Consider the following 56,943-nt stretch of genomic DNA (forward strand, 5'->3'; position numbering starts at 1 on the left):
ATGATGACCGCTCAGGACATGGACGCGTTGATGGCAGCGTCGGGACCGGAATTCGACCGCCAGTGGTTGACGATGATGATCGCCCACCACACCGGCGCCATCGAGATGGCCAACACCGAAATCGCAGACGGTTCCAATCCTGACGCCCTGGAGATGGCCCGCACCATCGTCGCCACCCAGCAGCAGGAAATCGACACCATGCAGCGGCTGCTCGGCTGACCCGGCCCGCTATAGACAACGATGGCCGCATCCTCTCCGGCGGAGAAGGTGCGGCCATCAACGTTCCACAATTGTCAGGGCTGCGTTCCCGGTACGAGATCAGCTCTCACAGTGACGGTGTGCGCTGCGACGGAGGGTTGGAACTCCCCTCGTTCACCGCTCCGGTGATGGTGTCGGGCGTGAGGTCGAGTCGACGCAGTAATTGTGCGTTCGCAGCGACGATGATCGTCGACAGCGACATCAGGATCGCGCCGATCGACATCGGCAGCACGAACCCGACCGGCGCGAGCACTCCTGCCGCGAGCGGAACCGAGATGAGGTTGTATCCCGCTGCCCACCAGAGGTTTTGCTTCATCTTTCGGTACGAGGCGCGCGAGAGTTCGATCACCGACAACACCGACCTCGGGTCGTCGCTGGCGAGGATCACTCCGGCCGATGCGATCGCGACGTCGGTACCCGCCCCGATCGCGATACCGACATCGGCCTGCGCAAGAGCCGGTGCGTCGTTGACTCCGTCGCCGACCATCGCCACCGTACGGCCTTCGCTCTGGAGTTCAGCGACGTTGTGCGACTTGTCTTCCGGTTTCACCCCGGCGAAGTAGCGGTCCACACCGAGCTCGGTGGCGACGGACTTCGCGACGGCATCGGCATCACCGGTGATCATCACGACCGCGATTCCGCGCGCGTGCAGCGCGTCTACCGCAGTGCGTGACTCGGACCGGATCTCATCGGCGAGCGCGAGGGCACCGATCACGGCCCCGTCGGCGAGGACGTGCAGGATGATCGCCCCGTCCCCGCGCCACCGGTCGGCGACAGCGAGTTCGGATCCGTGTTCCTGCTCGAGCAGTGCCGGCCCGCCGACCTGGATCCGGACGCCGTCGACGTCGGCTGCGACCCCGACAGCGGGGGACGACTGAAAGCCGGCGGCCACCGGGACCGTCAGGTTCCGCGCGCGTGCGGCCTCGACGATGGCACGAGCCAGGGGATGTTCGGAATCTGCTTCTGCGGCAGCGGCCAGCGCGAGAACGTTGTCGGCGGTGCGCCCGCCGGTCACCTCGACTGCGGTGACGGTGGGTTCACCCTTGGTGAGGGTCCCGGTCTTGTCGAACAGCACGGTGTCCACCGTGCGCATTGTTTCGAGTGCGAGCCGGTCCTTGACCAGAACACCGCCGCGGGCTGCGCGTTCGGTGGCGATGGAGACCACCAGCGGAATCGCCAGTCCGAGTGCGTGCGGGCAGGCGATGACCAGCACGGTGATGGTGCGGATGACGGCGTCGTCGGGCATCCCGACCAGAGTCCACACCGCAGCGGTGATGATCGCGGCACCGAGAGCGAACCAGAACAGCCAGCCAGCGGCGGTGTCCGCGATGCGCTGAGCGCGCGAGGTCGAGTTCTGGGCGTCGGCGACCAAGCGGCCGATGCCGGCGAGGGCGGTGTCCTCCCCTACTGCAGTGACCTGGACGCGCAGACCTGAGTCGGTGGCGACAGTGCCGGCGACGACTTGATCGCCGTCGCTGCGGCGGACGGTGCGTGATTCCCCGGTGATCATCGATTCGTCGATGCTCGCCGATCCGGAGACGATGGTGCCGTCCGCCGGTACTCGGCCGCCGGGGCGCACGACAACGACATCACCGCGCTGCAGCTCGGCCGGGGACACCGGCACCACATCGTCGCCGTCGACGCGTTCGGCGGTGTCCGGGAGCAGCGCCGCCAGTGAGTCCAAGGCGGAGGTGGTCTGCGCGAGGGATCGCATTTCGATCCAGTGCCCGAGCAGCATGATCACGATCAGCAGCGCCAGTTCCCACCAGAAGTCGAGCTGATGATCGAGCAGGCCGAGGCTCGCGCCCATCGACGAGGCGAATGCGACGGTGATCGCGAGGGCGATGAGCAGCATCATTCCCGGTGCACGGGAACGGATTTCGCCGATTGCGCCGGTGAGGAACGGGGAACCGCCCCAGGCGTACATCACGGTGCCCAGTACCGGGGAGACCCAGGCGATCCACGACGCGTCCGGCAGCGAGTATCCGAGAAGCATCGCAAACATGTTCGATGCCACGATCACCGGAACGGCGAGGACCAGCATGATCCAGAACAGGCGACGGAACATGCCGACGTGATCGCCGTGACCGGCATGGCCACCGTGCCCGGTATGGCCCTCGTGTTCCTTCTCGCCGTGTGCGGAGTGGGCTGCGCTGTGTCCGGATGCATCGTGGCCCGGTTGAGTGTCCGCCGTCTCGGCTCCGCCAGCGTCGGACTGTGTGTGGTTGTTCATCGCGGTAGATCCTTCTCTCGAAACAAGGTCGAACGGCTACGCGGTGCGTGAATCCGCGGGTTGCGGTTCGGCTGTGTATCCGGCCTCGTGGACGGCGGCGATGACCCGAACGTGGTCGGGCTCGTCGGTACTGGTCACCGTCAGCGTTCCCGCAGCTGCAGATACTTCGACCGTGTCGACCCCGACGACGGCGCTGACTTCTTCGCGTACCGATGCTTCGCAGTGCCCGCACGTCATGCCGGTGACTCGGTAGTTCGTGGTTATCACGATGCCCCTTCGTTTGCATTCTTGGTAACATACCCCCAGGGGGTATATGACGGGATGGCTTGCACCATACCCCCTCCCCGTATATTTCGACAGGGCGAGCGGCTGCTGTCAGGGGCGAATACAGGTCACCGGAGCGGTGCAGTCGAAGTCGTGTCGACGTTCCCGGCGATTAACGTGTATCCATCGACCTGGCATCGACATCGGTGGCCCGAATCGCTGCACGCCCCGACTTCACACTCGAACGCGCATCGTCGCGGACTTTTGTAGGAATACACAGATTTGGTGACCTGGCGAGCGCGACAAGGAGCCCGGTCGACGCACGCCTGTCGGCGGATCGAAAGACATCCGAATCCCTGTATCGACCACTCATGCAGGGACTTTCTTTGTGCGTACCGAAGTTCGCTGCTGCCACCGTCGGCGCGTTCCCTCGTGCTCGGCTGTAGATCTCGACGGACAGATCCGCGTCCTTCTCGCCGCGCCACCGACCAGGCGGTGAATGACGTGCGGATCCCGTCGAGATGCCGAGAGATGTGTACGACTACGGAGCCGGAGACGCAGCCGTCCGACAAGCACGCAGCTGCGTCATCCCCAGACAGTCGAACCCCAGGACCGGATGCGGGCTCAGCACGACGGCGGTCGGGACGTGCGTCGACTCTGTAGGTACGTACAGCCTGTCCCCAAGGGTCGTTCTCGGTGGCATATCCTGGAACGGCATCCAAGAGTGAGGTCGACGCCGTGCGTAGAGGATCCGGACAGTTGGAGGAGTCGATCCTTCGATTGCTCGGTGAGCATCATCAGTTGGCGGTGTCAGAGGCTCGGGAGTTACTTGGATCCGATCTCGCGCATACGACAGTGATGACGGCGCTGGGGCGATTACACGGCAAGAGGCTCGTCGACCGGGAACGACGCGGACGATCGTACGTCTACACCCTCCGCGCTCCCGTCGACGAGCTACCGGCCTTACGAGCAGCGATGCGGATGCGGACCGAACTCGATACGCGAGCTGAGCGAGCCGACGTTCTCGCCAACTTCGTTGCCTCCCTCGATCCGGAAGACGAGTTCGTCCTCCGGAAGCTGCTCTCGGAAGGTTCCGCGCGGAACACGGACCACCGAACATGATGCTGTTGCTCGTCCTTGCCGCGTTGCCGTGGATCATGTCGATCGCATTGAGAACATACTGTGGCCCGGTCGACGACGATGCATCACCACGGGCAACGGTGACGATCATCCCTGTCCTGGCGGCAGTGACGGCCTTCGCTGTCGCGGCGTCCACGACGTCGCTGGCATCGGTGCTGATCGCCTCACAACCTGCCATTGCAGTTGCCGCCGGCTTCGGGATGATCGGGTGGGTCGTCTACAGGCTCGCACTGGCCGCCGGACACATCGTTCGCGTCGTCGCCAGCTCACGAGATGCTGCGAAGTTCGCAGCCGAGGCCGATGTGCGCGGCGGAACCGTCCTCGTCGAATCGACCGAGCCCGACGCCTTCGCCGTCGCCTCCGGTGGCGGCGCAGTGGTGATCACGACAGCGCTCGTCGCGGCCCTGTCGGATGCCGAACTCACTGCGGTGATCGAGCACGAACGCGCGCACCTTCGCTTCCGGCACACCTTCTTCACGCAGACGGTCGAGCTCGCAGCACAGTTCGACCCGGTGCTTCGCCCCGTCGTCGGCCACGTCCGCCACGCGGCCGAACGCCACGCAGACGAGTGGGCTGCGCGGTACGACCGACATGCAGCCATGTCGGCCGTGGCCAAGACGGTATTGCTCCGCGCCCACCTGGCGCGGCACTCGACTTCGTTGTCGAGCACCGGCGGCGACGTCGTACGCCGTGTCCGCGCTCTGACCGCGCCTGCGCCTGCGCCTGCGCGCCGTTCGGTCGTGGTCGCCGCGCTGGTGTCGATCGCGGCTTTTGCGGCGATCTCACTGGGGTTGCTCGACGTAGCGCAGGACGTGATCGTTCCGGAAGTCGGCGAGAACCCGACCTCTGTCTTTCGTTGAGGAACTCCCCCCCACCGGAAGGCGTACGTCAGATTCCCGCGACGCCGGCCAGCTGCCCGATGCCGTAGGTGATGATCATGGCGATTGCCCCGCCGGTCACTATTCGCGTCACCGCGGGCCGGCGCGGGGCTCCCCCGAGCCATGCGCTGATCGTTCCGGTCGCGGCCAGAGCTACAACGACCACCGCGAACGTCACAGCGATTCGAATCGGCGCCGGAAGCAGCACGATCGCAAGAAGCGGTAGTAGTGCACCAGTGACGAACGCGATCGCCGATGAGAGAGCGGCCTGCCACGGGCTCGTCAACGCGTCCGGATCTATTCCCAGTTCGATATCGACGTGAGCTGAGAACGGGTCCTGGGCGGTCAGTTCCTCTGCAACGATCCGGGCAGTCTTCGGTGACAAGCCTTTGTCCTCGTACATCGCCATGAGCTCTGCGAGTTCCTGCTCGGGTTCTTCGTCCAGTTCTCGGCGTTCTTTGTCGAGTAAGGATCGTTCGGTGTCGCGCTGAGTGCTCACCGAGACGTATTCCCCCAGTGCCATCGACACCGCGCCGGCAACAAGGCCTGCGGTACCGGCAGTGAGCACAGGTGCGCGTTCTGCGGTTGCGGCCGCGACTCCCACCACCAATCCGGCAACGGAGACGATACCGTCGTTGGCCCCCAGAACTCCCGCGCGGAGCCAGTTCAATCGTCCCCCGACATCGCCGTGGGGTTCGGCCTCGTGTCCGCCGGGCACTGGGTCTGTCATATTCGCCTCTTGTTCGGGTCCGTACCGATCACCGTTCTCCGATGGTCACCGGTCAGGCACTCGTCGTCACTTACCAGGATCGACTGGTGCGGGTGCAGAGGACACTGCGTCCTCCCACGCCGCGCGTGCCCCGGATTCTCCGATCCGATACACCTGCACCATCGTGGCCACTCCGACCACGACAGCGAGTACGGCGACAGCGATCGATTGCCACCGGACCGGCCGCGTCCCACGGCGCTCCCGAACGTGCTGCGCCACGAGCATCGCAGCAATAAGCACCATGCCCAGCGCGAAGTAGAGCATCGAGTCGCCGAGTTCGGTGTGCGTCTGCACCGAGGCCCCCTCCGGAACTCGCTTCTCGAGCCATTCCCCCGCGTCGGTGGTCAGCGGCGTCAGGACGAGCGTGAGGACCGCGAGCACCGCGATGAGCCAGACGAGCCTGCGGCGCACCGGAGCCCAGATACTCGCCACGATGGCGAGCAGTGCGGTGAGCGGGGCGAGCACCACGATGAAGTGCACCAGCAGAATATGAGCGGGCAGGCCATTGATCGTCGACACACGGATCTCCTACTGTCCGGGCGTGCACACCACACGGCCACCACCTGATACTACAAGCTTTGTAGTATTATTCAAGCTGCTGTCGACCACGGCGCTCCCGGGCCGGTGATCATCTGTCGAAGAGTTCGCTCGTAGAGTTCCCCCAACGATTGCACCGTGTCTCGGTCGAACAATGCTGTCGGGTAGACGATTCCGACGTCCATCCCGATCATCCGGCCGACGACGTCGCGTCGCTCGACGAGGTGAAAGTGCAGATCACATTTCGCGATGTCCAACGGTCGGGGCGTGATGTCGACATGCGTGGCGCCGAGATCGAAGTGCGAGTCGGTGAACACATCCAACGAGAGCGCAACCTGGAAGAGCGGATGCCGCCCGAGGTGCGGTCCTGGGTCGATATGTGCTGCGACCGTCTCGAACGAGACGCTCGCATGATCCAGTGCGCGTACTTCGCTCGCATGCGCAACGGCGATGACGTCCTCGAACGTCGTCGCTGCGGCGATATCGGATCGGATCGCAAGAGTATTGACGAACGTACCGACGATCGTTTCCAGCCCCGGATCTGTGCGACCGGCAATCGGCGTCCCAATGACGAGATCGCTCGTGCCGCTCGCACGGGCGAGAAGCACCAGGAGACCGGCCCGCAGAACGGTGAACCGGCCGGTTCCATTGGCGCGGGCGACCCGGTCGAGCCCGTCGGTGATGTCGACGGCCAGCTGCAGGTCGATTCTGTCGCCGGTGAAGTCCCACGACGAGGATCTGGGTCGGTCGGTCTCGACAGCAGTACCGAAAGCAAAGCCTTCGAATTCTCGGCTCCAGAAGTCGAGATCCGGCACCCCCGGGCGCTGCGCTGCCCACACGCTGAAGTCGGTGTACTGCAGCGGCATCTCCGCCCAGCCCGGTGCGCGTCCCGATAGACGAGCTCGATAGGCGACAAAAAAATCCTGCGCCAGCAGCCGGAGGGACCAACCGTCTGCTGCGATGTGGTGCACCGAGCACGCAAGAACGTGGATGCCCGGTGCCTTCTCGAACAGTGTCGCCCGAATCGGAAGCTCACCGCGAACATCGAACGGTGCGGCGAGGACCTCGTCGACCGCGCGCGGATCGAACGCAGTGATACCGAGAACGGACTGCATCCGCGCTGGATCGTCGACAACGACTTGCCGCGGACCCCACGGTGAATCCGGGTAGATGGTGCGCAAGCTCCGATGTCTGACGAGCACATCGACGAAGGCTGCTTCGGCCGCGGAGGTGTCGAACGGTCCGGTGATCTCCGCGGCGAACGGAAGGTTGTACAGCGGCAGCTGTGCTGCGCGGTCGATGTGCATTTGCTGCGGTGCCAGTGGGATCACCGCAATGCTCTCCGCTGCGCCCGGCACCGGACGCCCTGGGCGGGGCCGATCGGCTGGATGCGCCTCGATAAATGTCGAGAGTGCCCGTACCGATCCTGCATCCACCAGGTCTCGTATCCCGATGTCGACACCGAGTTCGGTGTTCAGGCGTGCGATCACTCCGGTTGCAGTGAGGGAGTCGCCGCCCAGGGCGAAGAACGATGCATGCATGTCGATGACCGTAAGGCCGAGAACATCCTTGAATGCCCGCGCAACAGCATCTTCTGTACAGCTCCCGGGTTCTGTGTCCACACCGATTGCGACGTCGCGCTTCGGCTCCGGTAGCGCAGTTCGGTCGAGTTTGCGGTTGACGGTCAGCGGTATCGACTCGAGCACCGTGATGGTCGCGGGAACTGCAGATCCCGGAAGTATGTTCGCGAGAAAACCTCGAACCTCCTGCGGATCGAGCGGCTGCGCTCCGTCGCAGACGATGTATCCGTCGATGCGTAGGTCACCACTGTGGGTACGGCGGGTGGTGGATGCAGCCGCCGTGACTCGGGGGTGCGTCCGGAGTGCGGCATCGATTTCACCGAGTTCGATGCGATTGCCACGGATCTTGACTTGGTCGTCGGTCCTTCCGACGAACGCCAGGGAGCCGTCGGATCTCGCTCGTGCCATGTCGCCGCTGCGAAACAGTCGTCGACCGGCTCCGCCGAGCGGGTCTGCCACGAATCTCGATGCGGTGGCGGCGGCCCGGTTGCCGTATCCCCGTGCGATTCCGGTGGTCGCTATGTAGACCTCACCGACCGCCCCGGTCGGAACCGGTCGCAGGGTCCGGTCGAGGAGGTGGATTTCAGTTCCCACCATGGCGGTTCCGATACCGATTGCCTCTCCGGCGACCAGGGCATCGGTCATGGTGACGCTGCATGTGGTTTCGGTGGGGCCATACGCGTTGAGTAACCGACGCCCTGGGGACCATGCGGCGACGACGTCTCGCGGTGCCGATTCGCCTCCGATGATGATCGTCTCGATGTCGGTGAGGTCGGAGTAACCCAGTGTCACCAACGCAGATGGCGTGATCAGCAGATGCGTGAGGTGGCGGCGCGCGAGCAGTTGCGTCAGCTCGGGGCCCGCGTATGCCTGCGGCGGGGCGATGACCAGGGTCGCCCCTGCTGCCGCTGATGCAAGGTGTTCGACGATGGCGGTGTCGAATCCTGGCGAGGTGAGATGGCAGACTCTCGACGAGGCATCGAGACCATAGCTCACCTCGATCTGCTGCACCAATGCTCCGATGCCCTCGTGGGTGACGACGACGCCTTTCGGCTCACCGGTCGAACCCGAGGTGTAGATCACGTACGCCGCATTCGATAGCGAAGCCTTGCGCGTCGCCGGTCGACGCCGGGTTTCGTCGCTGCCGGCGACGCCGATGTCGAGCCAGTCGATTCCGCCGCCCGTCCAGGCGGGTTCTGCACTCGACCTGAGCCCGAGGACAGCGCGGCTGTCCCGCAGGATGTAGTCGGCCCGGCTATCGGGCAGTTTCGGGTCGATCGGCACGTAGACCGCACCCACGCGAGCGACCGCCCAGAACGCGATGACTGACGCGATGGATCGTGATATACACACTGCGATCGCAGCTTCCGGTCCGGCCCCCCGCTCTGTCAACCTCCCCGCCAGGTCGTCGACACGCTCGTTCAGTTCGAGATATGTCAATACTGTGTCTCCGTCGTCGACCGCAGTCCGCTCTCCCGCGTTCCGCACCGCAGCGTCGAATGCGTCGATCAGAGTCATGCTCGAAGTCGCTGCGGCCCCGGTCGATGCGGTGGGTGGTTCGTCCGGCAGGAACAACTCGAGGTCGCAGACGGCGGTATCGGTGACGTTCGGGACAGCGTGCTGGCTCGATGCGGCGACACCGCCTGCGGTCATCGACATCGGTTGCGGTGCAGCACTGCCCGCGAGCGACAACACCCCGGTACGGGAGTGTTCGAGTGCCGATGCGCGCCAGAAGTCACGGTCTCGTCGTGCCCGCGCCGACCCTTGATACTGTCGGTCTTCCTCCACGAACGCCGCCGGTGACGTCGCATCGTGGGGCGCTGGTTCTTCGCCGGCCATCACGGCGGTGTAGATCGCTGCGCCGCGCTCGAGTACTCGGACCGAGGCGTATCCATCCAGCGAGATGTGGTGGGCGCAGGTGTACCACAGGACATGATCGTCGGACAGGCGGAAGAGCCGGAGCCGGACCAAGCAGCCGTCGAGTGGGAACGGGCTTCGGCAGTCCCGCTCCATCCACTGCAGGGCAGCCTCCCGTGGATGCTCGACGCCGCGAAGGTCGACCGTCTGAGCCGCATCACGGACGCTGCCAGCGAAGGTCTGACTGGGACGACCGGCGGCATCGACAATGCGCATCGGAGCCGACGAATACTCGGTGTGGGCCCGCAGGCCACTGCTCAGCAGCGCATCGACATCGACGCTGCCGGTCAATTCGACATAGTAGGCGATCACGAAGGGGATGTCCGGCGACAGCTGCTGGGCATGCCAGATATCGAGCTGTGGTGTCGTCAACGCCAACACGTCGTCGCCCATGTGAACCCTCTCAGAACAGTTCATCAACTACTACATGATCGGTAGTATCCAGATTAGCGTCGTCACCGAGGCCGCGCATCGACGCAGCGAAGAGCGGCCGACCGAGATACCACCAAACCCCCTATAAGAAGCCTTACTCGCGTGTTGCTGAAGGTCCCTTGAGGATGAACGGGATGGGCTAGAACGGCGCTGGGTCGGACCACTCTCAGCGCTCTTTCAGCACCCTGTGGGCACTATGAAGCCAAGTCCATCGACTGGTCGACCTCCGCAGAACACACAAGGTTCGCGATCGATCGTCCAGGAAAGTTCGTACCCGAGTTGCAGCGCACGCACAGCGTCTTCCCAGCAAACTCGCACACTCTGGATCTCGAGGCCCTCGACCACGCGGGCCGATATCGGAAAGGCCTCGCATGACTACACCGGAATCCGGCTTTCGTAGAACGCGTATCGCCACTGCGGCAGTGGCAGGAATCGGGGTCGCCGTCGTGATCGGAACCTCGACACTGGCATTCTTCGATACCCAGAACACCGGTACAGCCAACGCAGCGACTGTCTCGGATACGACCTCGACTAAGCAATCAGCCAACGGAACCAGCACCACCACGAACCCATTCGGCACCTCGCCACGTGTCTCGTCGGGATCCGGAACACCACACAGCACCACCCACGGCTCATGAGTACTGTCGCCGACAATGACTCGGTAGCCGAGTCCCGTTGGCAGATATGGAGCACCGACGCTCATCTCGTCGTGACCGACCCGATGTCGCTCGAGGCTGCGGAATCGATGGTGCGCAGCGAACTCGACGCGGTCGATCGCGCATGCAGCAGGTTCCGGCCCGATTCCGATGTCATGAACCTGGCCGGCTCACATATCCGGCCCGCCCCCGTCGGTGCCGTACTCGCCGACTTCGTGCACGCGTCGCTACAGGCAGCCGAATTCACCGACGGTGCAGTGGACCCGACGCTCGGCTCGGCGATGATCGAGCTGGGCTACGACCGGGACTTCTCACTGCTCGAACCACCATCCGAGGGTTCCTCCACACCCGTGTCGTTCGTACGCCGCGCCGACTGGACGATGGTGACCCTGCACGACGGCGTGCTCACGGTTCCGGAGGGCGTTGTACTGGACCTGGGAGCGACCGCGAAAGCGCTGGCAGCCGACCGCTGCGCGGCACTCGTCGCGTCCGAACTCGGCTGCGGAGTTCTCGTCTCTCTCGGAGGTGACATCTCGACGAGCGGTCCGCAACCGAGCACGGGATGGCATATTCGAGTGTCCGACGGCGACAACCAACCATCGACGACGATCACCATCGGATCGGGCGTCGGAGTTGCCACGTCGAGCACCCTGCGGAGGCGATGGTCGAAAGGCGGAAAGACTGCTCACCACATCCTCGACCCGCAACTCTTAGTTCCTGCCGACCCATACTGGTGCACAGTCACCGTCGTCGCACAGAGCTGCTTTCTGGCAAACACGGCCAGTACCGCCGCCATCGTGAAAGGCCCGTCGGCCGTTCGATGGCTGACAGACAACGGCCTTCCCGCCCGAATGATCGACGCCGACGGCGACACGACACTGACACCCGGATGGCCCCATAACAGTGCCCACATCGGACATCCGATCACCGAGGAGCACTGATGGATCAGGCATTGTGGGCACTCGGACGGGGAACAGGCATCGCGGCGTTGGTGCTACTCACCCTCTCCATGGCATCGGGAATGGTGACGCGATCGGGGAGACCGATCCTGACGCTCCCACGATTCGGCGTCGTGGAACTCCACAAGAACACGTCCCTGTTGGGGTCGCTGCTCATCGCGATCCACGTCGGTTCACTGTTCTTCGATCCCTACGCACAGCTGAACGTCATCGACTCGGTGGTCCCGTTTCTCGGGCAGTACCGGCCGTTCTGGCTCGGCCTCGGCACCCTCGCCGTGGATCTGATCATCGTCGTCGTCGCCACCGCTCTACTGAAGCACCGACTGGGGCACAAAACATTTCGAGTCGTCCACTGGTCGACGTACGCCCTGTGGCCGATTGCCCTCGCCCATGCCCTGGGCAACGGAACCGACGTCGGACACGCATGGTTCCTCTCCATTGCTGCAGTGTGCGCGGCACTGGTGACAGCCGCGACGACGTTCCGACTCCGCCACGACTTCCTCGAATTTCACCACACCCGAGCAGGAGCACAGCGATGACGACCTCGAGCCTCACTCACATTTTGTCCGGTGCCGCGTTCGACCTCGACCGACATGCGCACATGTTCGGGCCGGTGCCTGCGGGCGATGATTCGGTCATCGCGGCTGTCTCACGTTCCGGCCTGGCCGGGCGCGGTGGCGCAGGTTTTTCGGCCGGGGCGAAGATGGCCGCCATCACCGGTCGCCGCCCGGTAATGATCGCGAACGGATCCGAGGGCGAACCGCTGAGCAGCAAAGACGCTGTCCTACTGTCCGATTCACCGCATCTCGTTCTCGACGGCCTCTCGATTGCCGCGGCCGCAGTGCGCGCCACGGATGCATTCCTGGTCGTACCCGCCTCGCATGCCGAACGGTTGCGCAACGCCATCGCCGAACGGCGACACAGTCGTTGGGATCGCACCGATGTCCATGTCGTCGCGTCCGCCGGACGCTTCGTATCCGGGGAGAAAACGGCTCTGATCGCGGCGGTCGAGGGGAAGCCGCCGATTCCGCGATCCTCGCTGACATCGTCATCGAAATCGGGAGTGAAGGGGCGCCCGACTCTCGTGCACAATGTCGAGACTCTCGCGCACGTCGCCACCATTGCGCGATTCGGCGTCGACTGGTTCCGAGCGTCCGGAACTGCCAGCGAACCTGGAACGATGCTCGTGACGTTGTCCGGTGCGGTGCACAACCCCGGCGTTGTCGAGGTACCGATCGGAAGCCGACTCGAGTGGGTTGTCGGCGATATCGGACGAGCAGACATAGACCACACTCGCGCTGTCCTGGTCGGCGGTTATCACGGAACCTGGATCAACCGAGCGGACCTCGCAGGGCGACGCCTCTCGAAAGAATCACTCGCCGCGATAGGCGCAAGTCCGGGAGCGGGAGTGGTACACGCGCTTGCAGTCGACACCTGCGGTCTTCGTGCCACGGCCGACATCGTCGACTACCTTGCACGGGAAAGCGCCGGTCAATGCGGGCCTTGCCTGAACGGGCTCCCCCGGCTGGCATCGGTGTTCGGCGACCTCGCCTACCACCGTCCCGGTGAACAGACGCTGAACGAGATCCACCGATATGCCGGGCTCGTCGACGGGCGCGGTGCATGCCACCATCCCGACGGAACCGTACGGCTCGTCCGGTCGGCCTTGACCGCATTCGCCGACGACGTGCGCCTGCACAGCACCGGCCACTGCGAAGCGAGAGCTCTCTGGGGAAACCGATGAGAACCGACCGAACATCCGACATGCAGCTTCACATCGACTGGACGCGCTGCGACGGCCGGGGCCTGTGCACCGAATTGCTCCCCGAGATCCTCTCCCGCGACGAGTGGGGATATCCGCTTTCAGCGAGCCCTGCGCCTGTTGTGCGATCGAGATCACTGGGTGATGCACGCAAGGCCGTCGAATTGTGCCCACGGATAGCGTTGTCGTTGCACTCACCGGACCGAACGACACCGTAGAGCCGTCTCGACACGAGACTGTCAGAGGAACCGGGGCCACAGGATGACTCGGTCGATTCCGTGAACCGACGCGATCTCTGCGTTCGGTGTGCCTAGCCGAGCATCCTGCGGATGCGGTGTGCCGGATGTCGCGGCCGTTGCCGTGGTGGATGCAGGTGGTGGCGACGGCGACACACCTCAGGATCGCCGAAGCAATGCGGTCACCAGGCGAACACTTTGCCTTGTGGACAGCTCCGGCAGATACGCCTTGGTGATTGCACTGCCGATGCTCGCCAACGCTGCTGGATCGGGGAACGCCATGTACATCGGGCTGTATTCGGGTTGGAATTTGGATTTGAACGCGAGCAGTGATCGAAAGCCGTACACCGGTTCGAGAGTTCGCCCGAGCAGGTCCAGGGATCGATCCATCACCCCTGTGGCCGGTGAATCCGATGATGCAGCAGTCACCGCATGTGCCAGCGGAGCACCGGAAAGGCTGAGGAACTGTGCGCCTTCGTCTTTGACCATCATCGCAGCCGAAGCGATCAAGAACTCGATGGCCGGCCGGAAACCGTCGGCGCGTCGGCGCATGAAGTCCATCGTCCACCCCACCACGATGCCGTCGCGATAGACGGGCATCCAGGAGGTGACAGCGTGCACCGTGCGGTGCTCGTCCACGGCAATGAGGCAGCGGACATCGCGGTCGTCGAGTTCGTTGAGTCCACCGAGGGTGAACCCCATCTCGGGCATGCCTTTGTCGGTCATCCATTCTTCGGAGATGGCCGCGATCTGGTCGGTGATCGCGAAGGGTGCGTCCGGGTAGGAGAGCCATTCGGCGTGCACAGCAGCTTTCCCGGCGCGGTTGAGTGCTGTACGCACGTCCTGAAACTTCTTCCCGGTGAACGCCAGGGTCGACAAGTTCAGGACCGCCTCCTGGGCGACCTGCACACTCGACCACCCGAGCGTGTCGGTGACCGAACGAACCTCGCCCGACACCGAATACAGGCACGGTGTCCAGCCGTTCCCGACGCAGAAGTCCGCGAATCCGAGCAGCGTTGCGCGCAGATCGCCCGGGGGACACACCGGGCTGCCGGTGGTGACAGCGACACGGCCGATCACCCGATATGCGATGAAGCCCGTGCCCGAGTCGTCGAACCAGTACTGGTTCCCCGGCCACGTGGTCATCCACGACAGTGATCCCCCGCCGAAGGACCGCAGGATTTCGCGGGCGCGGACGACATCACCGGAGTCGACTGTGTAGGCGGGTTTGGTGAAGGTTCGGAACATGGCGACGGTCAGCACGAGCCAGAACACCACTCCTGTCCACTCGAAGAGCAGCGTCGCTGGCGTGTTCGTGGGTAGTAGGCGTGGGTCGAGCCACTGCAGGTCCACCGGTGGGATGAGACGGTTGGGAAATTCGGCGATGAGCGCGGTCGGTGTGGCCACCGGGTCGAACCCTGCCCGTGCAAGCCAGCCGGCACCGACGAAGACCACGAACAGGGTTGCCACTGTCACCGCCGCCGCGTACCCGAACCGGCGGTACGTTCCCGACGGCGCGGCAGCATCGAACAATCCACGCGACCACAGCAACAACGCCACAATGACGATCGGAGTCAGTACCGGTATCGCCGATCTCGCGATCTGCGATGTCTCGTCCAGGCCGTAGAACACCGAACCCGGTGTGACACTGTCGATGTAGCGCAGCACCACGTTGAGCACGGCCAACCCGATCAGCACCGCCTGAGCGATTACGGCGGTCCACCAGGCACCGCGCCGACCACGCCGGAGCCCGTCCGCTACCGCCAGGACGAACACCGTCGGCATGATCGCCAACAGTGTGGGGCCGATCCCGGAAAGCCTCAGTGCAGCAAGCCCTTCCCTGCATTCTTGGGGATCCCCTCCTGCCGCGCACAGTGCGCGGATATCGCCCACTGTGGCCTCGGATCCGCCGAAGACATCTTTCAACCCGGCGAACGGGCCGATCGCATTCGGGGAGAGTGCGGCCAGGATCGGACCGATTGCGCTGGCCGCGACCACGAGTGCAATGAGCAGACGACCCTCTCGTTGCGTTCCCACCATCGGTTGACGCCGCGTCGGCCGACCGAGCAGCAGCGGGCCGACGCTCAACCCGATCGCTGCCGCCACGAGCCGGATGACGTCTTGCAGGTGACCACCGAAGAGCACCAGGGTGATCAACAACGTCACCGTCACCACCCGCACCCGCCACCGCCACAACGTGCTCATCGACACCGTCGACGCCATGAGCACCCCGACGATCCACGTGGTCGGACTTACCGCGACACCACTGTGCAACGTCGAGGCCCATCGCAGGCCGATACGCTCGGTGATCGAGGTGAACAGCACCCCGCCGGCCGTTCCACCCAGTTGTGTCAGCACCGCGGCCGCCACCCATCGCGGCGTTCGGAGTCGCTTCTCGAGCGGTGCAGCGACGAGCAGCACCAGAAGCGTCGCAAGCAGATACCCGGTCAGGCTCGGCGACCACAGACCGGCCGAGAGCAGTGTCCACACTCGGCCCTGCCGCAGTGACTCGGTCCCGACACCGACCTGAGCCAACACCGATGGGCTCGGGCCGTGCCCGACACTCGACGTCGCGATCGCCGCCGCCCACATCACGAGGACGAACAGTGCGCTCGCCGGCGCACGAACTATGTTCTCGCGCAGGAACGCTCCTGCCGAGGCTGTGTACCGGGGTAACGCTCGTACGGCGGATCTGGCGGCGGCGGTGAAGTTCACCGCGCGCTCCTTTACCCGGGTGCTGTGTGGTATCGAGTGCTTCACGATCTCAGGTCCTCCTCGTTGCGGACCGCGCACGAGTGGTCCTCGCGCGGTTCCGATCGCATCGCGAGCCGACAGCTCGCCCGGGTCCTACAAGATCTCCGAATCTTTTCGCCGCCCTGTGGTACTCGCCGCCCGTCGAGTCCATCCGGTCCAGGGGCCAGCGCCGGGTCATGGCGTCAATCCCAACCGGGTTCCCAGCCACGGCAACGACTGCGAGAGCCCCGGTCCCCACACGCTCCAGCTGTGTCCTCCCGGGAGTTCGAGGTAGCGCACGTCCACCCCGGCAGCGGTGGTCGCGGCCAGTACTCGTTGTGCCTGCGGGCCGTACGTCCGGTCCGTGCTACCGGCGACGATGGTTCCGGCGGTGTCGGGCAATCGTGTGCGCGCGAGGACGTCGAGGGGGTTCACCGCGGCGAAGGCGACGGGGTCACCGCCGAAGAACTGGTCCACCGTCTGTCGACGGGTTCCCACTGTCGGTTCGTCCTGCCCGGAAATATCGAGGAACGTGGGATACACGGCCGGGGCGTTGACGGCGAGCTGCAGTGCGCACGTTCCTCCGGCCGACATACCGCCCACAGCCCAGTGGCGAGGGTCGGGATCGATCTGGAGTGTGGAGCGGATCCAGGCGGGGACGTCCACGGACAGGTAGGTGAAGGCGTGACCGGCAGGAGAGTCCACGCAGAGGGTCTGAGCGAGCCTGCTGCCGAGTGGATCGGCCACCACGACGACGGGGGCGAGACCGGCGTTCGCGGCGGCGTAGGAGTCCAGTACGGCATCCAATCTGCCGCCGTCGAACCAGTCTCGCGGTGTTCCCGGTTGCCCGGGGACCAGGACCAGCACCGGTAGCTGCGCGCGCGGAACACTGAGATACGCCGGTGGCAGGTAGATCCACGCTTCCCGAGCTCGGAATCCCGACACCAGCCCCGGGATGCTCGCCGTGGACACGATCCCTGTGCTGGGCATCGACGTCGGCGGTGACCAATTGCGGCTCAGTGGCACTCCGGGTTGCGCGTTCGTCAGCGTCGGTGTCGTTCCTGGTACCCGGGAGAAATCCACTTGCGAGGCCAGGTTCAGCCCGAGGGCGGTCCGCACGGTCGGGTATGCACCGAAGTGGTTGTTCACCTGTGCAGCGCCGCTGATCACCACACAGGCCACAGCAACCAGTGACAGCACCTTCATCCGCACCCGCGCTGGACGCAGCAACGCCATCGCCAACGCCGCTGCACCGAGCCCGGTCCAGAGCACCGCAACCACCGGAAGAGGATCGGGGAACGGTCGCCAGAGAACGTCGACCGACACCATCAGGATCGCTGACACTCCCGCCCCGATGAGCAACGCTGCCGGTAATCGGCGACACCACCAGCGGCGCCCCCGGCCGAGCGCGAGCACCAGCAATGCCACCACTCCGAGCCCGAGCAGGGCGGCGCGCACCGGGCCGTAGAGGACAGGTATGTCGATCATCGACATGACGTCCTTTCACAGGTGACTCCGAGGCCGCCTTGTCCGGTCCCATGCTGTCCCAGCACCGGCCTGCCCGCACGGAGAACGCCCGTATAGGGGGTTGGGTAAGAGGATCGGCGCAAGGAACGTGCGGCCCTCACGCAGGGTCGGGCAGGAGCTCGCCGTTGGCTTTCTGCGGTTCCCCGGTCCGTCGGTGGGTCGGGGCGGGGAGAGTATCGACAGGGCCGTTGCGGACACGGATCGCCTCGGCGACGACGAAGCCGACGAGCACGGTCAGCACTACAGCGGAGGTCCATTGAGTTCCCCATCCCAATCCGCCGTGGTCGGTGGGCTTGCTCAGGAAGTCGCCGCCGGTAGCGCCGAGGGGGCGGGTGAGAACGAACGCGATCCAGAACAGGGCGATGCCATTGACGGAGGTCAGGTAATGGGCTGCGAGTAGCGCGATCATGACCGCGAGCAGGATCAGTGCGCTGGTGCGGAACCCCAATCCGAGACTGTCGGCGAGGAAGTCGCCACTCGAGGTACCGAGGCTGTTGGAGAACAAGATCGCGATCCAGTACAGAGTTTCGCCGCGTGCGGTGGCGATGTTCTCCACGTCGAGGGTCTGTCCGCTGCGCCACCACAGTAGGAACACCACCACCAGACCTGTGGTGAGCAGGACCGCTCCGCCGGTGTAGCCCAGTCCGCCTGTGCGGTTGAGAAGATCCGACAACGTCGTGCCCGCGGTGCTGGTCAACGCGATGACCGTCCAGAACAGGGCCGGGTGGTAGCGCCGGGCTCGTAGCTGGAAGATCACCGCGATCAGGAACAGTGCCGCGAAGACGACGGTAGCGACGAGGTACCCCACGTGCAGGGTCTGAGCGAGCAGATCCCCGCCGGTCTCGCCGAGGGTGGTGGCGAGTATTTTCACCACCCAGAACGATGCCGTGATGTGGGGAAGTTTGCGCGCGACCCGCAGCGCGGATCGGCCTGTCGTGGGCGGGTCGTCCGAAGCGGTCATCGAGAGTCCTTGTCCAGTCGCAGAAAATGCCCACCCGTGCGGGCCACCGCCGGCGCGGCAGATCAGAGACTGACATCTGCTTGTTGAAGAACCGCTGAGAACGCGCGCTCAGCGGTTCAGCGGAAGGCGGATCTCGAACCGGGCACCGCCGGCCGGCGACTGCGACACCGCCACCGTCCCTCCGTGCGCGGCGACAGTGCCTGCGACGATGGACAGTCCCAGCCCTGTGCCGCCTTCATCACGTGTTCGTGAGGAGTCCAGGCGCACGAAACGGTCGAACACTTTCGCGCGCTCGGACTGCGGTATCCCCGGCCCGTCGTCGTCGATCCGGATGATGGCGTGTCCTGCCGATTCGGCGCAGGACACAATGATGCGGGTCCGGGCGTGGCGGACGGCGTTGTCGGCGAGGTTGCGCACCACCCTGCCCAGCGCGCTGGGGTCACCGGTCACCCGAACGGGCACGATCGACGACTCCACCAGTACCTCGGACACGGCCTCGATACGTTTGCCCTCCTCGTACAGCAGGTCGTCGAGATCGACATCTACCGCCGCGACGGGCAGACCGGTCTCGTCCGACCGTGCCAGAAGCAGCAGATCCTCGATCAGTCGACGCATTCGGCGCGCTTCCGGAAGCAAGGACTCGTCGATCATCGCCTCATCGAGAAGGTCGGGCCGCGACGATGCGAGTTCGAGAGCTGCGGTGATCGTGGACAACGGACTTCGTAGTTCGTGTGATGCGTCGCTGACGAATCGTTGCTGCGCTCGTTGTCCGACCTGCAAGCGTTCGAGCATCGCGTTCATCGTCTGTGCCAGGCGGGCGATCTCGTCGCGGGTTTCGGGTACGGGAATACGTTCGTCGAGTTGGCGACTGGAAATCGACGCCACCCTGGACCTGATCCGTTCGACCGGGCTCAATGCCGCACCGACGAGGCGGTACGTCGCGAACGCGACCAGGGCAATCACGATGGGACCGACGACGGTGAGCAGGATCGCCACTGTGGACACGACGTTTTCCACCGGTTCACGGTCGGCCCCGACCACCACCGTCACCGGCCCGGAGGGCGATGTCGCTCCCTGTGCGGTAACCCAGAAGTCGCCGACCTCACCGTAGGACACTCGGCCCAGATCACGGGTCGCGGCCGGGGCAACCTGCTCGGTCGTGACAGGCGCAGCGCCATCACCTCGGGACTGCGCTCGTACCGTCCCCGATCCGTCGATGACCTGAATGATGCCGATCTGCCCGTCCGTGGCCAGCAACGAGTCGTCGATCTGCGCTGCGGTGTCGGATTCGAGCTGTTCGGCGACCTGCAAGCCGCGGGCAGCGGCAGCAGATCGAGCGGAGTTCTCGAGCGAGTTGTACAGGACCCCGAGGAGCGCACCGCCGGCGATGACGAGGCAGACGGCGACAACCACCGTCGATGCCACCGCCGAGCGCACGCGGACGGTCCACGAACGTGGTCGCAACAGATCGAGGGTCGAGTGCATCAGGTCAGTGTCCCGTGTCCCCTCGTGAGAAGCATCTGCTCTTCAGCGTCTCTTCAGGAACGATCTGCCAGAGTCCACGACCATGACCACGACCACCACGCGCATGCTGGCCAGCAAAGTCCCCGAAGTGACGCTCTACTTCTGGATCATCAAGATCCTCGGTACCACCGTCGGAGAGACCGCCGCCGATGCACTCAACGTCGATCTCGGGTTCGGCTTGACCGGAACCACCGTCGTCGTCGGTGTAGTGCTGGCCGCAGCCCTGATCTACCAATTCACACTGCGCCGGTACGTACCGTGGGTCTACTGGCTGGTGGTCATCCTGATCAGCATCGCCGGCACGTTGATCACCGACAACCTCACCGACAACTTCGGAGTGCCCCTCGCCATCAGCACCGGATTCTTCGCTGCCGGCCTGATCCTGACCTTCGCCGCGTGGTACATCAGCGAAGGAACACTGTCGATCCACAGCATCAGAACCCGGCGCCGTGAAGGGTTCTACTGGCTGGCGATCCTGTTCACCTTCGCGTTGGGCACCGCCGCGGGCGATCTGGTCGCCGAGCAGCTCGCACTGGGATACCTGACATCGGCATCTGTGTTCGCGGCGATCATCGCGGTGGTCACCGCCGCGCACTACGGGCTACGACTCAATGCCGTCCTCGCGTTCTGGATCGCCTACATTGTCACCCGCCCCCTCGGCGCATCGATCGGTGACTATCTCACGCAAGACAAGACCGTGGGCGGCCTCGGACTGGGACCGAGCGTCGTCACCGCGGTGTTCACCGCCGCCATCGTCGGATCGGTGGCGTATCTGAGCATCTCCCGCGCCGATGTCCTCGACACCGCCACCGACAGCTCCGAGACCACCGACACAGCGCACAGCGCATGACACCGCACGACCGACATCACCGCACTATCAGGACGCCGGGCCACGCGGAGCACCGCGCGATCGTCACGTACACCGCGAGAACCGCGGCAGCATGCCCGACCACGTACCGATAGTCCGGGCACGCCCCCCTGCAAACCGACGGCCCGGCACCGACTGTGCTGGGCCGTCGCACTACCGATATCCGCCGGCACACCGACCGCGTACGACCGGGGGCCTGTCGACCGATTCCAGGCACCCGCCGCGGGGCCCCTCGACTCACCGTGGCCGATCTCAAGACGAGGGTCGATGACCGATACGGCCGACCATGAACAAGCACGCGTGTTCATCACCATGTTGCACGCCGAGATCGTCGTGATCTCGACGCGAATCGAACGAGCCGAGACGATGGCCCGGACGGCCTGGGAGGTCGGCCGAACATCCTCTCGCCGTTGGTATGCCGACGATGCGCGTGTCCAACGCACAATTCTCTACGAGCTCCATCGTCAACTCGATTGCCTCCACGCTCGATTCCCGGGTGTACGAGTGCCGGAGGCACCGAGGGCACCGTCGCCGCAGTTACTTCACCCCCGAACGTCGTCGGAGCCTTCACCCACCCACCGCGACCGAACACCGTGACCGAACACCGTGATCAGGGCCGCAGCCGAGAACTGCTGGGCCGTCGATCGATTCGGCGAACCCCCCTCGTCGCGGACCCTGGAGCTCGCCGCCCCACTGCGACCGAACTGCTCGTCCACCTTTCCGGCGCGCGGTCGAGCAACGCCAGAGGTCTCCTACGATGCAGCGTGACTGCGATCAGCCGCGGGGTGTTGAACTCCTTCTCAGCTGTCCACAGGGATCCTTCAGGAGCAGTCGAGCATATTCGGAGTTGTACCGCACGCAATCAGATGTGCATCCGACAACCGAAGGAACCCTCGTGAACATCAAGAACAGGATCGTTGCGGTCGCCGCCGTCGTGCTGGCCGGAGCATCCATCGGCGGTGGCATCGCAGCCGCACAGACCCTCGAACAGCCCACAGCCTCGCACAGCAGCGTCGTCGACACTCCCGAAGCGGGTGACACACCCGACGCACCCGGGGCTGTCGACGTACCCGAGGCCGGCGACACACCCGACGCACCCGGCGCAGCAGACGTACCCGAGGCCGGCGACACACCCGACGCACCCGGGGCTGTCGACAAGCAGGAAGCGGGCGACACCCCCGATGCACCGGGCTCGGTGGACCTGCCCGAGGCCGGTGATATCGCCGACGCCCCCGGACAGTAATTTCGTCGCTTCACCCCCGCAGCGCCCGTAGGCCCTCAGGCCAACGGGCGCTGCCCTTTTGTCTACCAACCCTGTTGCGTACGAATCGTTTTCAGTGTTCCTTCAGCGTCGTCCGCGCATGATCGAGATGTACCGGATCACTTCTGGCAGGAGATACCCCCTATGCTCGCACCGACTCGCTCGACACCGCCGGAAAACATTCCCGGACAACAGATTTCTCCCCGCGAGGTGAAGATCTGGAAGCTTCTCGCGGCGGCAGCGCTGATCGTGCTCACCCTTGCCTCGGTGTCCTACGTGCGGGCACTGATGACCCCGGGCTATGCCAGCTGGAACGACAAGACATCGTCGTGGATCCGCGACCACGGCGGCGCTCCGATGCTCAACGCATACGAGAACTGGCGCTACGCGAGCCCACCGTCGGACACTCCACCCGATCTGTCCGGCTTCACCTCGGCCACAGACATTCCCGGCGGCACCCCGACATCGTTCGCCACTCTCCCCGTTCTTCCGACAGTCACAGGGTCACCGGCTCCGACATGGACACCCGGGCGCGCGGGAGCCGATGGAGCACCCGTCGCCTACCTCTCGCACTACCAGCCGGACCCGGCCCATCGCAGCGCGGTCGCCGGAGTCGCGATCGTCTCCGGTTCGGCGACGATCGCTCACCTCGTCGACGGCACGAGCCAACCCCGCACCGACGACAACGCCGCCGCGTCGGTACCCGGTTCCGAGGTACCGAATCTGGTGGCTGCGTTCAACTCCGGCTGGAAAATGAAAGATCTGGCAGGAGGCTACTTCTCGAACGGTGCGGCGCGGCAGGACCTGATGAACGGCCAGGCCTCGGCAGTGGTCGACGACTCGGGGCACCTGAGCGTCGTCGACTGGACGAGCGGTGCGGCGGTGGACCCGCACATCGTGGCCGTGCGACAGAATTTACCGCTGATCGTCGACCACGGCTCGATCGCCGAGGGTTTGCACTCGAACGCCGACAGCCGCTGGGGCAGCGCGAAGAATCAACTGCAGTACACCGAGCGGTCTGCGCTGGGGACCACCGCGAACGGCGACCTCGTGTATGTAGCGGCGTCGAGAGTCGACCTTTCCACCCTGGCGCAGGCGCTCGTGGACGCCGGAGCGGTGACCGGGATGGAGCTCGACATTCACACGGGGCTGACCGAGTTCAACTCCTGGACAGTCGATCACACCGGAACGTTGACACCGACGACGATCTTGCCGGGAGTCCAGAACAGGCCCGACCGCTACCTGGCCCCGGATCAACGCGACTTCTTCTATCTCACTCTCACGACACCGACGCCGCATCAGCAGTGGGCCGCCGCGGACACCGCGTCGACGCAGCCGAGCGTGGTCGACGCCGCGGGCATCTAGGGCGCGCCCCAGCGGCCGACACGGCTCCTGTCGGCCGAAAGAAGCCACCGGACAACAGGTGTGCAGTACACGAGCGGCGAGGGTGTCGGTGCCGCAGAACGAGAATGCTCAGTCGGCCGCCGCGACGGTGAGGCGGTATCCGACCCCGCGGATGGTCTCGATGCTCTTGAGCCCGAACGGTTGATCGACCTTCTTGCGGAGATAGCCGATGTAGACCTCGACGATGTTCTCGTCTCCGTCGTAGTTGACGTCCCACACCGACCGCACGATCTCGGACTTGGTCACCACGGTGCCGCTACGTCGCATCAAGAACTCGAGCACGCTGTACTCGCGTGGGGTGAGCGCTAGTTCGGCACCGCCTCGACTGACGCGGTGGCGCGCGGGATCGAGTTCCAGATCGCCGGCAGTGAGCACCGCGGGGCGCTCGGGAGCTCCCCTCCGCATCAGGGCGCGCAGGCGAGCAACGAGCACCACGAAGGAGAACGGCTTGACCAGATAGTCGTCCGCGCCGAGATCGAACGCATCGGCCAGATCGTATTCGCCGTCCTTCGCCGAGAGCATCAGGATCGGTGTCCACACCCCCTGCGCCCGAAGATCTCGCACGATGTCGTAACCGTGTTTGCCCGGCAGCATGATGTCGAGAACGAGCGCATCGAACTCCCCAGTCGCTGCACTGTGGAATCCGTTGTCACCATCGTGTTCGACCTCGACAGTGAACCCATCGGCCACCAGACCGCGGCGCAGCATCTCCGCCAGGCGCACTTCGTCCTCGACCACCAGTACCCGCATCGACAACTCCGTCCGTATAAGTCTGGCAAGTACAACAGACCCATGCCGAGATACCAGACTCGCTCTCAGCGGTTCTTCAGCAGCTCCCCAGCACACTGATCCCCGTGCTCCTTTCCTCATCGATCTCCGCCGTACACGCCACGGCCACCGAAGTGTTCACCGAAGCAGCAACCGCCGACGTCGAGATCGCGGGGCTGGTGATCGCAGTAGGCCTCATCGCAGCCGGGCTCATGCTCCGCATGCGCCGCGACAGGGCCGGAGCGACGGTCTTCGGCGCACTCGGTTACGCCTTCGCCGTTCTGGTGCTCGCCGTCGCAGTACACAGCAACGGCTGGCTGACCGGCGCCGATACCGCAGTCGCTCGATGGTTCGTCGATCATCGCAGTGCGACACTCGACCAACTCGCCGTCGCCGTCACCACGGTCGGTGGCCCCGCGGAGACCGCCGCACTGGGCCTGATCGTCGCAGTGGTTTTGGTGTGGAGGACGAAACGGTACGGCCCGGCACTGGTGCTGCTGGTGACCGTCGCCTCGGCTTCGATCGCGTGCACGCTGTTGAAGCTGATCGTCGGCCGTGAGCGGCCACCCCAGTCGATCCAGATGATGCTCGAAACCGATCCCTCGTTCCCGTCGGGGCACGTCACCGGCACCGCTTCCCTACTGTTGATGCTCGCGCTCATCGCCGGTGCGCGGCGATCGAGACCAGTACGAGCATTGATGCTCGTCATTGCCGTCACGCTGACCGTTGCCGTGGCGTGCACGCGGATGTACCTGGGCGTCCACTGGCTCACCGATGTCGGTGCCGGCGCGCTCCTCGCGGCGGGTGCGGTCACCCTCGGCTCCTATGCGCTGCATCGTCTCGACTCCGCCGGCGATGGCACCGAGTCGACGCCACCCCGACTACTCATGAACAGGATCTCGCTATGACATCGGGACTGACCGGCGGTGTTCTCGACCCGAGCACCCTCGTTGGGACATTCGGATTGATCGGTCTGCTCGTGGCGTTGTTCGTCGAGACCGGTCTGCTGATCGGGTTCTTCCTCCCCGGCGACTCACTGCTCTTCACTGCTGGAGTGCTTGTCGCGCAGGCCGATCCGTTCGTTCCCCTGTGGGTGATCCTGGTGTCCGCACCGATCGCAGCCGCGCTCGGTGACCAATGCGGATACATGATCGGCCGCGCCGCCGGGCCCGCCGTCTTCGACCGACCCGGCGCCAAACGGCTCGGCCCTGCGCAACTCGCGCGCGCGCAATCGTTCTTCGACACCTATGGCGCCCGCACGATCGTTCTCGCCAGATTCGTTCCCGTCGTCCGGACGCTCGCACCTGTGATGGCCGGTGCGTCGGGGATGAAATATCGAACCTTCCTCGTCTACAACATCATCGGAGCCCTCACCTGGGGTGCCGGTGTACCGATGCTCGGCTACCTACTCGGCGGAATCCCGTTCGTGCGCAACCACATCGAGATCATCCTCATCGCGGTAGTCGCACTCTCGATACTCCCCCTCGCCGTCAACTACCTGCGCTCTCGTTTCCGAGGACACGCACCGTTCAACCGGCCCGACCCGGACACGAGCATGTCCCCGCACTGAACAACAGAGCTCTGACAACACCGGCGTCGAGACCACCGGGCGCATCGACGAACCGAGCCGATCCCGCGGCATCGCCGCACCGACGAACCCGAAAACCCCCACGGTGCTCTTTGTCATCGGAGATGCTTGACTCGCTCGCTGGCGATTTGTATCTGTGGTCCCGATACACCGGGAGTTCAGCCGGGTAACGACGCCGTGTCGGGTAGACGAGAGGAGGAACAGATTTCGGTGTCGATGTCCGCGAGCACTCATCGGTGGCGTATCGCTCGGCACCCCCACGCCGGGAGTGGTGTGGACGCCGTCGTCATCATCGCAGCCGGCACCATCCTCCTCACCCGATCAGCTCTTCAGCTGCTGGGGTATCCGCGGGTCGGTAGCGGTCCACTGCACATCGCCCATCTGCTCTGGGGCGGTGTGGCCCTGACTGTCGCCGCGCTGACCGCACTGTCGGTACTCGGCGACCGAACGCGACCGATCACGATCGTGCTCGCCGGGATTGGACTCGGACTGGGCCTCGACGAGATCGGCAAATTCGTCACCACCACCAACGACTACTTCTACAAGCCGGCGGTGGCCATCATGTACGTCCTGCTCATCGCTGTCGTGGTCACCTCCCGCCTGGTCCGTGATCTGGTGCCGCGTCGACCCCACGAAGACCTTGCCGCGGCAGCCTTCATCGCTGCGGACGGGGTCGTCCGCGGACTCGACCATCACCGCCGCGCCCAAGCCCTCGACTATCTCGCGCGCGCGAACGCACACGAACGACGACAGGTCACGCAAATCACCGCACTGCTCGCCAGCTGCACCGAGCGACCGCCGACGCGGTGGCGACGACGATGGTCGACGATCGGGAACTGGCGTGTACTGCGCTACCTCGACCACAGCATCTGGATTCGACTGTCCGCACTGGCCCTGGTGACGTACTCCGCGTTCGGTCTGTCGTCGGTCAGCATCCTCGGCACCGAAACCATCGACGACGTAACGCAATTCGCGCGACTGCTCGATGCAGCAGGGTCAGGGCTTGCGCTCGTTCTCGCACTTCCCGCTCTCGTCTGGCGTACCGACCGCAGGTGGACTCTCGAGGCCGTGCGACTGTCGAGTATCACCACGCTGATATTGATTCAGATCGTCGAATTCGCGCAGTCCCAATTCTCCGCACTCGCGGATCTGCTGGTCGGACTGGTCACGTTGTCCTTGATCTCCAGGGCGATCGCGGTGCGCGCGCGTCGCCGGAACGACGTCGTCCGTCCTACGACCTGACGGAGTCGACGCTTCAAACCCATGCGCTGCGAACATGCCCGGGCATTGGACGTGCGGCCAGCTCCCTGATCGATGACATCAGCCGTCGTCGCCCTCCGGTTCGTTGTGTTTGTCGAGAATGTCGACGAGCGAGTGCAAGAGTTCGTCGACGCGGTCGTTGATGTCGTCGAATCGATCGTCGAGATCGGCAAGGCGGATGTGAGCGTTGCGGCGGGCTTGAATTCCATGCTCGTAGTAGGCATTGTCCAGAACGACGCTCGAGTGACGTGGTTCCTCGTCGTAGAGAACGTCACCGTCTGTGTCGTTCTCCGTCCACAGGACTCGCGGACGATGCGCGGCCGGACGGCCTGTCAGGTGCGCGCGCGTCACTGCGGACAGCGACTGCGCGGTGAGCGGTTCCGGCATCCAGGGCGTGTAGCCCCAACGGTCGATGCGGACCACAAGTGGCTCACCCGCCTGCTGCGCTGTCACCACCGAAAACGCAGACGTCGGCGGTGAGCGATCGGGGTCGAGAAATTCGCGGAGCACCGAGATACTCGCGAAGCGATCGAGCATCGACTGAATCTGCGCCCAGCGCCGATACACCGTCACCGGACCGGACTCACCGCGGCTGCCGAGCATGTTCGGGGTGACCCGGTACAGGCCTGAAACAACCAGGTCCAGCCCCGCGACCTCGACGTCGCCTCGGCGCAGCACACTGATCTCACGGTAGGTCAGACCGGCGGACACCAAGGTCAGTATCAGTGCATCACGCCGACCGAACAGCCCGTATGGCCATCCAGTCGACGGAATGCTGTCGATGATCGATGCAGCGCTGCCACGGATCTCGGCAAGACGTTCCCGGCGATGCTCCGCGAGAGCGAGTCGAATGGAAACCGAGCGGCCGGGTTCGGTCATTCCGCGAGCGCGGTGAGCGGCGTTGACAGCGGCGACTCGGCGTCGCTGCGTGGCGACGCTGGCGGGATGGTCGGCGAGAAACTCTGCCAGTGTGGATGGTGCAGCCAGCAGCGACGGACGGTCGGTGGCAGCGCACCAGTCACAGAACAGTGCCCATGTGTGTTCTGCGGAGCGGTCGAGGCCCGAGATGCCATGGGGCACCGAGCTGAACGCAATTCCGTTCGGTTTCATAGTCCGAGCTCGGTGACGGCGTTGCCGAGCAGCGGCGCGTTCTCGCGGGCATAGATTTCGACCATCCCAGGGGTCGTGTGGCCGGTCTGGCGCATGATGGCGTGGGCGTCGGCACCGTTCCGGAAGGCTTGGGTGACGAATCCTGCCCGCAACGAATGTCCGCCGAGCTGGGCGACGGTGTCGGGATCGAATCCGGCGCGGGCGGCGCGGCGGCGAATTGCAGCGTGCACCGCAGCCCCGGAGAGGGCGGTGTCGGAGAGGTTGCCGTTCTTGCGGATGGACCGGAACAGCGGCGAGGATTTGTCGGCGGTGGGCAGGGAGCCGCGGCAGACATGGGCTTCGAATGGTGTTGCACGGGAGAGCAGTCGAATGACGGCGATTCTGCCGCCGGTGTCGAACGCGGCGACGATCTGCAACCATCGCACCCACGCGCAGACCGGGCATGACTCGTAGCGGTCGGTGAACGGGAGTGCTTTCACGGTTCCGGTTCCGTCCTGGTCGGTCTTGGACTTCCGAATTCGTACGTGCGCGCCGTCGAGGCGGTCGCGGCGGACATCGCGGCATTCGAGCGCTACGAGTTCGCTGCGACGGAATGCGCCGGTGTATCCCATCAGCAGTAGCGCGGTGTCGCGGCGTTCGAGCACCTCCGACGCCCAGTCCGCTGCGGTGCGTCGGGCGTGGTCGACGATCGTGGTGATGTCAGCGGTGAGGAGCGGGGCACGGGGATTGCGGGGCCGCTCCCCCGCAGACGCATAATCCCGACGAATACCGGCGAGGGTGGCGCGAACGATCTCGTGGCCGCACGGGTTGTTGTGGCCGGCAGCGCGGTGACGGTCGGCGATCGCCGCGATCCACTTGCCGAACGTCGACGGTGCATACGCCCGCGTCCCGTCGACAGTGAGCGTGTCGGCGGCGGCGACGAGGTAGGCCGCCACGGTCGCGGGATGCGCAGGCAACGCGTGGTGCCCGGCGACGGTGCACCAGGTCTCGAAGCGTCGCCACGCCGAATCGTAGGCGCGGCGAGTAGCAGCAGACCGTGCCGATGCCATCGACCGTTCGATTCGCGCGGCGACCTCGCCCGACAGGTCCGGAAACACCGCCGCACCACCCGCCGGGACGACTGCACCCACGTCCGGGACCTCACTGAGCTGCCGTTCTGCCATGGTAGGGACTGTAGCGAGCACCCCCGACAGACTTCTCAGGTCGAATGCACGCTGAGCAGGCGTTTCAGCGGGGACGGTGCGGGAAGGAAAATTCTCGTCGGTCACCGCACAAATAACGTTGGTGACTATGACCCCGGCGCGACAACTGGCTTCTCGGCTGTCGCCGCGCGTGCATCGCGGACGACCCCGTTCCATCGGGCGAGAGCTACGTCGGCGGATGGTGCAGCGGGATCCCGTGGTCGAGGAACAGTTGCACCGTCTCATCCAGCTCCGCTGCGGTGCGGCACCCCCAGCGTAGGAAGTTGTACAGCGACCTGGCGGATGCGGGATCGACGCGCGCTGCCGCGATGGCGGCCTCGGCCGCAGCGTGCGCGTCGGCCCATAAATCGCGCTCGGGTGCGGGATAGGACGAGCGCGTCGGAGCTGTCCCGGGATCGACCGGCTCGTAGGGTCGTGGGCTCAGCAGAGATGCGTGTGCACCGCCGGCGTCGATCTCACCGCTCTCGACCATCGCGATGCCGATCGCTGCGGCCTCGAGGACTGTCGCCTGCTCGTCCCAGTGCAGGTCCTCGAACGGAACCCACGCTGTCCGGAGCGGGCGAGAACGATCGGCGGCCTTCCAGATCGCAACGAGTCTCGTCGCCCACCGTCCGGTGCGAACCAGTGGCGTGGACACTTCGTCGACGACGGTGCGCAGAAGCCGGAACCAGACTGCGGCATGTACCCGGCCTGGGCCGAGTTCCACCCATCCCGTCGTCAGAGCCTCGGTGCTGCGCCGATCGAGGTCCGTGACCGCTGAGGGAACCGGAACGGGCGAGACCCGTTCGTCCGAACCGAACCGGACCTGATCCCAGAAAATTGCATGACCAGGCAAAGCAGAGCAGGGTTCGAGTCGACAACGGTGGTCGAGGCAGCTGCTCAGCACCGGATATTGATGCAGCAGAGTCATGTTGATATCAGCAGTGGATTCGAGGCTGTCGATACATGCCGGGCATGCCCGACTGCGCGGAGTGCTCGCCCACGGCAACCATGCGTCGCTCGTGGGTGTGCGGCGTCGTCGATCCTGCCTCGCGAGGTCGGCCGGTAGCAGGATCGAGAACTGGTGGACGTAGGTGTCGAAGTCGCAGTCGGCGGGGTCGATGCTGTCGAGCAGAAACGGTGTCCACCCCGCCAACGTCATCATCCGCACCCTCTCCACCGGGACCGCGCCGCGACCGGCCAGCTCGACAAGTATCGGCTCCGGTGTGTAGCGGTCGAGATCCTCGACAGCACAATCGATTTCGAGGTCTGCAAGCAGGTCAGAGGGCCTGATGTGCGGATACAGCTCGCATATTCGGGCCAACCAGGACGAGAGGGCCTCGCCTGGCAGTGGCGGAGGGTGCAGCGGCCACGGGCGAACGTACGCACCATCGGGCATCGGTGCGAGCCGCGCGTTCATGCGAGGTGGCGCTCGAACTGGCGACGTCGCTCCGTGGGGCCAACGTACGGAGTGCGCGTGAGCACCGATGAGGTGATCGCTTCCTCTCCGCTGTCGACGGCGGTCACTGCTGCGGCAGTGAGCAACGTTGCCAGTTCACCGATGGTGCCCTCGGAGCGAGTGAGAAGGTAGTCGGTCATCTCCGGCGACGTCAGGTGCGAGGGTTTGCGGAGGGGGAAGCTCGTGGTGAAGCTGGCCAGCAGTGATCTGGTGTCGGCTGTGTTGGTCCAGACCGGCAAAGCTATGGGGTGGAATCGGTTCTCCAACTGGGGATCGGTCCGGATGGCGAGGTAGGCGTCGCGGGTTCCGACAGCGACAAGAGGAATGCGTAGTTCGTTGCCCAGGAACCGCAGCACGTTCAAGAATTCGCGGCGGACGTTGTCGCGGCCGGCGAGAACATTGTGGAGCTCGTCGATGATCAACATCCGAACGCCGGTGGCGCGGAGCAGCATCAATGCTTGCTGTTCGAGTTCGTGGACCCGATTGCGTGGTCGGGTTGGTGTTCCCAACGCTGTGAGCAGTGCGAGGTAGAACCGGCCGGGTGACGGGTCCGGGGGCATCTGCATGCACAACACCGGTAGCTGCTCGCGGTCGGACAAGCTGATCGGCGGATGAGTACGCCGGAACTTTTCGATGATCATCGACTTGCCGTTGTTCGTCGGACCGAGCAACAGTAGGTTCGGCATACGCTGTCGGTCAGGCCACGACAACAACGTCTCCAGATGGTCGATGACCATACGGGCCTGCGGATACCCGATCCACCTCTCCGACCGGATCAACCGGATCCGGTCCGCGTCGTCGAGTGCGGTGAGCGGTCGAACCGACTCCCGCAGGTGCCCCAAACCCTCGCTGGACGACTCGGTGGCTTCGTCGCTGCGTCCTGTCGATGGGGTCATCCGGCTCACCATTCCTCGATGTCGCTGAAGACCGGCGTTGCGGTGCCGCCGTCCGCTCGAGGCTCCACCGGCGGGTGGATCGCCGGGATCGGTGCAGACGCGGCGCCGGTGAGATGCGTGCGGCGGGCACGGTTGCGCCGGGCTTTGCGGGTGGCTTTCTGCGAGCGGTCGGTGACCTCGCGCATCTGCTCGATCATCGAAAACAGTGCGCTCTCATCGACGTTCGACCGACCTTGTTCGCGGAGACGAGTGATAGCAGCTCTGTGCTCCCACAATGTCACCGCGGGATGTGACATCGTCCGGTACGGCACCTCGACATAGCCGGCACCGTCTGGTTCGAGGACCCAGATTCTGCTCAAATCTCGTGGGTCACGTCGTATCACGAACCGCCCCAGGTCCTCTCGCCGCGCAACCCACGGTTTGAGCGCGTTCGAGAAGTAGTGCACGTGATCGAGGACGAAGCCCGTACGCGTCAGACGTCGCCGGATGACGGGAAGAAAGTCCACCAGGAACGCGGTTTCGCCGAGCACCACACGAGGGGCATGACCAACTGCGGCGACCCCGCCGGCCCACACGGCGGCCGGAGTGTTCCCGATCCCTTTGTGAACACTCGCGTGATACGAGGCTATGGCCAGGACCAGCCAGCGCTCCAACTCACGCAATGTCAACGCCGCATGCTTGTCCGAGTCGTAACTTCCTCGGTCCGCTGGGTTCGAGAAGGTGGTCCCAGGCAGCTCGTGCACCGCCGTCATCGCCGTTCCGATGATGCGTTCGACGATCCCGCCGTAGTGCGGTCGGCCCGGAGGACGGTATTCGAGGGTGATGGCGTGCTGGGCGCATCCGCGGCGCAGCGCTTCGCTTTTGAACTCGGAGGCGTTGTCGAGATACAACTGTTTCGGTTTCCCTGCCATCGGCCACTGCACCTGTTCCGCGAGCTCGCATGCCTCCAGCCATGTCTGCTTCTCGCAGCACACGCGGCCCAGGCACAACCCGACCGATATCGACGACGGCGGCTCCAGAGTGACGACGAACCCGAGTACGGAACGGCTGAAGACATCAATGGCGATCGTCAGGTAGGGGCGACCGATCGGTTGCCGCTCGTACTCGTCAACGACCATCAGATCGACGACGGTGTGGTCGATCTGGACCTGATCGAGAATCCCCGCAACTGTCGGTGGACTGTCGCCGGCGGACTGACGCGGGCGGGCGGCATCGGGTCCTCCGCGGGACCTGGCCACCGATGCCGGATGGAGGGCGGCGATTCGTGCGGTGACGGTGTTTCTGGCCGGCGCTGGTAGGCCCGCGCGGTGGCACGCCAGCGCGATACGTCGATGCAGCGCAGCGACACTGAGCTTCTGGCGGTGAAGAAAATATCGGGTGAGATGGTCGCCGATCACGTCCTCGACCTCAGCCGCTACTCGGCTGCGGCCACGCCCTCCCGACGAGACCTTCGTAAGAAGATCGGTGACTGTCCCCGTCCCGTCCCTGAGTTTGCCAAGCAACGTGTAGACCCGCCGCCTGGATAGTCCCAAGCGCTGCGCTGCAGCGTCGACCGCTTCCGAACGCACCGGATGCATCTCCAGCAAGGGAGCCAGGACAGCGAAACGGGCCTCGGCCTGGGACCACCGCTCCCCCGACGCTGTCAGCACACCGGTCTCCACGATGGCGAGCTTGTCGGGGTCCATCACAAGCCTCCCTGTCACCGAGAGCCGAACATGCGACCGTGCACCGCACTTCTGACATCAGAATGTCAGAAGACACGTGCACTCACCCTCGAAACGCCTGCAAAGAGTGCAGCCGTCTTCTGAAACTGACACCGATTGTCAGTTTCAGAAGTCGCGTTCACTGTGTCAGAAGTCGAATGCACTGAGCGCCAGCAATATGAGGCGGGGTCGGCTCGCCCTCCGGCTCGTCGGCGTTAGTGTTGCCTATGGGCATGTCGAAAGTGGTACCTGCGCTGCCGGTACGAGACATCGACACCGCTGCCGAGATATACGTCCGATCGTTCGGCTTCACGACCCGGTACACCGACCCGACTTTCGCGAGGCTCACCCGCGACGACGTCGAGATCCACTTGTGGGCCGCCGACGACGACAGCTGGGATACCCGTTCAGACCACGCGGCATGGCCGGTGTGCAGCGGAGCCGAGACGTTCCTTGCCGGCACCGCCAGCTGCCGCATCGCCGTGGACGAGATCAACGACCTTTACGCCGAGATGTCCCGCGCGGGGGTGCTTCACCCCGCAGACGTAGGCCGTCCCGTCTCGACAGGCTGGGGAACGACGGAGTTCGCAACTGTCGACATCGACGGCAATCTGATCACGTTCCATACCGAGAAGAGGCAACACGAGCCCAACACTCCAGGCGACGGCGCACCCTGACCCCACCCCCCCTCGAGGAGCAACGAGCCCGACGTCCCTCGTGCTGCCGCGGACTCGATGGCGGGCCGGACTCGGCCGGTTTGCCTTCGAGCCGACTCGAACCTTTAGTCTGCGGTCATGTCTGCTCTGTTGATCTCGCAACTGTCCTCGGCAACCGGGGTGCCAGCGACAACGCTGCGCTTCTACGAGAGCGAGGGCCTACTTCCGGCGGACCGAGCCCCGAACGGCTACCGTGTCTACGACGAACGAGCACAGCAGCGATTGGCGTTCATCACCGCCGCGAAGAGCCTGAATCTCACTCTGCCGCAGATCAAGTCGATGCTGCGTGTGTGGGAGAACGATTCGTGCGCCGCGGTGAAGTCCGGGCTGCGACCGGCACTGCGTGAACACATCGCCCGAGCAGAGGAGTCGATCGCGCAGCTGACCGTGCTGCGGGACGCGCTGACCGCCGCGCTGGTTCGTCTCGACGAGACCCCCGACGCGTCGACACCGTGCGACCCGCAATGCAGCTGGTTGGCGTCGACTTTGACCGCACCCGTGAGCGCGTCATGACCGAAACAGCGCGAACGTCGGCGGTGCAATGGTGGGACACCCACCAGATCGGCCTGTATCTACTCGCACTCGTCGCCGGCGCAGGGGTGGGGTTGTCCTTCCCCTCCGCAGCACCGACGTTCGAGCACGCCATCAATCCGGTGCTGATCGTTCTGCTCTACGCGACGTTCCTCGCAGTGCCGTTCGCCGCGATCGGCCGGTCCCTACGTGATGCCCGGTTCACCACCGCGGTGGTCGTTCTGAACTTCGCAGCCGTCCCCATCGTGGTGTTCGCACTGACCCGCATCATCGCCGGGAACGAAGCTGTCCTCGTCGGTGTGGTACTGGTGCTGCTCGCCCCCTGCATCGACTACGTCATCGTTTTCAGCGGACTGGCCGGCGCGGCGTCGGAACGCCTTCTCGCCGGGGCACCGCTGCTGATGTTGCTGCAGATCGCCCTGCTGCCGTTGTGGCTGTGGTTGTTCGTCGGGGCCGAGACTGTCTCGATCATCGACATCGCCCCCTTTGCCGAGGCGTTCGTTCTACTCATCGTGATCCCGCTGGCGCTGGCTGCGGCGACGCAGCTGTGGGCGCGACGTCGACGTCTGGGCGAGCAAATCATCGAGGCGATGGCAGCGGCGATGGTGCCGGTGATGATGGTGACACTCGCGGTCGTCGTCGCCTCCCAGATCGACTCAGTCCGCAGCCGTATCGACCAACTCGCCGCTGCTGCAGCCATCTTCGTGGTGTTTCTGATCGTGATGGCGTTCGTCGGTGTCGGTGCCGGGAAGGTGTTCGGTCAGGACGTGCCGGCGACGCGGGCGCTGGTGTTCTCCGGCGCCACCCGTAACTCGCTGGTCGTGCTGCCACTCGCCCTGGCGCTACCACCGGCGTTGAGCCTGGCCGCCGTGGTGGTCGTGACGCAGACCCTCGTGGAGTTGATCGGAATGGTGCTCTACGTCCGCTACGTGCCGCGTCTGGTGCCGGGCGAGACCACCGCCGCGACAGGACAGTCGACGCAGTGAGGGACGTCATCACACGCGCCGAGCGAGCATCGATGTCATGGACAAGGCGTGTGTCGAGCAACGTCCGGTCGACTGCTTCTACGGCGGGGCAATCGGTGTGCGGCGGTTCGTCCTGCTAGACCCCGACTTCGGCGGCAGAACCCACTCATGCTGATTCACCGTGCACAACACCATCACCACACGAGCGGTGATCGTCCTGAAATACAGGCGTGCAGGACACGTTTACCCGCGCGCAGTCAGGCCACGGTCAGATAGATCAATGCAATGTTGAGTGCGACGACGATTCCCGCGATGAGCCATGCCGCGTATGCGGTGATCCGGTGATTGACATCGCTGCCCATCAGGATGCGGTCCGATGTGAACCGCACCAAGGGAATCAACGCGAACGGGATACCGAACGACAGCACGACCTGCGAGACGACCAGTGCCCGACTGGGGTCGACTCCTGCTGCCAGAATTGCCAGTGCGGGAACAAGGGTCACCAGTCGTCGCACCAGAATCGGAATGCGCTTACGTAGTAGGCCGTCCATGATCATCGCGCCGGCGTACGCCCCGACCGATGTCGATGCAAGACCCGAGGCCAGCAGGCCCACCGCGAACAGCAGCGCCACGACCGGCCCCAGAGTGTCCCCTACCGCTGCGTGGGCTCCTTCGATGGAGTCGACACCCTCGCGGCCCCCCAACGTCGATGCCGCCAACAGCAGCATCGACATGTTCACCGCACCGGCCAGCAGCATCGCCAACCCGACATCGATCCGGGTGATCCGCAACAACCGCTGACGGACAGGCCCTGCCTCGGGGTGTCCGTGCCGGTCACGTGCAAGGCCGGAGTGCAGGTACACCGCGTGCGGCATGATCGTCGCACCGAGCATCGCGGCGGCGATCAACACGCTTTCCGCGCCGTCGAACCGCGGAATCAAACCGGCCGCGGCCTCGGTGAACGATGGCGGTTCCACGACGACGCTGGCAAGAAATCCGACGGCGATGACACCGAGTAGCCCGAGAATCACGAACTCGAAGGGCCGTTGGCCCCGCCGATCCTGGACCATCAGCAAGATCATCGATACGGCCCCGGTGATGAGGCCGCCGATCAGGAGCGGCAGGTCGAAGAGCAGGTAGAGGGCGATTGCACCGCCGACGATTTCGGCGAGGTCGGTCGCCATGGCGACCACCTCCGCTTGCCCCCAATATGCCAGTCGCACAGTCCTGCTCGACTTCTCGCGGACTACTTCGGGCAGTGTCATTCCGGTGACGATGCCGAGTTTGGCGGAGAGGAACTGGACGAGACCGGCCATCACGTTCGCGGCAACGATCACCCAGACCAGCAGGTATCCGAACTGCGCGCCGGCACTGACGTTGGAGGCGACGTTGCCGGGGTCGACGTAGGCGATCGCTGCGACGAAAGCCGGGCCGAGCAGAACCAGGCCCGACCGAAACCTCGAGGGCGGCCGAGACGATCGGCGCTGCAGCACAGACATGACCACACCCTCCGGCACCAACAGTATGTCAGGACCCTGAAAATATAGTTCGGCTACCCGAACAATGCAATGCGGCGTGGTGGTTCGGCGACATCTCGATCAGATGGGCAGGACCACTGCACTGACGAATTCGTTGCGGATCCAGGCGATGAACAACCCCCACACTCCGGTCAGCAGCGCCACGCCGACGGCGATCATGATGACACCGCCGGCGACCTTGATCTTCTGTGAGTTCCTCCGAAGCCACCCCACCCCGCGCATCGCCGAACTCGAACCGAACGCGAGGACGACGAACGGTAGGCCGAGTCCCATGCAGTACGCGACGATGAGAGTGACCCCGCGGGCTGCGGTTGCACCTTCGGTTCCTGCCGCGACAGACAGAACACCGGCGAGGGTGGGGCCCAGACACGGTGTCCAGCCGAGCGCGAACACACCGCCGAGCAGCGGCGCTCCAGCGAGGGACGAGATCTGCTGAGGTGCGAATCGGGTGTCGCGTTGCAGTGCGGGTATCAATCCGATGAACGCTGCACCCATGATGATCGTGATGACGCCGCCGACTCGTTGGAGTACTTGCTCGTTGATGCGCAAGGTGCCGATGACTCCGAAGATCGAGGCTGTGGCGAGGACGAATACGATCGTGAATCCGGCGACGAACAACGACGCTGCGCCGGCCACACGCCAGCGATTCGCCAGCTCCGGCGACGACGTGCCGGTGGTCGAGGTGCCGGTGGCCGAGGTGCCGGGCGATCGGGTATCGGCTGATTGGGCGTCGGCACCGGCGATTCCTGCCAGGTAGGACAGGTATCCCGGCACCAGCGGCACCACGCACGGGGAGGCGAACGAGACCAACCCGGCGAGCATGCATGCCGCGATCGCGAGCAGCAGGGGCCCGCTCGATGCCGCGTTCTGGAAGGCCGACCCGATGTCCTGGGCGAGAAGAGTCGTCATTCCGCGGCTATCCGTTCGACGACGGGAAGGAGGTCGTCGGTGAGCAGGGCGCGCATGAAGACCGCGGCCACGCGGTGCTGACGATCGAGTACCAGCGTCGAGGGGATCACGCTGGTCGGGTAGTTCCCGCCGAGGGCGACCAGTGTCCGCATCGAGGGATCGTAGATCGAGGGGTAGGAGACGTCGTTGTCGACGACGAAGTCCTGCGCTTTGTCCTTCTGTGGATCTCTGACGTTGAGACCGAGGAACTGCACGCCACGCTCGCGGGTGGTCTCGTAGACCTCCTCGAGGTCGTCGGCTTCGCCGCGGCAGGGGCCACACCACTGGCCCCAGAGATTGATCACGACGACCTTGCCGTCGTAGTCCGACAGAGCGGTCGTCTTGCCTTCCTCCATCAGATCGGGGCCGGCGAGTTCGCCTATGGTTCCGCGTGTTTCGGGGGGATCGTAGACGATGTCGGTTCGACCGCCGGGGGCGACGAAGTCGAAGCTGCCTCCCGGGGGCGCAGCCTGTGCGCCGTCGGAGCATCCGGAGATCAGTAGTACAAGGGCAAGAATCGATCCCATTGCCGCGGTGGGCGTGCTGCCCTGACGGCGCGCACCGACCCACACTGGTGGAAGACGTTTCATGAGGTGAAATCCTTTACTGCAGTGCGGATCTGGTCTGTCGTCTCGAACACTGTCGGGTCGGTGATGCGCTCGACCGTTCCGTCCGGGTGGAGGAGAAAGCTCAGGGGAAGGACCGGCGGTGCCGAGAGCGCGTCCAGGACGCTGCCGCCGTCGATGTAGTTCGGATAGCGGACGCCCAGTTGCGTGAGCAGCGCGGCCGCGTCCGCGGGCCGGTCCTCGACGTCGATTCCGATAACTGGGATCGCGTCGGGTTCTGCGGCGTAGGCATCGAGTACCGGCATCTCGTTGCGGCACGGGCCGCACCAGGATGCCCACAGGTTGATCAGCGTCACCTCGCTGCCGAGAACGTCGGCGAGATCGACATCGTCGGCGCTGCCGATGCAGCGCGCTATCACTCCCGCCAGCGGACCGCCTTCGCGCGGTACCGGCGGCGGACACAGCGGTAGCTCTGCTGCTCGTGCCGCGTCATCCGGCGGGCGGGACAATGTGGGTTCGGGTCCGACCGGCGCGACATTGTTGGCGATGGCCTCGGACGGGCCGCCCTCGACGCCACCGGAGCGGGGCCACAGTGCGACGATCGATGCAACGACAACGACGAGCATGACGATCGACCAGCCGCGCGTCATCGCCGTGACCTTCTTTCTCGAGAGAGCGGCAGAGGGGCGAACGGTACGTCGCGGATCATAGGAGCGTGGACCAGTACGACCAGAAACGCTGCGCGATCAGGGCGATGAGGGCGAGAAACCACACGGTCAGCGGAATCGAGTGATTGCGAATCAGCGAGTCAAGCCATAGCCGAAACCATTGCCCAAGAGCGGATTTCGACCTGGCGCGGTCGAGGTTGCGCAGCGTGACGTACCAGAAGATCGGTACGGTGACCGCCCACACCGCCATGCAGTACGGGCACAAGGCACCGATGTCGTAGAGGCTCTGCGCGATCAGCCAGTGCACGAAGACTGCGGCAGCAGTGACACCGACCTGCATCGCTCCCCAGAACCACTGCGCGAACACCGCACCGGCGAGAAGGGCAGCACCCACTGCTGCCACGACGGCGAAGCCTGCGATCCCGAGGAGGGAATTGGGAAATCCGAACGCAGACGCCTGCGGGGTGTCCATCACCGATCCGCAGTTGAGCACCGGGTTGATGCTGCAGGTCGGGGCGTAGGCGGGATCGAGCGCCAGAGCGAACTTTTCTACCGTGAGCACGAACGCGGCAGTCAGGCCGATCAGGCCGCCCACCAGCAGCAGCCAGGGCAGGCTCCGGCCGAACGATCCACCTTGTCGGGTCTCGTTCGCTGGGAGGTCAGCCGAGTGCAGAGTCGAGGGCATCGGCGAGGTCTCCGTACGTGGTGGGTTCGATCTTGGTGCCGTTGAGGAAGAACGTCGGGGTGCCCTGCACGCCGAGCGCGATCCCGTCCGCGACGTCGGCCTCGATGCGCGCGAGCGTCGCAGGGTCGGTGTAGGCGGCATCGAAGGCGCTCATGTCGAGCCCTTGCTCGACGGCGAAGCTGCGGAACAACTCGTCCTGCGGAACCTGCTGTTCGCCCCACTGCGCCTGCGTTTCGTACATGCGCTGATACATCGCCTCGAATCCGCCCTGCTGGGCCGCGGCCTCGACTGCGCGTGCGGCTCGTTCGGCATTGAAGTGCGAGGCGATCGGAAAGTAGCGGGCCACGAAGCTCACCCGGTCGCCGTACTCTTCACGCAATTGCTCGATCGCCGGGTAGGCCGATCGGCAGGCCTCGCACTCGAAGTCGAGGAACTCCACGAACGTGACCCGGCCGTCGGGCACCGAGTTCAACCGATGACTGTTCTCGCGCACCGCAATCGAGGCAGGGTCGGTCGCGGCCTGCTCGGCGGCGGCAGCATCCGGAGACCCCGATCGATCCACCACCAGAAATACAGCCAACGCGGCGGCGAACACGATCACCAGGGACAAGGAAATCTTCAACGCTCTGCTCATACAACTACCTTCTCGATTCGTTCGGATTGATCAATGGGTCCGATATGGGCGTTTCGACCCGCTATGACACTAACAATCGTACGAACGTTGACTAATGGTCCTTCCCTAACGATCGCATGATTGTTAGATTGTGCCCATGGCCTTGGAACCTCTGGACTCGTGCGATCTGTTGTGTATGGACCTCCCTTACGCCGAGAGGGTTCGCGCTACTCTGCCCGCGGTCGGCGATATCGAACCGGTAGCCGACGCTGCCCGAGCATTCGGCGACCCCACCCGACTGACCATCGCGCTCGCGTTGAACGCCGGCGGGCAGATGTGCGGCTGCGACATCGCGTGGATCGTGGGACAGAGCCAGAAGCTGGTCTCCCACCATCTCCGCAAACTCAAAGCCGCGGACGCCGTCACATCGAACAGAGACGGAAAGTTGGTCATGTATTCGCTCACCGACCGCGGCACCCGACTGCTCACGACACTGACCGAGGCACTGCCCACCGCCTCGGCCACCGCTGATCTCACCGGGGTCGATCATGGCTGACGCGTGCTGCGGACCTACCCCGGCAGCGCCGACCACCGAATCCACTGCTGACGGTGCGGACACGGGAGGTCCAGCTCCAACCGATGCACTCCCGAGGTTGTGGCAGGTCCGCGAGCTGCAACTCGCCTCGGCCGCCACGATCATCCTGGTCGCATCGTGGTTGCTCGGTCGAACGGGTGCCGATGCGGTTGCGACCGTCGGCGCTCTGATCGCTGCCGCGATCGCCGCCGTCACCTTCGTTCCCGCGACGGTGAGAAATCTGCGACACGGACGCATCGGTGTCGGCACGCTGATGACGATCGCGCTCCTCGGTGCCATCGCATTGGGCCAGATCCCCGAGGCCGCGATGCTCGGTATCTTGTTCTCCGTCGCCGAGGGACTCGAGGAATACGCGGTCACCAAGACCCGCCGCGGACTGCGCGCACTCCTGTCGTTGGTGCCGCCGACGGTATCTGTCCTGCGCGGTGGAACCGAGCAGGCCCTGTCCCCCGACGATGTCGTGATCGGGGACATCATGGTGCTGCGGCCGGGTGAGCGAGCTGCCACGGACGGCACCATCGCTCGCGGTTCGACGAATCTGGACGTGTCTGCGATCACCGGCGAGTCCGTGCCCATCGAAGCCGGTGTCGGTGACGAGGTGCATGCCGGTGCCATCAACGGCGGCGGGGCCATCGAGGTCACCGTCACCGCGCCGGCATCGGAGAGTTCGCTTGCTCGCATCGTCCGCATCGTCGAACAGGCCCAGGACCGAAAAGGGGCCGGCCAACGGCTCGCGGACCGTATCGCACGTCCGCTCGTGCCCTCGATCATGATTCTCGCCGTACTCGTCGCCGGCGTCGGTGCGGTGCTCGGTGACCCCATGTTGTGGCTCGAACGCGCACTGGTGGTCCTGGTCGCGGCATCACCGTGCGCGTTGGCCATCTCGGTGCCGCTGTCGGTGGTGGCGGCGATCGGGGCTGCGAGCCGCAACGGGGCATTGATCAAAGGCGGTGCAGCAGTGGAAGAGCTGGGCCGCATTCGCGTCGTCGCCTTGGACAAGACCGGCACCCTCACCGCAGGACGACCGGAGGTCGTCGACGTCGTCACCGCTGCGGGAATCAGCCGCGACGCCGCGCTGGCCGTTGCTGCTGCGCTCGAAGCGCGCAGCGAGCATCCACTCGCCCGCGCCGTACTGGCCTCCGTATCGACCGTCGCGGCAGCCGATGATGTCACTGCCATCGCCGGGCACGGCCTGACCGGCACCCTCGACGGAGCCGCGATCAGGCTCGGGAAACCGAGCTGGTTCGACACACACCCCAGCTCCGAGGAGTTCCGCGCCGACGTCGCTCGTCTCCAGAGCAGCGGTGCCACAGTCGTTCTCGTCGAACGCGCCGGAGTTCTGATCGCTGCGATCGCCGTCCGCGACGAACTGCGGCCCGAGGCCACCGAGGCTGTCCGCCAACTCACCGCGCTCGGTATCGACACTGCGATGCTCACCGGCGACAACGCGCTCACTGCGCAGGCTCTGGCGACCCAGGCGGGCATCACCGCCGTCCACGCCGAACTACTGCCCGAGGACAAAGCGGCCCTGCTGACCGACATCGCGGCCGGACGCAAGATTGCCATGGTCGGCGACGGCATCAACGACGCTCCCGCCTTGGCGACCGCAGATGTCGGTATCGCCATGGGCGCGATGGGAACCGACGTTGCCATCGAGACCGCCGATGTTGCCCTCATGGGGGAAGACCTCCGGCATCTACCGCAGGTGCTGGCCCACGCTCGACGCGCCCGGCGCATCATGATCGAGAACATCGCCTTGTCGATTGCCATCATCGGCGTGCTCGTCCCACTGGCTGCTACCGGTGTCCTGGGCTTGGCCACCGTGGTGCTCGTCCACGAACTCGCCGAAGTCCTGGTCATTGCCAATGCGATTCGCGCCGCCCGCACCACGCCCTTGGACGGTTTCGTGCCCCCGCCCGCGGCGTCCGGTGCCCTCAACGTCACGATCGCACCCGCAGCGGCTTTCGAGGATGCCTGCTGCGCTCCGGCTCCGACGCCGAGGAACACCGCACCTCTCGCATCTGGGAACCTACTGGCCTCCACCACCGCAACGTCACCATCGGCGATCGGAGCAGACGATGGCAGCTCCGGGTGCTCGGATGGATGTACCTGCTGCACATCGACCCCCGCTACGGCGAACTCTTCCGCGGAAAGAGGTAGAGACCGGTGAGCGGTGATCGAACTGCACGCAGGCTCTACGGGATAGAAATGACCGCAGCAGCAGGTGCATCGACAACAGAGGTGCGCTGGTACCACCTCGAACGAGCACACATCCTCTCGCAGCCCTGTTGACGGTTGCATGCTCGCAACCACGACTTGATGTCGAAAGCTGCTGCGACAGAACATGATCGGCGCGAATCCTGGGGCCAGTTGCTTCGGATCGTGGTCGCTGCTCCAGGATCGTGGTCAGGGCGATACCCGGCCGGTAACACCGGCCGGGTCGAGGCGGGACTGATGTCGCCGATGCCCATTCCGCAGGACCTTGCGGACGCGCTGGGGGGCACGTAGCGGGAGTCATCAGTTCAGACCTGCGTAGGAGTGCAGCCCGGAGACGACCATGTTGATGATGAACAGGTTGAACAGCATCGCCACGAATCCGGCGATGTTGATCCATGCTGCGCGGGTGTTGCGCCATCCGCTGGTGGCGCGGGCGTGCAGGTAGGAGGCGTAGACGATCCAGGTGATGAAGGAGACCGTTTCTTTCGGGTCCCAGCCCCAGAATCGGCCCCATGCGGCTTCGGCCCAAATGGCACCGAGGATGACGCCGACGCCGAAGAGCGGAAATGCGAAGATCGTGGTCTTGTACGCCACGATGTCCAGAGTCTGAGCGGAGGGCAGACGGGCGACGATCCGGCTGGCTCGACTACCCGAGGCCTCGGGATGCTTCATCCGGATCAGGAACAGCGCGCTCGCAACCCCGGAGATCAAGAACACCCCGCTGCCGAGCGAGACGATCGAGACGTGCACCGGCAGCCAGTACGACTGCAGTGCCGGTACCACCGGTGCTGCGTCGGCGTACAGCACGGTGCCGGCGACGAACAGGAGGATCAACGTCGGCACCAGAACGAACAACCACAGGGTGCGCAGCTGCGTCGAGCGCAGCACCACCAGTGCAGCCAGTACACCGGCCGCGCAGGTGACCGAGACGAATTCGTACATGTTGCCCCACGGCGGGCGGCTGGCGGCGATCCCGCGAAGAACGATCGAGCCCACGTGCAGACTCAGTGCCACCATCACCAGCCCGAGTCCGGTACGGCCCAGACGTTCGGACGGAACCCGACGGGGTGCGTCGGGAATGCGACCTGGTGTCGTCGATGTCGCTGCGATCACCCGCGTGCGCAGTCGCTCCATATTGTGCAGCGCCGCGCTACGGGTCGTCGCGAGCTGACCGAGGAATGCGATTGCGGCGAGGAGATAGACCACGAAGGCGGTCTCGAAGCTGATGTCGCTCCAACGGGCGAGGGTGTCGTCGATCGGCATGGTGCTACACCGTTTCTCTGTCGTGGGTCTCGGAGTCGCTCGGGGCTATCTGCGGCCAGATCTGTGACCGGAGGGTCTGGAATTCGGGTCCCCAGCCGGCGTGATCGGTGCGAGCCAGGCCGCCCATGTCCACTCGCGAGAGGCCGTGTTCGCCAAGGTGGGCCCGGAACCAGACGCGGCGGCGTGTGATCACCAGGGAGATCAGTAGTCCGGTCATCATCGTGATGGCGAACACCAGGACCCACCGCTGCGCGGGGTCGTATCCGACCTGGAGATTCGCGAATTCCTTGGCACCGTCGAACCGGACGAGAGTGCCGTCGGAGAGGGTTGTCGATTCTCCGGGCCGCAGGTTGACCCGGTCCTGCTTGACCAGCCGACCCTGGTTGATCATCTCCTGGTCCAGGGAGAAGATCGACTGCGGGATGCCGGTGTCGAGACCGGTGTCGCCCTTGTAGATGTCCACTGCCACAGCGGGATCGACCAATTCCGGGAAGCGGGAGGAGAGCAGATTTCCGTTGAATTGCGCGGTGGGCGCGAAGAGTCCTTCGATGGCGATCTGGCCTCGGCGGCGTTCGTCGGCGGTGGGGTAGGTCCCCCCGGGTGGGTCGAATCGCAGCGCGCCGCTGCTGAGGAACGTGGTGGCGTCGTCGGGGCGGAACTGCAGGGCTTCGGTGCGGGTCTGGCCGTCGGGGAAGGTGACGGTGAACTCGGGGGCATAGCCGTGTCCGGTGAGGTAGATGCGTTCGTCGCCGAGCCGGAGGGGTTCGTTGACTTTGAGCTGATAATCGCGCCAGGTGTCGGCGGCGATGTCGTCGGCGCTCTGGTAGGAGATGTTCGAGGTGAACATCTCGGCCTGACCGTTCTCGAGATAATCGGCGGTGAAGTCCTTGACCCGGATACAGAACGGCTCGAGTCCGGTGCCGTCGGTGCTGTTGCCGGCGCGGAAGGAGTCGTAGACGGCGGGAGAAGTGTTGCAGAAACCGGGTCCGTTGTCGGCGATGACGATGACCGAGCCTTCGTAGCCGAACAGTTTGCCGATGGCGATAGCGGCGAGCAGACCGATCAGCGAGAAGTGGAAGAGCAAGTTCCCGGCCTCGCGGGTATAGCCCTTCTCGGCCGAGAGAGTCAGTGCCCCATCGGGCTCGGGTCGAACGACGGTACGCCACCCTTTCAAGTGCGGCGCGATGTCGGCAAGCACCTTCTCGGGGTCACCGGCGAGGGTGCCCGAATGATGCAACGGTAGTCGAGTGAGATTTCGGGGTACTCGAACAGGTTGTGCGCGAAGAGCTTTGCCGTGCTCGATCAACCGGGGAGTCAGACAGCCGATCAGAGACACGAACAGCAGGACGTAGATCGCGGTGAACCAGGAACTTGCGAACACGTCGAACAATTCCAGTGTGTCCATCACCGGCCCGAGAGCCGGGCGCGCGGCGATGTAGGCATCGACGGCCTGGGTATTGAGATTGCGCTGCGGCAGCAATGCGCCGGGGATTGCTGCGGCGGCGAGGAAAAACAGCAGCACCAGCGCTGTACGCATCGACGTCAGTTGTCGCCACCGGTTGCGCAGCATCGCCACCGTTCTGCGCACCAGTCCCGGCGAGTGCACACCGGGGTGTTCCTCGATCGTCATCTCCGCACGCCCGTCACCGACCACCATCTAAATACTACGCGACATAGTAGTTGATGGGTTCGGTGTGATGGAGCGTGGTCGGCGCAGCAGCGAGAACGCCAGTGCCGCAACAGCGCCGGTGGCGGCAATCCATTCCGGAACGCTGCCGGTGATCGTCGCCGGGGTGAGGGTGGTGCTCAGTGACACCTCGGTGACGACAGCTGCGGGGGTGAACAGCTCCGTGCGCTCGACGACCTCCCCGCGTGCATCGATGACGGCGCTGACGCCGCTGGTGGCCGACACGACGACGCTGCGCCCGTGTTCGACCGCTCGTACCCGCGACATGGCGAGTTGTTGATAGGTCATGTTCGTCCGACCGAAAGTGGCGTTGTTGGTGGGCACTGCGATCAGCTGGGCACCGGCGCGCACGGAGTCGGTGAGCAACGAGTCGAAGGCGACCTCGTAGCAGGTGGCCACCGCGACGGGCACTCCGGCGAGGTCGAGGACGCCGTTGCCCTGGCCCGGGGTGAAGTTTCCTGCCTGGGCGGCATAGGGAGAGAGTGCGGTGACGATCGTGCGCATCGGCAGGTACTCCCCGAACGGCACCAGTTGCCGCTTGTCGTGCCTCTGCCCGGGCCCGGTGCCGGGATCCCACACGATCGAGGTGTTGCTCGTGGTGCCGTCGTCTCGGCGGAGAACCGTGCCGACGAGTACGGGGACTCCGACGGCGCGGGCCGCGGCGGCGATACGTGCGGCGGCGTCGGGGTTGCGCAGGGGATCGATGTCGGAGGAGTTCTCCGGCCAGATGACCAGGTCGGGTGCGCGTACGCGGCCGGAGTCGATGTCGGCGGCGAGCTCGATGGTGCGCTGAACATGGTTGTCGAGAACCGCGCGTCGTTGGGCGTTGAAGTCGAGACCGAGACGCGGGACGTTGCCTTGCACCAAGGCGACGGTGACCGTGTCCTGCTGCGGCGGAGCGAACAGTGGAGCCACCACCGTGAGCGCCCCTACAGCAGTGGCCACACCGATGCACGACGCTGCTGCAGTTCTGCGGGTGATGCGACCGGAGGCAACGACGCCGGCCAGAGCGGACCCGATCAGCACCACGACGAACGACAACCCCGGCGCGCCGATCACCGCAGCCAGAGGCAGCAGCGGCCCGTCGGATTGACCGAATGCGATGCGGCCCCAAGGGAAGCCGCCGAACGGGACACGTGAGCGCGCAGCTTCGATCGCCACCCAGGCGCTCGCCACCCAGACCGGCGCCCACGGCAGTCGGGACATCCGATCCGCTACCGCGCCGAACATCGCCACGAAGAGGGCTTGAACGACGGCCAGCGCCAGCCACGGCACCGATCCGACGTACTCCCCCACCCACGGCAGCAGAGGCACGAAGAACGCCGAGCCGGCGACGAAGCCGTAGCCGGCCCCCGCACGCGTCCCTCGCCCGCGCACAGCCAACAGCAGCATTGCAAGTGCTACCGGGGCGAGAAACCACAGATCGATGGGCGGGAATGTGGCGTACAACATCAGCCCGGATGAGGCAGCCGCGAGGAGCCGGATCCAGGCACGGACTCCGTTGCTGCCGGTCACCCACCGCGCCCGGTTCGAGTCGTCGCCGGGTCGTCGAGGTCCGGGTTCTGTGTCAGGAGCCGCTCTCATGACGACATGAGCGTGCAGCCGGTACCGGAGAAATCTCTGCCGTTCATCAACTACTATGGTGCATAGTATTTTATGTGATGGCAACTCTGCGGCGGTGACCGATCCCCTTCCGTCGACACCCAGCACCTGTCCGAGGTACACACCCGAGAACGAGGATCCGTGAACCGCTCCCCCACCACGTCTCCCACGCGGCTGCGTGCTTACGCAGTGACTCTCGTGCTGACATTGGTCGCTACCGCGCTGACCGTCGACTACTGGGCGCAACAAGCATTGCCCGGCTCTCCGATCCCTCTACCGATCCTCGAATTGCGACTCGCCTTCAACCGCGGAATGGCCTTCAGTCTGGGCAATTCGCTGCCTCTATGGGTGATCGTGTCGGTCACGGCGACGATCACCGCCGGGGTCGCGGCCTACGGATGGCACAGCGCTCGGCACGGGGAGCAGTGGACCACGGTGGCGCTGGCGTTGATCCTCGCCGGCGCGCTGTCCAACGTTCTGGACCGGCTTGTCGACGGTGCGGTCACGGACTACTTTCACACCGGTTGGTGGCCGACATTCAACCTCGCCGACATCTACATCACCTGCGGGGTGGTGCTGATGATCGGGTCGGCACTGTTCACGCGAGAGGCCACAAAGATTACCCCTCGGTCCGCAGTGCCCGACAGCGCCGAATCGTGAACGTGCATGAGATACCTCGGCGGTCGAATCGAATGCCCTGCAGTGCACATACATTCGCGACAGGACAATCATGCTGATCCGCTCGAACAGTGAGGGTGATCGACACCGGAACTGCTCGAAACATAGTCGACTACAACCACCGACACGCGATCGTCGCCTCTCGCTCACCGAGGCGTACCGAGGGGAGCCTGCTGTATGAGCGAGGACATCCCGGCGCTACCGCGCCGTATTTTTCTCGCTACGAGCTGCGCTACAGCGTGCCTGGCTGCCGCCGGATGCAGCGTCGGCGAAGCCCCGTCCGGTGAGGACACCGCTTCCGACGGTCCCGTCACCTTGTCGGTGAACGATGTTCCTGTCGGCGGTGGAATCGTGCTCGCCGACCGGCAGGTCGTCGTCACCCAACCGGAACCCGGTATCTTCCGGGCCTTCTCGGCTATCTGTTCTCACCAAGGGTGCACAGTGAACCGAGTTCGCAACGGCACGATCGAGTGCCCCTGCCACAACAGTGCGTTCTCGATCACCGACGGGGCGGTCATGCGCAGCCCCGCCACCGAGCCACTGCCGAACCGTGCCGTGACCAGAACCGTAGATACCCTCACAGTCGACTGATCCATCACCGGGCGCGAACATGCGAGGTGGACGGGTTCGGGGTGAACGGTCTCGACCGGGCCGATGTGCGGCACTCGAGGACCCACTCTGTGCCCCCACCCGACGGGTGCCGGTTCGGTACATCGCTGCCGTGTCGACGACAGCACAGCGTGCCGATCGCGCACCGGGTCGAGACCTGCCTACCAATTGACCTCTCGGCACCGGCCTTCGCCTTCCCGGGGTTCGACCTGCACAGTGGCGTGTTCGAGACCGAACTCGTTGCGGAGAACCTGCTGCGCTGCAGCGAGCACCCGCGGTGTCTCGGCCTCCGGGGCGACCGTCAGATGCGCCGACGCGACCTCCATCCCCGACGTCAGTGTCCATATGTGCAGATCGTGCACCTCTTCGACATCGTCGACATCGGTCAGGGCCCTTTCCACGGCGGCGACATCGATGCCCGCCGGAGCATGTTGCAGCAGAATTCGTACGGCGTGACGGCCCAGGTTGAACGCGCGTGGCAGGACGAACACGCCGATGGCGACCGCGATGACCGGGTCGGCGTACCGCCACCCGAACAGGACGGTGACCAGTCCGCTGACCAGTACGCCGATCGAGCCGAGCATGTCCGCCATCACCTCGAGATACGCACCCCGAACATTGAGGCTGTCCTTGGCGCCGCTGCGCAGCAGGACGAACGCGATGAGGTTCATCACGAGCCCGAGGGTGGCCACCGCCATCACCGGGACGCCGGGGACCTCGGGCGGATTCGTGATGCGTTGCGCGGCTTCGTAGAGAATCCAACCGGCCACACCGAACAGCAGAAGTGCATTGAACAATGCGGCGAACACCTCGGCTCGGTAGAGCCCGAACGTGCGGGCAGCCTTGGTCGATCGTCGCTGTGCGAGTGTGATCGCCACGATCGCCATCAGCACCCCGAACACGTCGGTGAACACGTGTGCGGAATCGGAGAGCAACGCCAGCGACGAGGTGGACAGGCCGACGACGACCTGCGTCACCAGGGTGACCGCCCCCAGACCGACAGCGATCCACAGTCGCCCGAGGTGCTTACCGGACGCGCTGGCCGGTGAACCCGGCTCTATCCCGTGGCCATGTCCGTGCCCCATCGTTGCTCCTTCGTCGTGTCAGATCCGCAGAACGACAACATATTGCGATATGCGCATACATGCAAGTGTTGAAGGATCATCCGGCGGTGGCTGCCCGGACTCGTACAACTATCATTCGTAGTAGTTCATTGTCGGCGCAGGTCGGACTGCCTCGCGCCCATGCCGGAAACACGATCCACCGGGAAGAGGCGCACACCATGGCCACCGAAGCGGCCCATTCGACCCGCGGCGCAGTGGATCGACGCTCCGGATCGCAGGTGATGGTGCTGTGCGCAGCGATTGCCGCGGTGGTCGCTGCACTGCTCGCAGCGATGTCGACGTCGCAAGCGCTCGTGCTGTTGGGTCTGCCCGATCCGGGCCCGATCACCACGTACGGGATCCCGGCACTGACCGCGATCGGCGAGGTGGCTGCCGTCGTGGCGGCGGGGTCGCTGCTCCTCGCGGCATTTCTCGTTCCGCCTCAGAGGTCGGGTGTGCTCGACATCGACGGGTACGTAGCCGTCCGCACCGCGGCGAAGGCCTCCGCAGTGTGGGCGGTGTGCGCGGCGGCGTTGGTGCCGCTGACACTCTCGGACGCCTCGGGTCAACCTGTCGGATCCGTTGCAGCGCAACCGGTGCAGTTCCTCGGTGCGATCGGCGATGTCGAGGCCTCCACTGCATGGGCCATCACCTCTGCGGTCGCGGCGATCACCGCCGCAGCATGCGCGGCGGTGTTGCGGCATCGATGGACCCCCGCCTTGTTCGCCCTGTCGATGCTCGCGTTGATCCCGCGCGCGGTCACCGGCCACTCCTCGACCGGCGGCAATCACGACATCGCGACGAACTCGTTGATCCTGCACATCCTCGCTGCCGCGCTGTGGGTGGGCGGACTCCTCGCACTTCTCGCTCATGCGCTGCGCGGAGGTGGGCACCTTGCCGTCGCGACCCGCCGCTACTCGACGCTCGCTCTGGTCGCGTTCGTGATCATGGCGGTCTCCGGAGTGGTCAACGCTGCCGTGCGAGTGCCCGTGACGTCGCTGTGGGATTCGACGTACGGCGCTCTGATACTGGCGAAGATCGCAGCTCTGGCGATCGTGGGGACCCTCGGGTGGATACAGCGACGACGAACGGTCCGCGCTCTGGCTCACGACCCCGCGAGGCGCAGATCCCTGATCACGTTGTCGATGATCGAGACCCTCGTTCTCGTCACCACCGTGGGCCTGGCGGTCGCACTGGGCCGCACTCCCCCGCCCCCGCCGCAGGACACCTCGCTGCCCCAGGCGCACGAAGAGGCCTTGGGCTACGTGTTGGACGGCCCGCCCACCGCTGCGCGGTTGGCGTTCGAGTGGCGTTTCGACCTGGTGTTCGGCTCCGCGGCGGTGATCGCGGCCGTCCTGTATCTGGTGGCCGTGCGGCGCCGTCGGCGGGCAGGCCTGTCATGGCGGCGGCGGTGGACAGCGAGCTGGTTGGCGGGTACTGCGGTGCTGCTCGTGGCGACCTCGTCCGGGGTCGGGTTCTACAGCCCGGCGATGTTCAGCGTGCACATGGCGGGACTGACCGCGGTCGCCGTCGCCGTGCCGTTGCTGTTGGTCCTCGGCCGACCGGCAACCTTGTTCGCCTCGGTCCTGCCGACCGCGTCGGCCGCCGAAGCACCGGGCTCGCGCGAATGGCTCCGGGCTGCATGGCAGAGCCGAGCAGCCCGGATCGCGATACACCCGTGGGTCAGCACCACGGTGTTCCTGAGCAGCTTCTACCTGCTCTACCCCGGCGGACTGTTCGACACCGTCGCCGACTCGCATGTGGCACACATGGTGATGAAGGGCTGGTTCCTGACCGTCGGGATGGTGATGTTCTGGGGCACGGTCGGCGAAGACCCGGTACCGAGACCGATCGCGGGACTGACGAAGTTGCTCGCGAGTATCACCGCATTGGCCGGGTTCGCATTCTTCCTCGTCGTGACGATCGATCTCGAGACCGCGCTCGGAGCGAGCTTCTACAGCGGACTGCGTCTGGACTGGAACGCAGACCTGCTGGCCGACCAGCGGCGCGGCGGCACTCTGGCGTGGGGCATCGGGGAGTTGCCGTTGCTCGCTGCCGCGGTTCTCGCCGCGGTCCGGTGGTCGGCGGCCGACGAGAGCGCGGCACGGCAACGAGACCGCCGAGTCGACGATCAAGGTGATACCGAACTCGAGGCGTACAACACCATGCTCGGTGGCCTGTCCTCTCGGCGCGATCACCCCTGATACCCGAAACGCCCAGCCCTGTTCCGGTGCGGATGTCGTAGCCCGGCGGGATGTCGTAGCCCGGCGGGATGTCGTAGCCCGGCGGGATGTCCTCCGAGGACCGTGACCAGCGGTACGGACGAATCCGGGTCGAGTGGGATGGAAAAACTATGCTCGATAGTAGTAACCTGTGGCCTGACCGTCACCATTTCGTTATCTCGAGCGAGGCCACGGCCTCGTAGCCACCAAGGATTGTGATCTTGGCCCGACACCGCACACCCGATCCGATCGACGACGACTACGCAGCGCCGGCACCCGGCGTCGCGGTCTCGATGCCCGTCGGCAACAGGCCGACGGCGCTCATCGATCACCCCCGTCATCGACACGCCGGGTTCGCACCCTCGCGTTTCGTGACCGAGTCGCCCGCCGAGACCGTGTACTCCGACAATCGGTCGCAGGACGAGCACACGCCTTCGGCGCAGACGCCCGCACCGGATGTACCCGCTCACGCGGTCAGCGCCGCCTGGGACACCGCGGCCGCGGACACTGCCGCGTCGATGTGGGTGCACGTGGCCGGTCCGGACGAGACGACACACGGCGACGGTGGCCGCGATGTAGTGCAGGCCGTGTCGCGACGTGCTCGCCGCGGACTTCATCGCCGCCGGGTGCCGAAGCCGGGTGGCCGCGCCATCGCTGCGTCGGTCGCGGTCGGTGCCTTTCTGTCCGCGGCAGCGACGTCTCCGAACACCGGGTCGCAGGACAGTGTGGCGCTCAGCGCTGCGAGTATCGATAGCCCTCCCGCCGGCGTCCTGCCGCCGAGCCCGGTCGTCGCCTCACCCCCGCAGGTGTTGCAAATGCCCGATCTCGATGTCGGCCGGCTCGCGCAGCGCATGACCGAGCAACTCGCCGAGGGGGGAGTTCGGGCGGCGGAGCGCGCCGCACGCGATGCCGAGGCGCGGCGCCCGCTCTCGGTGGTGCCGGTGTCGGGCACATTGACCTCCAGTTCTGGGCCGCGTTGGGGGACAACGCATTACGGACTCGACATCGCCAATACGATCGGGACGCCGATCGTATCGGTGACCGACGGTGAGGTCATCGAAGCAGGGCCGGCGCAAGGGTTCGGCCTGTGGGTGCGTATTCGTCAGGACGACGGCACGATCGGGGTGTACGGCCACATAGACCAGGCGCTCGTCACCGCCGGTCAACGCGTGAAAGCCGGCGAGCTCATTGCTACGGTAGGCAACCGAGGCCAATCCACCGGACCCCACCTGCATTACGAAGTGTGGCAACCCGACGGTGCCAAGTCCGACCCGACGGCGTGGCTGTCGGCACGCGGAGTCGATATCACCTGACACGACGAGGAAAGAAGAACTGGCGATGAAAAGGCTCGGTGATCTCGAAGCGGAGGTGATGAACGTGCTCTGGCAATGTGATCGACCGCAGTCGGTCCACGACCTGCGTGAACGCATGGCCGACAGAAACCCCGCCTACACCACGATCCTGACCGTCGTGACCCATCTCCACGAGAAGGGGTGGGTCGAGCGGACCAAGCAGTCACGCGCCTATCTCTACTCGCCCGTGCAATCTCGGGCCGAGGCCACCTCGCAAGCGCTGCGCGAAATCCTCGACACCAGCACCGACTCGGCCGCCGTGCTGATGCATTTCGCGAAAACCGTCACCGACGACGAACTGGACGCCCTGCGGGGGAACCTGCCGGACGCGAACCGGTGATCGTCGCACTGGCATTACTCCTCGCCGCGACCCTGGTGGCCGTTGCCATGCCGCCGCTGCTGACCTCACTCACCCGCACCGTCGGCCCCTCTCTCGCCTTGACCGCTTGGATCGGCAGCATCGCCGGGGTGCTGTTTCTCGTGGGATCCGCGGTGGCGGTGTTGCTCTGGCCCGGCCATGCGCCGGCCGAGGGCATGGTCGAACTCGCCGTCCGCTGCCTGGGCTCGCTGCAACACGCGGCCCAGCCGTGGATCGGGGAAGCGGTCGCCGGGGCATCGGTCGTCCTCGCGGCGTCGGCATCGGCGCGCGTCCTGCGCTCGACTCGCCGTCAGCTTCGAGCGCGGTCCAAAGTCCGCGACTATCACCGCGATGTCATCGCCGTCGTGGCGCGCACGGACCCCGGACCCGAACCGATCATGTGGCTCGACCACCCACTCCCGCTGGCCTACAGCATCGACGGTCGCCCCGGCTACGTCGTGGCCACCGAAGGCCTGCTCGCCCATCTCGATCCCGAACAACAGCGAGCAGTGATCGCACACGAACGTGCCCACCTGCGCGGGCGCCATCACCGCATCGTCAACATCTGCGAGATCCTGGCCAAAGCGCTTCCTCGCGTTCCCCTCTTCGCCGCGGCACCCGCGGCGGTACGGGTCCTGGTCGAGGTCGCAGCCGACCGGTCCGCGGCCGCAGTCACCAGCGCCGACACTGTACGTTCGGCATTGTCGACGGTCTCGCAGGCGCATTCTGCGCGGCCACTGTGGGCACTGGGCCTGATCGGGGACTCGACCACCGAGCGGTTGCATCACCTCGACACGAGCGCGCAAACACCGAGCCGAACCCGAGCGGGCGCTTATGCTGCCGCCGCCGTGCTGCCCCTCGTCGTGCCGGCCGTGTTGGCCGTCGTCTCGCTCAGCGCGGTCTCCGCCGCAGCGTGCGCGGTCCTGCTGATCTGAACAACCCCAAATACTATGCTGCATAGTATTTGGGTTACGCTGGCGGACGCGTCCTGTAATTCGCGTGCGACACGAAGGTGGTTCCATGACGGCGTTGACATCTCCTCCGGCTGCGCCGGCGGTTCGCCCCTATCCACCCCGCGGGGCCCGCAAGGGGTCGTTCCTGCACACGATGGTCACCACCACCGATCCGAAGGTCATCGGACTGATGTACTTGGTGACCTCGTTCGGGTTCTTTCTCGTCGGTGGCCTGATGGCGTTGATCATGCGCTCCGAGCTCGCGGTCCCGGGAATGCAGTTCCTCTCCAACGAGCAGTACAACCAGCTCTTCACCATGCACGGCACGATCATGCTGCTGCTCTACGCCACCCCGATCGTCTTCGGCTTCGGCAACTACATCCTGCCGCTGCAGATCGGCGCACCCGATGTCGCCTTCCCCCGGCTCAATGCCTTCTCCTACTGGCTGTACCTGTTCGGCGCACTGGTCACCACCGCAGGTTTCATCAGCCCCGGCGGTGCCGCAGACTTCGGCTGGACCGCGTACACCCCGTTGAGCAGCGCCGTCTACTCCCCCGGTATCGGATCCGACCTGTGGATCGTGGGCCTGCTCGTCGCCGGCCTGGGCACCATCCTGGGCGGGGTCAACATGGTCACCACCGTGGTGTGCCTGCGCGCACCGGGAATGACGATGTTCCGGCTACCGATCTTCACCTGGAACATCCTGGTGACCTCGATCTTGATCCTGCTGGCGTTCCCACTGCTGACCGCAGCACTGATGGGCCTGCTCGCCGACCGTAAACTCGGCACCCACATCTTCGATCCCGCCAACGGCGGAGCGTTGCTCTGGCAGCACCTGTTCTGGTTCTTCGGACACCCCGAGGTCTACATCATCGCGCTACCGTTCTTCGGAATCGTCTCGGAGATCTTCCCGGTCTTCTCCCGCAAACCCATCTTCGGGTACAAGGGGTTGATCTACGCCACCGTCGGCATCGCCGCCCTGTCCATCGCGGTGTGGGCGCACCACATGTACGCCACCGGTGCCGTGCTGCTGCCGTTCTTCTCGTTCATGACCTTCCTCATCGCCGTGCCGACCGGGGTGAAGATCTTCAACTGGATCGGCACCATGTGGCGCGGCCAGGTCACCCTCGAATCCCCCATGCTCTTCTCCATCGGATTCCTGATCACGTTCGTCTTCGGTGGACTGTCCGGAGTGCTCCTGGCGAGCCCG

At 65.1% G+C, this 56,943-nt stretch carries 52 protein-coding genes and 1 pseudogene (1 of these 53 only partly in view); 28 read left to right on the forward strand and 25 right to left on the reverse strand.

What is annotated here, in order from left to right; genetic code table 11:
* A partial coding sequence (locus ACIGGF_RS17145; protein ID WP_397522445.1) for a DUF305 domain-containing protein occupies positions 1 to 219 on the forward strand: 219 nt, incomplete at its 5' end.
* Between the two features lie 106 nt (positions 220 to 325).
* Here ACIGGF_RS17145 and ACIGGF_RS17150 read toward each other — a convergent pair.
* Both ACIGGF_RS17150 and ACIGGF_RS17155 read right to left on the reverse strand, forming a co-directional pair.
* Positions 326 to 2,491, reverse strand: coding sequence for a heavy metal translocating P-type ATPase (locus ACIGGF_RS17150; RefSeq protein WP_397522446.1), 2,166 nt, complete (start codon positions 2,489 to 2,491; stop codon positions 326 to 328).
* A gap of 36 nt (positions 2,492 to 2,527) precedes the next feature.
* Complete coding sequence (locus ACIGGF_RS17155; protein WP_003943444.1) at positions 2,528 to 2,758, reverse strand: heavy-metal-associated domain-containing protein; 231 nt, start codon at positions 2,756 to 2,758, stop codon at positions 2,528 to 2,530.
* 693 nt (positions 2,759 to 3,451) lie between these two features.
* On the opposite strand from ACIGGF_RS17155, the gene ACIGGF_RS17160 reads away from it, so the two are divergent.
* A complete protein-coding gene (locus ACIGGF_RS17160) occupies positions 3,452 to 3,877 on the forward strand; it encodes a BlaI/MecI/CopY family transcriptional regulator (protein ID WP_397522447.1) in 426 nt (141 codons plus the stop codon).
* Positions 3,874 to 4,755: a M56 family metallopeptidase gene (locus ACIGGF_RS17165; protein WP_397522448.1), complete on the forward strand. Its 882-nt coding sequence runs from the start codon at positions 3,874 to 3,876 to the stop codon at positions 4,753 to 4,755. Before ACIGGF_RS17160 ends, ACIGGF_RS17165 begins: the two co-directional genes overlap by 4 nt.
* 28 nt (positions 4,756 to 4,783) lie before the next feature.
* On the opposite strand, the gene ACIGGF_RS17170 is transcribed toward ACIGGF_RS17165, so the two are convergent.
* The 3 genes from ACIGGF_RS17170 to ACIGGF_RS17180 form a co-directional block, all read right to left on the reverse strand.
* Entirely contained in the window at positions 4,784 to 5,503 is a 720-nt protein-coding gene (locus ACIGGF_RS17170; RefSeq protein ID WP_116057242.1) for a VIT family protein, read from the reverse strand.
* A 66-nt stretch (positions 5,504 to 5,569) separates the two neighbouring features.
* Positions 5,570 to 6,061 (reverse strand): DUF2231 domain-containing protein, encoded by a 492-nt coding sequence (locus ACIGGF_RS17175; RefSeq protein ID WP_116057241.1) that lies wholly within the window; start codon positions 6,059 to 6,061, stop codon positions 5,570 to 5,572.
* Between the two features lie 71 nt (positions 6,062 to 6,132).
* Positions 6,133 to 9,969, reverse strand: coding sequence for an amino acid adenylation domain-containing protein (locus ACIGGF_RS17180; RefSeq protein WP_397522449.1), 3,837 nt, complete (start codon positions 9,967 to 9,969; stop codon positions 6,133 to 6,135).
* A gap of 410 nt (positions 9,970 to 10,379) precedes the next feature.
* Here ACIGGF_RS17180 and ACIGGF_RS17185 point away from each other — a divergent pair, with 410 nt between their 5' ends.
* From ACIGGF_RS17185 to ACIGGF_RS17205, 5 genes are read left to right on the forward strand one after another with little or no spacing between them, the layout of a single operon-like run.
* Positions 10,380 to 10,646, forward strand: coding sequence for a hypothetical protein (locus ACIGGF_RS17185; RefSeq protein WP_030537374.1), 267 nt, complete (start codon positions 10,380 to 10,382; stop codon positions 10,644 to 10,646).
* Complete coding sequence (locus tag ACIGGF_RS17190; RefSeq protein ID WP_030537373.1) at positions 10,643 to 11,605, forward strand: FAD:protein FMN transferase; 963 nt, start codon at positions 10,643 to 10,645, stop codon at positions 11,603 to 11,605. Before ACIGGF_RS17185 ends, ACIGGF_RS17190 begins: the two co-directional genes overlap by 4 nt.
* Positions 11,605 to 12,162 (forward strand): ferric reductase-like transmembrane domain-containing protein, encoded by a 558-nt coding sequence (locus ACIGGF_RS17195; RefSeq protein ID WP_030537372.1) that lies wholly within the window; start codon positions 11,605 to 11,607, stop codon positions 12,160 to 12,162. Before ACIGGF_RS17190 ends, ACIGGF_RS17195 begins: the two co-directional genes overlap by 1 nt.
* A complete protein-coding gene (locus tag ACIGGF_RS17200) occupies positions 12,159 to 13,367 on the forward strand; it encodes an NADH-ubiquinone oxidoreductase-F iron-sulfur binding region domain-containing protein (protein ID WP_397522450.1) in 1,209 nt (402 codons plus the stop codon). The genes ACIGGF_RS17195 and ACIGGF_RS17200 overlap by 4 nt, the downstream gene beginning before the upstream one ends.
* 20 nt (positions 13,368 to 13,387) lie before the next feature.
* A complete protein-coding gene (locus tag ACIGGF_RS17205; protein WP_350493625.1) occupies positions 13,388 to 13,603 on the forward strand; it encodes a ferredoxin in 216 nt (71 codons plus the stop codon).
* A gap of 177 nt (positions 13,604 to 13,780) precedes the next feature.
* Here the strand turns inward: ACIGGF_RS17205 and ACIGGF_RS17210 are convergent, their stop codons facing one another.
* The 4 genes from ACIGGF_RS17210 to ACIGGF_RS17225 form a co-directional block, all read right to left on the reverse strand.
* Positions 13,781 to 16,336, reverse strand: a complete 2,556-nt coding sequence (locus ACIGGF_RS17210; RefSeq protein WP_225320206.1) for a bifunctional lysylphosphatidylglycerol flippase/synthetase MprF — start codon at positions 16,334 to 16,336, stop codon at positions 13,781 to 13,783.
* Between the two features lie 213 nt (positions 16,337 to 16,549).
* Complete coding sequence (locus ACIGGF_RS17215; protein WP_397522451.1) at positions 16,550 to 17,842, reverse strand: alpha/beta hydrolase; 1,293 nt, start codon at positions 17,840 to 17,842, stop codon at positions 16,550 to 16,552.
* Between the two features lie 136 nt (positions 17,843 to 17,978).
* Positions 17,979 to 18,842: a hypothetical protein gene (locus ACIGGF_RS17220; RefSeq protein ID WP_051649567.1), complete on the reverse strand. Its 864-nt coding sequence runs from the start codon at positions 18,840 to 18,842 to the stop codon at positions 17,979 to 17,981.
* A gap of 108 nt (positions 18,843 to 18,950) precedes the next feature.
* Positions 18,951 to 20,327 (reverse strand): ATP-binding protein, encoded by a 1,377-nt coding sequence (locus tag ACIGGF_RS17225; RefSeq protein WP_397522452.1) that lies wholly within the window; start codon positions 20,325 to 20,327, stop codon positions 18,951 to 18,953.
* 82 nt (positions 20,328 to 20,409) lie between these two features.
* On the opposite strand from ACIGGF_RS17225, the gene ACIGGF_RS17230 reads away from it, so the two are divergent.
* The 4 genes from ACIGGF_RS17230 (at position 20,410) to ACIGGF_RS17245 (ending at position 23,860) form a co-directional block, all read left to right on the forward strand.
* Positions 20,410 to 21,216: a hypothetical protein gene (locus ACIGGF_RS17230; RefSeq protein WP_397522453.1), complete on the forward strand. Its 807-nt coding sequence runs from the start codon at positions 20,410 to 20,412 to the stop codon at positions 21,214 to 21,216.
* A 285-nt stretch (positions 21,217 to 21,501) separates the two neighbouring features.
* Positions 21,502 to 21,831: a hypothetical protein gene (locus ACIGGF_RS17235; protein WP_397522454.1), complete on the forward strand. Its 330-nt coding sequence runs from the start codon at positions 21,502 to 21,504 to the stop codon at positions 21,829 to 21,831.
* Positions 21,832 to 22,129: 298 nt separating this feature from the next.
* Positions 22,130 to 22,477, forward strand: coding sequence for a hypothetical protein (locus ACIGGF_RS17240; RefSeq protein ID WP_397522455.1), 348 nt, complete (start codon positions 22,130 to 22,132; stop codon positions 22,475 to 22,477).
* 162 nt (positions 22,478 to 22,639) lie between these two features.
* Positions 22,640 to 23,860 carry a phosphodiester glycosidase family protein gene (locus ACIGGF_RS17245; protein ID WP_397522456.1) on the forward strand — a complete coding sequence of 407 codons (1,221 nt, stop codon included), beginning with the start codon at positions 22,640 to 22,642 and terminating at the stop codon, positions 23,858 to 23,860.
* Positions 23,861 to 23,968: 108 nt separating this feature from the next.
* On the opposite strand, the gene ACIGGF_RS17250 is transcribed toward ACIGGF_RS17245, so the two are convergent.
* Positions 23,969 to 24,649: a response regulator transcription factor gene (locus ACIGGF_RS17250; RefSeq protein ID WP_030537361.1), complete on the reverse strand. Its 681-nt coding sequence runs from the start codon at positions 24,647 to 24,649 to the stop codon at positions 23,969 to 23,971.
* A gap of 104 nt (positions 24,650 to 24,753) precedes the next feature.
* Between ACIGGF_RS17250 and ACIGGF_RS17255 the strand changes: the two genes are divergently transcribed.
* The 3 genes from ACIGGF_RS17255 to ACIGGF_RS17265 all read left to right on the forward strand — a co-directional run bounded on the left by ACIGGF_RS17255 (position 24,754) and on the right by ACIGGF_RS17265 (position 27,497).
* Positions 24,754 to 25,575, forward strand: a complete 822-nt coding sequence (locus tag ACIGGF_RS17255; RefSeq protein WP_397522457.1) for a phosphatase PAP2 family protein — start codon at positions 24,754 to 24,756, stop codon at positions 25,573 to 25,575.
* On the forward strand, positions 25,572 to 26,237 hold the full coding sequence (locus ACIGGF_RS17260) for a DedA family protein (protein ID WP_397522458.1): 666 nt from the start codon (positions 25,572 to 25,574) through the stop codon (positions 26,235 to 26,237). The genes ACIGGF_RS17255 and ACIGGF_RS17260 overlap by 4 nt, the downstream gene beginning before the upstream one ends.
* A 234-nt stretch (positions 26,238 to 26,471) precedes the next feature.
* The gene (locus ACIGGF_RS17265) at positions 26,472 to 27,497 is read left to right on the forward strand and encodes a hypothetical protein (protein WP_397522459.1); all 1,026 of its coding nucleotides are present in this window, start codon (positions 26,472 to 26,474) and stop codon (positions 27,495 to 27,497) included.
* Positions 27,498 to 27,575: 78 nt separating this feature from the next.
* Here the strand turns inward: ACIGGF_RS17265 and ACIGGF_RS17270 are convergent, their stop codons facing one another.
* The 5 genes from ACIGGF_RS17270 to ACIGGF_RS17290 form a co-directional block, all read right to left on the reverse strand.
* Positions 27,576 to 28,625, reverse strand: coding sequence for a recombinase (locus tag ACIGGF_RS17270; protein ID WP_397522460.1), 1,050 nt, complete (start codon positions 28,623 to 28,625; stop codon positions 27,576 to 27,578).
* Positions 28,622 to 29,788, reverse strand: coding sequence for a site-specific integrase (locus tag ACIGGF_RS17275; RefSeq protein WP_397522461.1), 1,167 nt, complete (start codon positions 29,786 to 29,788; stop codon positions 28,622 to 28,624). Before ACIGGF_RS17275 ends, ACIGGF_RS17270 begins: the two co-directional genes overlap by 4 nt.
* A gap of 205 nt (positions 29,789 to 29,993) precedes the next feature.
* Positions 29,994 to 31,226: a TniQ family protein gene (locus ACIGGF_RS17280; RefSeq protein WP_397522462.1), complete on the reverse strand. Its 1,233-nt coding sequence runs from the start codon at positions 31,224 to 31,226 to the stop codon at positions 29,994 to 29,996.
* Complete coding sequence (locus ACIGGF_RS17285) at positions 31,223 to 32,161, reverse strand: TniB family NTP-binding protein (protein ID WP_397522463.1); 939 nt, start codon at positions 32,159 to 32,161, stop codon at positions 31,223 to 31,225. The genes ACIGGF_RS17280 and ACIGGF_RS17285 overlap by 4 nt, the downstream gene beginning before the upstream one ends.
* Before the next feature lie 5 nt (positions 32,162 to 32,166).
* Positions 32,167 to 33,846 carry a Mu transposase C-terminal domain-containing protein gene (locus tag ACIGGF_RS17290; RefSeq protein WP_397522464.1) on the reverse strand — a complete coding sequence of 560 codons (1,680 nt, stop codon included), beginning with the start codon at positions 33,844 to 33,846 and terminating at the stop codon, positions 32,167 to 32,169.
* A gap of 251 nt (positions 33,847 to 34,097) precedes the next feature.
* On the opposite strand from ACIGGF_RS17290, the gene ACIGGF_RS17295 reads away from it, so the two are divergent.
* From ACIGGF_RS17295 to ACIGGF_RS17305, 3 genes are all read left to right on the forward strand, one after another.
* Positions 34,098 to 34,541 carry a VOC family protein gene (locus tag ACIGGF_RS17295; protein ID WP_237606111.1) on the forward strand — a complete coding sequence of 148 codons (444 nt, stop codon included), beginning with the start codon at positions 34,098 to 34,100 and terminating at the stop codon, positions 34,539 to 34,541.
* Between the two features lie 117 nt (positions 34,542 to 34,658).
* On the forward strand, positions 34,659 to 35,093 hold the full coding sequence (locus tag ACIGGF_RS17300; RefSeq protein ID WP_051364851.1) for a MerR family transcriptional regulator: 435 nt from the start codon (positions 34,659 to 34,661) through the stop codon (positions 35,091 to 35,093).
* A complete protein-coding gene (locus tag ACIGGF_RS17305) occupies positions 35,090 to 36,097 on the forward strand; it encodes an arsenic resistance protein (RefSeq protein WP_032407487.1) in 1,008 nt (335 codons plus the stop codon). The genes ACIGGF_RS17300 and ACIGGF_RS17305 overlap by 4 nt, the downstream gene beginning before the upstream one ends.
* 236 nt (positions 36,098 to 36,333) lie before the next feature.
* Here ACIGGF_RS17305 and ACIGGF_RS17310 read toward each other — a convergent pair whose 3' ends face one another.
* From ACIGGF_RS17310 to ACIGGF_RS17335, 6 genes are all read right to left on the reverse strand, one after another.
* A complete protein-coding gene (locus tag ACIGGF_RS17310) occupies positions 36,334 to 37,575 on the reverse strand; it encodes an Nramp family divalent metal transporter (RefSeq protein ID WP_027494232.1) in 1,242 nt (413 codons plus the stop codon).
* Between the two features lie 99 nt (positions 37,576 to 37,674).
* Positions 37,675 to 38,523, reverse strand: a complete 849-nt coding sequence (locus ACIGGF_RS17315) for a cytochrome c biogenesis CcdA family protein (protein ID WP_027494231.1) — start codon at positions 38,521 to 38,523, stop codon at positions 37,675 to 37,677.
* Positions 38,520 to 39,089: a TlpA disulfide reductase family protein gene (locus ACIGGF_RS17320; protein WP_027494230.1), complete on the reverse strand. Its 570-nt coding sequence runs from the start codon at positions 39,087 to 39,089 to the stop codon at positions 38,520 to 38,522. Before ACIGGF_RS17320 ends, ACIGGF_RS17315 begins: the two co-directional genes overlap by 4 nt.
* A gap of 59 nt (positions 39,090 to 39,148) precedes the next feature.
* A complete protein-coding gene (locus tag ACIGGF_RS17325) occupies positions 39,149 to 39,778 on the reverse strand; it encodes a TlpA disulfide reductase family protein (RefSeq protein WP_027494229.1) in 630 nt (209 codons plus the stop codon).
* A gap of 55 nt (positions 39,779 to 39,833) precedes the next feature.
* A complete protein-coding gene (locus tag ACIGGF_RS17330; protein ID WP_027494228.1) occupies positions 39,834 to 40,481 on the reverse strand; it encodes a vitamin K epoxide reductase family protein in 648 nt (215 codons plus the stop codon).
* Entirely contained in the window at positions 40,456 to 41,115 is a 660-nt protein-coding gene (locus ACIGGF_RS17335) for a thioredoxin domain-containing protein (RefSeq protein WP_027494227.1), read from the reverse strand. The genes ACIGGF_RS17330 and ACIGGF_RS17335 overlap by 26 nt, the downstream gene beginning before the upstream one ends.
* A gap of 136 nt (positions 41,116 to 41,251) precedes the next feature.
* Here ACIGGF_RS17335 and ACIGGF_RS17340 point away from each other — a divergent pair, with 136 nt between their 5' ends.
* From ACIGGF_RS17340 to ACIGGF_RS17350, 3 genes and pseudogenes are all read left to right on the forward strand, one after another.
* The gene (locus ACIGGF_RS17340) at positions 41,252 to 41,650 is read left to right on the forward strand and encodes a metalloregulator ArsR/SmtB family transcription factor (protein ID WP_027494226.1); all 399 of its coding nucleotides are present in this window, start codon (positions 41,252 to 41,254) and stop codon (positions 41,648 to 41,650) included.
* The gene (locus tag ACIGGF_RS17345; protein WP_027494225.1) at positions 41,643 to 43,859 is read left to right on the forward strand and encodes a cation-translocating P-type ATPase; all 2,217 of its coding nucleotides are present in this window, start codon (positions 41,643 to 41,645) and stop codon (positions 43,857 to 43,859) included. The genes ACIGGF_RS17340 and ACIGGF_RS17345 overlap by 8 nt, the downstream gene beginning before the upstream one ends.
* Positions 43,856 to 44,197, forward strand: a pseudogene (locus ACIGGF_RS17350) (DUF3703 domain-containing protein). The gene ACIGGF_RS17345 and the pseudogene ACIGGF_RS17350 overlap by 4 nt, the downstream one beginning before the upstream one ends.
* A gap of 9 nt (positions 44,198 to 44,206) precedes the next feature.
* On the opposite strand, the gene ccsB reads toward ACIGGF_RS17350, so the two are convergent.
* From ccsB to lnt, 3 genes are read right to left on the reverse strand one after another with little or no spacing between them, the layout of a single operon-like run.
* Complete coding sequence (ccsB, locus tag ACIGGF_RS17355; protein ID WP_027494224.1) at positions 44,207 to 45,169, reverse strand: c-type cytochrome biogenesis protein CcsB; 963 nt, start codon at positions 45,167 to 45,169, stop codon at positions 44,207 to 44,209.
* Between the two features lie 4 nt (positions 45,170 to 45,173).
* The gene (locus tag ACIGGF_RS17360) at positions 45,174 to 46,799 is read right to left on the reverse strand and encodes a cytochrome c biogenesis protein ResB (RefSeq protein ID WP_051364853.1); all 1,626 of its coding nucleotides are present in this window, start codon (positions 46,797 to 46,799) and stop codon (positions 45,174 to 45,176) included.
* 27 nt (positions 46,800 to 46,826) lie between these two features.
* Positions 46,827 to 48,308, reverse strand: a complete 1,482-nt coding sequence (lnt, locus tag ACIGGF_RS17365; protein WP_237606112.1) for an apolipoprotein N-acyltransferase — start codon at positions 48,306 to 48,308, stop codon at positions 46,827 to 46,829.
* A gap of 291 nt (positions 48,309 to 48,599) precedes the next feature.
* Here lnt and lspA point away from each other — a divergent pair, with 291 nt between their 5' ends.
* Both lspA and ACIGGF_RS17375 read left to right on the forward strand, forming a co-directional pair.
* On the forward strand, positions 48,600 to 49,118 hold the full coding sequence (lspA, locus tag ACIGGF_RS17370) for a signal peptidase II (RefSeq protein WP_032407490.1): 519 nt from the start codon (positions 48,600 to 48,602) through the stop codon (positions 49,116 to 49,118).
* Positions 49,119 to 49,313: 195 nt separating this feature from the next.
* Positions 49,314 to 49,727, forward strand: coding sequence for a Rieske (2Fe-2S) protein (locus ACIGGF_RS17375; protein WP_027494222.1), 414 nt, complete (start codon positions 49,314 to 49,316; stop codon positions 49,725 to 49,727).
* Between the two features lie 179 nt (positions 49,728 to 49,906).
* Here ACIGGF_RS17375 and ACIGGF_RS17380 read toward each other — a convergent pair whose 3' ends face one another.
* Positions 49,907 to 50,830 (reverse strand): cation diffusion facilitator family transporter, encoded by a 924-nt coding sequence (locus ACIGGF_RS17380; protein WP_008720942.1) that lies wholly within the window; start codon positions 50,828 to 50,830, stop codon positions 49,907 to 49,909.
* 197 nt (positions 50,831 to 51,027) lie between these two features.
* Here ACIGGF_RS17380 and ACIGGF_RS17385 point away from each other — a divergent pair, with 197 nt between their 5' ends.
* The 5 genes from ACIGGF_RS17385 to ctaD all read left to right on the forward strand — a co-directional run.
* Positions 51,028 to 53,052 carry a cytochrome c oxidase assembly protein gene (locus tag ACIGGF_RS17385; protein ID WP_032373357.1) on the forward strand — a complete coding sequence of 675 codons (2,025 nt, stop codon included), beginning with the start codon at positions 51,028 to 51,030 and terminating at the stop codon, positions 53,050 to 53,052.
* 536 nt (positions 53,053 to 53,588) lie between these two features.
* The gene (locus tag ACIGGF_RS17390; protein WP_080733228.1) at positions 53,589 to 54,383 is read left to right on the forward strand and encodes a M23 family metallopeptidase; all 795 of its coding nucleotides are present in this window, start codon (positions 53,589 to 53,591) and stop codon (positions 54,381 to 54,383) included.
* A 25-nt stretch (positions 54,384 to 54,408) separates the two neighbouring features.
* Positions 54,409 to 54,762, forward strand: coding sequence for a BlaI/MecI/CopY family transcriptional regulator (locus ACIGGF_RS17395; protein ID WP_027494220.1), 354 nt, complete (start codon positions 54,409 to 54,411; stop codon positions 54,760 to 54,762).
* Entirely contained in the window at positions 54,759 to 55,715 is a 957-nt protein-coding gene (locus tag ACIGGF_RS17400) for a M56 family metallopeptidase (RefSeq protein WP_008720986.1), read from the forward strand. The genes ACIGGF_RS17395 and ACIGGF_RS17400 overlap by 4 nt, the downstream gene beginning before the upstream one ends.
* A gap of 85 nt (positions 55,716 to 55,800) precedes the next feature.
* On the forward strand, positions 55,801 to 56,943 hold the 5' portion of the coding sequence (ctaD, locus tag ACIGGF_RS17405; protein ID WP_072692203.1) for a cytochrome c oxidase subunit I. The gene runs 630 nt beyond the window's last position; only the first 1,143 of its 1,773 coding nucleotides appear in the window; it begins with the start codon at positions 55,801 to 55,803; its stop codon lies beyond the right edge, outside the window.

It is taken from the genome of Rhodococcus sp. NPDC078407 (genome assembly GCF_044542515.1).
Classification (GTDB): Bacteria; Actinomycetota; Actinomycetes; order Mycobacteriales; family Mycobacteriaceae; genus Rhodococcoides.

Excerpts from the sequence above, each read along its gene's own strand:
- ACIGGF_RS17150 (WP_397522446.1), bottom strand. The coding sequence starts at position 2,491 with ATGAACAACCACACACAGTCCGACGCTGGCGGAGCCGAGACGGCGGAC.
- ACIGGF_RS17165 (WP_397522448.1), top strand. The coding sequence starts at position 3,874 with ATGATGCTGTTGCTCGTCCTTGCCGCGTTGCCGTGGATCATGTCGATC.
- ACIGGF_RS17170 (WP_116057242.1), bottom strand. The coding sequence starts at position 5,503 with ATGACAGACCCAGTGCCCGGCGGACACGAGGCCGAACCCCACGGCGAT.
- ACIGGF_RS17180 (WP_397522449.1), bottom strand. The coding sequence starts at position 9,969 with ATGGGCGACGACGTGTTGGCGTTGACGACACCACAGCTCGATATCTGG.
- ACIGGF_RS17185 (WP_030537374.1), top strand. The coding sequence starts at position 10,380 with ATGACTACACCGGAATCCGGCTTTCGTAGAACGCGTATCGCCACTGCG.
- ACIGGF_RS17190 (WP_030537373.1), top strand. The coding sequence starts at position 10,643 with ATGAGTACTGTCGCCGACAATGACTCGGTAGCCGAGTCCCGTTGGCAG.
- ACIGGF_RS17195 (WP_030537372.1), top strand. The coding sequence starts at position 11,605 with ATGGATCAGGCATTGTGGGCACTCGGACGGGGAACAGGCATCGCGGCG.
- ACIGGF_RS17200 (WP_397522450.1), top strand. The coding sequence starts at position 12,159 with ATGACGACCTCGAGCCTCACTCACATTTTGTCCGGTGCCGCGTTCGAC.
- ACIGGF_RS17205 (WP_350493625.1), top strand. The coding sequence starts at position 13,388 with ATGCAGCTTCACATCGACTGGACGCGCTGCGACGGCCGGGGCCTGTGC.
- ACIGGF_RS17215 (WP_397522451.1), bottom strand. The coding sequence starts at position 17,842 with ATGATCGACATACCTGTCCTCTACGGCCCGGTGCGCGCCGCCCTGCTC.
- ACIGGF_RS17220 (WP_051649567.1), bottom strand. The coding sequence starts at position 18,842 with ATGACCGCTTCGGACGACCCGCCCACGACAGGCCGATCCGCGCTGCGG.
- ACIGGF_RS17225 (WP_397522452.1), bottom strand. The coding sequence starts at position 20,327 with ATGCACTCGACCCTCGATCTGTTGCGACCACGTTCGTGGACCGTCCGC.
- ACIGGF_RS17230 (WP_397522453.1), top strand. The coding sequence starts at position 20,410 with ATGACCACGACCACCACGCGCATGCTGGCCAGCAAAGTCCCCGAAGTG.
- ACIGGF_RS17235 (WP_397522454.1), top strand. The coding sequence starts at position 21,502 with ATGACCGATACGGCCGACCATGAACAAGCACGCGTGTTCATCACCATG.
- ACIGGF_RS17245 (WP_397522456.1), top strand. The coding sequence starts at position 22,640 with ATGCTCGCACCGACTCGCTCGACACCGCCGGAAAACATTCCCGGACAA.
- ACIGGF_RS17250 (WP_030537361.1), bottom strand. The coding sequence starts at position 24,649 with ATGCGGGTACTGGTGGTCGAGGACGAAGTGCGCCTGGCGGAGATGCTG.
- ACIGGF_RS17260 (WP_397522458.1), top strand. The coding sequence starts at position 25,572 with ATGACATCGGGACTGACCGGCGGTGTTCTCGACCCGAGCACCCTCGTT.
- ACIGGF_RS17265 (WP_397522459.1), top strand. The coding sequence starts at position 26,472 with ATGTCCGCGAGCACTCATCGGTGGCGTATCGCTCGGCACCCCCACGCC.
- ACIGGF_RS17270 (WP_397522460.1), bottom strand. The coding sequence starts at position 28,625 with ATGAAACCGAACGGAATTGCGTTCAGCTCGGTGCCCCATGGCATCTCG.
- ACIGGF_RS17275 (WP_397522461.1), bottom strand. The coding sequence starts at position 29,788 with ATGGCAGAACGGCAGCTCAGTGAGGTCCCGGACGTGGGTGCAGTCGTC.
- ACIGGF_RS17280 (WP_397522462.1), bottom strand. The coding sequence starts at position 31,226 with ATGAACGCGCGGCTCGCACCGATGCCCGATGGTGCGTACGTTCGCCCG.
- ACIGGF_RS17285 (WP_397522463.1), bottom strand. The coding sequence starts at position 32,161 with ATGACCCCATCGACAGGACGCAGCGACGAAGCCACCGAGTCGTCCAGC.
- ACIGGF_RS17290 (WP_397522464.1), bottom strand. The coding sequence starts at position 33,846 with ATGGACCCCGACAAGCTCGCCATCGTGGAGACCGGTGTGCTGACAGCG.
- ACIGGF_RS17295 (WP_237606111.1), top strand. The coding sequence starts at position 34,098 with ATGTCGAAAGTGGTACCTGCGCTGCCGGTACGAGACATCGACACCGCT.
- ACIGGF_RS17300 (WP_051364851.1), top strand. The coding sequence starts at position 34,659 with ATGTCTGCTCTGTTGATCTCGCAACTGTCCTCGGCAACCGGGGTGCCA.
- ACIGGF_RS17305 (WP_032407487.1), top strand. The coding sequence starts at position 35,090 with ATGACCGAAACAGCGCGAACGTCGGCGGTGCAATGGTGGGACACCCAC.
- ACIGGF_RS17310 (WP_027494232.1), bottom strand. The coding sequence starts at position 37,575 with ATGTCTGTGCTGCAGCGCCGATCGTCTCGGCCGCCCTCGAGGTTTCGG.
- ACIGGF_RS17315 (WP_027494231.1), bottom strand. The coding sequence starts at position 38,523 with ATGACGACTCTTCTCGCCCAGGACATCGGGTCGGCCTTCCAGAACGCG.
- ACIGGF_RS17320 (WP_027494230.1), bottom strand. The coding sequence starts at position 39,089 with ATGGGATCGATTCTTGCCCTTGTACTACTGATCTCCGGATGCTCCGAC.
- ACIGGF_RS17325 (WP_027494229.1), bottom strand. The coding sequence starts at position 39,778 with ATGACGCGCGGCTGGTCGATCGTCATGCTCGTCGTTGTCGTTGCATCG.
- ACIGGF_RS17330 (WP_027494228.1), bottom strand. The coding sequence starts at position 40,481 with ATGCCCTCGACTCTGCACTCGGCTGACCTCCCAGCGAACGAGACCCGA.
- ACIGGF_RS17335 (WP_027494227.1), bottom strand. The coding sequence starts at position 41,115 with ATGAGCAGAGCGTTGAAGATTTCCTTGTCCCTGGTGATCGTGTTCGCC.
- ACIGGF_RS17340 (WP_027494226.1), top strand. The coding sequence starts at position 41,252 with ATGGCCTTGGAACCTCTGGACTCGTGCGATCTGTTGTGTATGGACCTC.
- ACIGGF_RS17345 (WP_027494225.1), top strand. The coding sequence starts at position 41,643 with ATGGCTGACGCGTGCTGCGGACCTACCCCGGCAGCGCCGACCACCGAA.
- ccsB (WP_027494224.1), bottom strand. The coding sequence starts at position 45,169 with ATGCCGATCGACGACACCCTCGCCCGTTGGAGCGACATCAGCTTCGAG.
- ACIGGF_RS17360 (WP_051364853.1), bottom strand. The coding sequence starts at position 46,799 with ATGACGATCGAGGAACACCCCGGTGTGCACTCGCCGGGACTGGTGCGC.
- lnt (WP_237606112.1), bottom strand. The coding sequence starts at position 48,308 with ATGTTGTACGCCACATTCCCGCCCATCGATCTGTGGTTTCTCGCCCCG.
- ACIGGF_RS17375 (WP_027494222.1), top strand. The coding sequence starts at position 49,314 with ATGAGCGAGGACATCCCGGCGCTACCGCGCCGTATTTTTCTCGCTACG.
- ACIGGF_RS17380 (WP_008720942.1), bottom strand. The coding sequence starts at position 50,830 with ATGGGGCACGGACATGGCCACGGGATAGAGCCGGGTTCACCGGCCAGC.
- ACIGGF_RS17385 (WP_032373357.1), top strand. The coding sequence starts at position 51,028 with ATGGCCACCGAAGCGGCCCATTCGACCCGCGGCGCAGTGGATCGACGC.
- ACIGGF_RS17390 (WP_080733228.1), top strand. The coding sequence starts at position 53,589 with ATGTGGGTGCACGTGGCCGGTCCGGACGAGACGACACACGGCGACGGT.
- ACIGGF_RS17395 (WP_027494220.1), top strand. The coding sequence starts at position 54,409 with ATGAAAAGGCTCGGTGATCTCGAAGCGGAGGTGATGAACGTGCTCTGG.